This window comes from Arcticibacter sp., from assembly GCF_045629565.1.
Taxonomy (GTDB): domain Bacteria; phylum Bacteroidota; class Bacteroidia; order Sphingobacteriales; family Sphingobacteriaceae; genus Arcticibacter.
In genome coordinates, this window is record NZ_JAZQRL010000105.1 from 1 (window position 1) to 52,903 (window position 52,903).

The 52,903-nt window shown below is 44.3% G+C and carries 45 protein-coding genes, 1 tRNA gene and 1 pseudogene; 22 read left to right on the forward strand and 25 right to left on the reverse strand.

The window, feature by feature from the left end; genetic code table 11:
• Positions 1 to 319 (forward strand): annotated as a pseudogene (locus ACKI5J_RS14415) (hypothetical protein); the annotation flags it as partial.
• Between the two features lie 78 nt (positions 320 to 397).
• A complete protein-coding gene (locus ACKI5J_RS14420) occupies positions 398 to 868 on the forward strand; it encodes an ABC transporter ATPase (RefSeq protein ID WP_407430190.1) in 471 nt (156 codons plus the stop codon).
• Positions 869 to 882: 14 nt separating this feature from the next.
• On the opposite strand, the gene mtgA is transcribed toward ACKI5J_RS14420, so the two are convergent.
• The 4 genes from mtgA to rpsF form a co-directional block, all read right to left on the reverse strand.
• Positions 883 to 1,605: a monofunctional biosynthetic peptidoglycan transglycosylase gene (gene mtgA / locus ACKI5J_RS14425; protein WP_407430191.1), complete on the reverse strand. Its 723-nt coding sequence runs from the start codon at positions 1,603 to 1,605 to the stop codon at positions 883 to 885.
• Between the two features lie 61 nt (positions 1,606 to 1,666).
• Positions 1,667 to 2,110, reverse strand: coding sequence for a 50S ribosomal protein L9 (rplI, locus tag ACKI5J_RS14430; protein WP_106290313.1), 444 nt, complete (start codon positions 2,108 to 2,110; stop codon positions 1,667 to 1,669).
• A gap of 16 nt (positions 2,111 to 2,126) precedes the next feature.
• Entirely contained in the window at positions 2,127 to 2,390 is a 264-nt protein-coding gene (gene rpsR, locus ACKI5J_RS14435; protein ID WP_106290311.1) for a 30S ribosomal protein S18, read from the reverse strand.
• Positions 2,390 to 2,764 (reverse strand): 30S ribosomal protein S6, encoded by a 375-nt coding sequence (rpsF, locus tag ACKI5J_RS14440; RefSeq protein ID WP_407430192.1) that lies wholly within the window; start codon positions 2,762 to 2,764, stop codon positions 2,390 to 2,392. Before rpsF ends, rpsR begins: the two co-directional genes overlap by 1 nt.
• A gap of 136 nt (positions 2,765 to 2,900) precedes the next feature.
• Here rpsF and ACKI5J_RS14445 point away from each other — a divergent pair, with 136 nt between their 5' ends.
• On the forward strand, positions 2,901 to 4,784 hold the full coding sequence (locus ACKI5J_RS14445) for a DNA polymerase III subunit gamma/tau (protein ID WP_407430193.1): 1,884 nt from the start codon (positions 2,901 to 2,903) through the stop codon (positions 4,782 to 4,784).
• Here ACKI5J_RS14445 and ACKI5J_RS14450 read toward each other — a convergent pair.
• On the reverse strand, positions 4,781 to 5,230 hold the full coding sequence (locus ACKI5J_RS14450) for a hypothetical protein (protein WP_407430194.1): 450 nt from the start codon (positions 5,228 to 5,230) through the stop codon (positions 4,781 to 4,783). The genes ACKI5J_RS14445 and ACKI5J_RS14450 overlap by 4 nt on opposite strands.
• Before the next feature lie 152 nt (positions 5,231 to 5,382).
• Between ACKI5J_RS14450 and ACKI5J_RS14455 the strand changes: the two genes are divergently transcribed.
• Entirely contained in the window at positions 5,383 to 6,612 is a 1,230-nt protein-coding gene (locus tag ACKI5J_RS14455) for an NADP-dependent isocitrate dehydrogenase (RefSeq protein WP_407430229.1), read from the forward strand.
• Positions 6,613 to 6,685: 73 nt separating this feature from the next.
• Here the strand turns inward: ACKI5J_RS14455 and ACKI5J_RS14460 are convergent, their stop codons facing one another.
• A complete protein-coding gene (locus ACKI5J_RS14460) occupies positions 6,686 to 8,116 on the reverse strand; it encodes an ATP-binding protein (RefSeq protein ID WP_407430195.1) in 1,431 nt (476 codons plus the stop codon).
• Between the two features lie 163 nt (positions 8,117 to 8,279).
• Here ACKI5J_RS14460 and ACKI5J_RS14465 point away from each other — a divergent pair, with 163 nt between their 5' ends.
• The 3 genes from ACKI5J_RS14465 to ACKI5J_RS14475 are packed head-to-tail and all read left to right on the forward strand — an operon-like array spanning position 8,280 to position 10,249.
• Positions 8,280 to 8,696, forward strand: coding sequence for an META domain-containing protein (locus ACKI5J_RS14465; protein WP_407430196.1), 417 nt, complete (start codon positions 8,280 to 8,282; stop codon positions 8,694 to 8,696).
• Between the two features lie 42 nt (positions 8,697 to 8,738).
• Positions 8,739 to 9,314, forward strand: a complete 576-nt coding sequence (locus tag ACKI5J_RS14470) for a DUF4375 domain-containing protein (RefSeq protein ID WP_407430197.1) — start codon at positions 8,739 to 8,741, stop codon at positions 9,312 to 9,314.
• A gap of 8 nt (positions 9,315 to 9,322) precedes the next feature.
• The gene (locus ACKI5J_RS14475) at positions 9,323 to 10,249 is read left to right on the forward strand and encodes an EamA family transporter (protein ID WP_407430198.1); all 927 of its coding nucleotides are present in this window, start codon (positions 9,323 to 9,325) and stop codon (positions 10,247 to 10,249) included.
• 96 nt (positions 10,250 to 10,345) lie between these two features.
• Here ACKI5J_RS14475 and ACKI5J_RS14480 read toward each other — a convergent pair whose 3' ends face one another.
• From ACKI5J_RS14480 to ACKI5J_RS14495, 4 genes are all read right to left on the reverse strand, one after another.
• Positions 10,346 to 12,031, reverse strand: a complete 1,686-nt coding sequence (locus ACKI5J_RS14480; RefSeq protein ID WP_407430199.1) for a RagB/SusD family nutrient uptake outer membrane protein — start codon at positions 12,029 to 12,031, stop codon at positions 10,346 to 10,348.
• A 9-nt stretch (positions 12,032 to 12,040) separates the two neighbouring features.
• Positions 12,041 to 15,124 (reverse strand): SusC/RagA family TonB-linked outer membrane protein, encoded by a 3,084-nt coding sequence (locus ACKI5J_RS14485; protein WP_407430200.1) that lies wholly within the window; start codon positions 15,122 to 15,124, stop codon positions 12,041 to 12,043.
• A 248-nt stretch (positions 15,125 to 15,372) separates the two neighbouring features.
• Complete coding sequence (locus ACKI5J_RS14490; protein WP_407430201.1) at positions 15,373 to 15,669, reverse strand: hypothetical protein; 297 nt, start codon at positions 15,667 to 15,669, stop codon at positions 15,373 to 15,375.
• A gap of 80 nt (positions 15,670 to 15,749) precedes the next feature.
• Positions 15,750 to 17,528: an aminopeptidase P family protein gene (locus ACKI5J_RS14495; protein ID WP_407430202.1), complete on the reverse strand. Its 1,779-nt coding sequence runs from the start codon at positions 17,526 to 17,528 to the stop codon at positions 15,750 to 15,752.
• A gap of 141 nt (positions 17,529 to 17,669) precedes the next feature.
• On the opposite strand from ACKI5J_RS14495, the gene ACKI5J_RS14500 reads away from it, so the two are divergent.
• Positions 17,670 to 18,560, forward strand: a complete 891-nt coding sequence (locus tag ACKI5J_RS14500) for a CorA family divalent cation transporter (RefSeq protein ID WP_407430203.1) — start codon at positions 17,670 to 17,672, stop codon at positions 18,558 to 18,560.
• Positions 18,561 to 18,572: 12 nt separating this feature from the next.
• Here the strand turns inward: ACKI5J_RS14500 and ACKI5J_RS14505 are convergent, their stop codons facing one another.
• On the reverse strand, positions 18,573 to 18,800 hold the full coding sequence (locus ACKI5J_RS14505) for a hypothetical protein (RefSeq protein ID WP_407430204.1): 228 nt from the start codon (positions 18,798 to 18,800) through the stop codon (positions 18,573 to 18,575).
• A gap of 253 nt (positions 18,801 to 19,053) precedes the next feature.
• On the opposite strand from ACKI5J_RS14505, the gene ACKI5J_RS14510 reads away from it, so the two are divergent.
• Positions 19,054 to 19,197 carry a hypothetical protein gene (locus tag ACKI5J_RS14510; protein WP_407430205.1) on the forward strand — a complete coding sequence of 48 codons (144 nt, stop codon included), beginning with the start codon at positions 19,054 to 19,056 and terminating at the stop codon, positions 19,195 to 19,197.
• 83 nt (positions 19,198 to 19,280) lie between these two features.
• Here the strand turns inward: ACKI5J_RS14510 and ACKI5J_RS14515 are convergent, their stop codons facing one another.
• A complete protein-coding gene (locus tag ACKI5J_RS14515; protein ID WP_407430206.1) occupies positions 19,281 to 20,549 on the reverse strand; it encodes a DEAD/DEAH box helicase in 1,269 nt (422 codons plus the stop codon).
• Between the two features lie 244 nt (positions 20,550 to 20,793).
• Here ACKI5J_RS14515 and ACKI5J_RS14520 point away from each other — a divergent pair, with 244 nt between their 5' ends.
• The 6 genes from ACKI5J_RS14520 to ACKI5J_RS14545 all read left to right on the forward strand — a co-directional run bounded on the left by ACKI5J_RS14520 (position 20,794) and on the right by ACKI5J_RS14545 (position 31,245).
• Positions 20,794 to 21,795: a type I phosphomannose isomerase catalytic subunit gene (locus ACKI5J_RS14520; protein ID WP_407430207.1), complete on the forward strand. Its 1,002-nt coding sequence runs from the start codon at positions 20,794 to 20,796 to the stop codon at positions 21,793 to 21,795.
• Between the two features lie 302 nt (positions 21,796 to 22,097).
• Positions 22,098 to 27,155, forward strand: coding sequence for a translocation/assembly module TamB domain-containing protein (locus ACKI5J_RS14525; RefSeq protein ID WP_407430208.1), 5,058 nt, complete (start codon positions 22,098 to 22,100; stop codon positions 27,153 to 27,155).
• A complete protein-coding gene (locus ACKI5J_RS14530) occupies positions 27,148 to 29,427 on the forward strand; it encodes a BamA/TamA family outer membrane protein (RefSeq protein ID WP_407430209.1) in 2,280 nt (759 codons plus the stop codon). The genes ACKI5J_RS14525 and ACKI5J_RS14530 overlap by 8 nt, the downstream gene beginning before the upstream one ends.
• A 96-nt stretch (positions 29,428 to 29,523) precedes the next feature.
• Positions 29,524 to 30,450 (forward strand): malate dehydrogenase, encoded by a 927-nt coding sequence (gene mdh / locus ACKI5J_RS14535; protein WP_407430210.1) that lies wholly within the window; start codon positions 29,524 to 29,526, stop codon positions 30,448 to 30,450.
• A gap of 23 nt (positions 30,451 to 30,473) precedes the next feature.
• Positions 30,474 to 30,875, forward strand: coding sequence for an aspartyl protease family protein (locus tag ACKI5J_RS14540; RefSeq protein WP_407430211.1), 402 nt, complete (start codon positions 30,474 to 30,476; stop codon positions 30,873 to 30,875).
• Positions 30,868 to 31,245 (forward strand): group III truncated hemoglobin, encoded by a 378-nt coding sequence (locus ACKI5J_RS14545; RefSeq protein WP_407430212.1) that lies wholly within the window; start codon positions 30,868 to 30,870, stop codon positions 31,243 to 31,245. Before ACKI5J_RS14540 ends, ACKI5J_RS14545 begins: the two co-directional genes overlap by 8 nt.
• Before the next feature lie 147 nt (positions 31,246 to 31,392).
• Here the strand turns inward: ACKI5J_RS14545 and gyrB are convergent, their stop codons facing one another.
• The gene (gene gyrB / locus ACKI5J_RS14550; RefSeq protein ID WP_407430213.1) at positions 31,393 to 33,351 is read right to left on the reverse strand and encodes a DNA topoisomerase (ATP-hydrolyzing) subunit B; all 1,959 of its coding nucleotides are present in this window, start codon (positions 33,349 to 33,351) and stop codon (positions 31,393 to 31,395) included.
• A gap of 151 nt (positions 33,352 to 33,502) precedes the next feature.
• Between gyrB and ACKI5J_RS14555 the strand changes: the two genes are divergently transcribed.
• Together ACKI5J_RS14555 and ACKI5J_RS14560 are read left to right on the forward strand one after the other, a co-directional pair.
• Entirely contained in the window at positions 33,503 to 34,102 is a 600-nt protein-coding gene (locus tag ACKI5J_RS14555; RefSeq protein ID WP_407430214.1) for an OmpH family outer membrane protein, read from the forward strand.
• Positions 34,103 to 34,184: 82 nt separating this feature from the next.
• Complete coding sequence (locus ACKI5J_RS14560; RefSeq protein ID WP_407430215.1) at positions 34,185 to 34,661, forward strand: nucleoside deaminase; 477 nt, start codon at positions 34,185 to 34,187, stop codon at positions 34,659 to 34,661.
• A 29-nt stretch (positions 34,662 to 34,690) separates the two neighbouring features.
• Here ACKI5J_RS14560 and ACKI5J_RS14565 read toward each other — a convergent pair whose 3' ends face one another.
• The gene (locus ACKI5J_RS14565; RefSeq protein ID WP_407430216.1) at positions 34,691 to 35,095 is read right to left on the reverse strand and encodes an RNA-binding S4 domain-containing protein; all 405 of its coding nucleotides are present in this window, start codon (positions 35,093 to 35,095) and stop codon (positions 34,691 to 34,693) included.
• Positions 35,096 to 35,211: 116 nt separating this feature from the next.
• Here ACKI5J_RS14565 and ACKI5J_RS14570 point away from each other — a divergent pair, with 116 nt between their 5' ends.
• The 5 genes from ACKI5J_RS14570 to miaA all read left to right on the forward strand — a co-directional run bounded on the left by ACKI5J_RS14570 (position 35,212) and on the right by miaA (position 39,946).
• Positions 35,212 to 36,030 carry a 2,3,4,5-tetrahydropyridine-2,6-dicarboxylate N-succinyltransferase gene (locus ACKI5J_RS14570; protein ID WP_407430217.1) on the forward strand — a complete coding sequence of 273 codons (819 nt, stop codon included), beginning with the start codon at positions 35,212 to 35,214 and terminating at the stop codon, positions 36,028 to 36,030.
• Between the two features lie 160 nt (positions 36,031 to 36,190).
• Positions 36,191 to 36,754, forward strand: a complete 564-nt coding sequence (locus ACKI5J_RS14575) for an L-threonylcarbamoyladenylate synthase (protein ID WP_407430218.1) — start codon at positions 36,191 to 36,193, stop codon at positions 36,752 to 36,754.
• Positions 36,755 to 36,873: 119 nt separating this feature from the next.
• Positions 36,874 to 38,286, forward strand: a complete 1,413-nt coding sequence (locus tag ACKI5J_RS14580) for a CCA tRNA nucleotidyltransferase (RefSeq protein ID WP_407430219.1) — start codon at positions 36,874 to 36,876, stop codon at positions 38,284 to 38,286.
• Positions 38,287 to 38,363: 77 nt separating this feature from the next.
• A complete protein-coding gene (locus ACKI5J_RS14585) occupies positions 38,364 to 39,014 on the forward strand; it encodes an IS1096 element passenger TnpR family protein (RefSeq protein WP_407430220.1) in 651 nt (216 codons plus the stop codon).
• A 14-nt stretch (positions 39,015 to 39,028) separates the two neighbouring features.
• Positions 39,029 to 39,946 (forward strand): tRNA (adenosine(37)-N6)-dimethylallyltransferase MiaA, encoded by a 918-nt coding sequence (gene miaA / locus ACKI5J_RS14590; RefSeq protein WP_407430221.1) that lies wholly within the window; start codon positions 39,029 to 39,031, stop codon positions 39,944 to 39,946.
• A gap of 80 nt (positions 39,947 to 40,026) precedes the next feature.
• On the opposite strand, the gene ACKI5J_RS14595 is transcribed toward miaA, so the two are convergent.
• The 11 genes from ACKI5J_RS14595 to tuf all read right to left on the reverse strand — a co-directional run.
• Entirely contained in the window at positions 40,027 to 40,338 is a 312-nt protein-coding gene (locus tag ACKI5J_RS14595; protein ID WP_407430222.1) for a DUF3467 domain-containing protein, read from the reverse strand.
• Between the two features lie 58 nt (positions 40,339 to 40,396).
• Positions 40,397 to 44,686, reverse strand: a complete 4,290-nt coding sequence (rpoC, locus tag ACKI5J_RS14600) for a DNA-directed RNA polymerase subunit beta' (RefSeq protein WP_407430223.1) — start codon at positions 44,684 to 44,686, stop codon at positions 40,397 to 40,399.
• A 76-nt stretch (positions 44,687 to 44,762) separates the two neighbouring features.
• Positions 44,763 to 48,569, reverse strand: coding sequence for a DNA-directed RNA polymerase subunit beta (gene rpoB, locus ACKI5J_RS14605; RefSeq protein ID WP_407430224.1), 3,807 nt, complete (start codon positions 48,567 to 48,569; stop codon positions 44,763 to 44,765).
• Positions 48,570 to 48,716: 147 nt separating this feature from the next.
• Entirely contained in the window at positions 48,717 to 49,094 is a 378-nt protein-coding gene (gene rplL / locus ACKI5J_RS14610) for a 50S ribosomal protein L7/L12 (protein WP_106290247.1), read from the reverse strand.
• Between the two features lie 57 nt (positions 49,095 to 49,151).
• Positions 49,152 to 49,670, reverse strand: a complete 519-nt coding sequence (gene rplJ, locus ACKI5J_RS14615) for a 50S ribosomal protein L10 (RefSeq protein ID WP_407430225.1) — start codon at positions 49,668 to 49,670, stop codon at positions 49,152 to 49,154.
• A 2-nt stretch (positions 49,671 to 49,672) separates the two neighbouring features.
• Positions 49,673 to 50,371, reverse strand: coding sequence for a 50S ribosomal protein L1 (gene rplA, locus ACKI5J_RS14620; protein WP_407430226.1), 699 nt, complete (start codon positions 50,369 to 50,371; stop codon positions 49,673 to 49,675).
• Positions 50,372 to 50,391: 20 nt separating this feature from the next.
• Positions 50,392 to 50,835: a 50S ribosomal protein L11 gene (rplK, locus tag ACKI5J_RS14625; RefSeq protein ID WP_106290241.1), complete on the reverse strand. Its 444-nt coding sequence runs from the start codon at positions 50,833 to 50,835 to the stop codon at positions 50,392 to 50,394.
• A 73-nt stretch (positions 50,836 to 50,908) separates the two neighbouring features.
• Positions 50,909 to 51,451, reverse strand: a complete 543-nt coding sequence (gene nusG, locus ACKI5J_RS14630; protein ID WP_106291163.1) for a transcription termination/antitermination protein NusG — start codon at positions 51,449 to 51,451, stop codon at positions 50,909 to 50,911.
• A 12-nt stretch (positions 51,452 to 51,463) separates the two neighbouring features.
• Entirely contained in the window at positions 51,464 to 51,661 is a 198-nt protein-coding gene (gene secE, locus ACKI5J_RS14635; protein WP_407430227.1) for a preprotein translocase subunit SecE, read from the reverse strand.
• A 15-nt stretch (positions 51,662 to 51,676) separates the two neighbouring features.
• Positions 51,677 to 51,747 (reverse strand) — tRNA-Trp (locus ACKI5J_RS14640).
• A 105-nt stretch (positions 51,748 to 51,852) separates the two neighbouring features.
• A partial coding sequence (gene tuf / locus ACKI5J_RS14645; RefSeq protein WP_407430228.1) for an elongation factor Tu occupies positions 51,853 to 52,903 on the reverse strand: 1,051 nt, incomplete at its 5' end.

The following is a 52,903-nucleotide window of genomic DNA, read 5'->3' on the forward strand; positions in this document are numbered from 1 at the left end:
GCTGATGTATGACCAGGTAGGGCATACCGGCGAATACATCCTGCTGAACAGCAAAGGCTTCAGTCCCTGCGCCATTATCGCGGCTTATCAGTCCGCACAACCGGCTTCCATTGCGGCAGATCCTATCCGCCTCAGCATAGAAGCCTACCCGGATCGCTACATGAAGATGCAGGAAATGGGCTATGACGGTAACAGGTTGCTAAAAGAAATCCGGAAAAAATACAAACCGGACCAAAGTGCTGTCAGCCGCTCACCACAAAGACAGGAAACGGAATGTATTCTTCGAAAGAAGGTATTTTTTAATAAGGCAAAAAAATGAGACGACCACGTCCATAATCCTTCAAAACAATACATTACGCTGAGATATGGATGTATGCGGAATCCGTATATTTGCCATATGGAATTTTCTGATCAATCAAGAGTTTGGATCTATCAATCCAACAGAGCTTTCACCGCTTCTGAAGCGGCTAAAATTGAAAAAGATCTGAATGCCTTCGCGGCACAATGGGAGGCACATGGTGCCCAACTGAACGCAAAAGGCGAGCTGCGTTATAACCGCTTTGTGATCCTGATCGTGGATGAGGTGCAGGCCACGGCCTCTGGATGCTCTATAGACCGCTCTGTGGGCTTTATACGCAGCCTGGAGGAGGAATACGGCGTCAATATGTTTGATCGCTTCAACATGGCTTATAAGAAGCACAATGAGGTGTATTCGTGCAGCCGGGAGGAGTTCGAGTCACTATTGCAGGCGAACGAGATTGACAGTGATACGATTGTATTCAATAATCTGGTGCTCACCAAAGGAGAACTTGATGCTAACTGGGAGGTTCCCTTGAAGGACAGCTGGCACGCCCGGGTATTTGCCTGAGGGAAGCCCGGCACCTAATCGGGGAGCTTGATAAAGCGCATATTGCGCAGGATAAGTCCCTGTTTATAGTAGATATAGCGTGTTGGGTTTTTAGGTGTCCACTTTCTTGGGTTTGGAAACACCGCTACAAGTAATGCGGCCTGTCTTTTGCTTAAGCTTTCCGCTGTCTTGGAGTAGTAGTTCAGGCACGCCGCTTCTGCCCCATAGATACCGTCTCCCATTTCAATAACATTGAGGTACACCTCGAGGATACGTTCTTTGCCCCAGAGTATCTCAATAAGCAGGGTAAAATACGCTTCAAAGCCTTTGCGCAACCAGGAACGTCCACCCCAAAGAAAGACGTTCTTCGCGGTCTGCTGGCTGATGGTGCTCCCTCCCCGGATCGGCTGTCCGGCTTTGTTCTTAAGATAAGCCTTCTGGATCGCGTTTGCATCAAACCCCCAATGATTGAGGAAGCCGGCATCTTCGCCTGCGATCGCGGCAACTTTAAGGTTGTGCGACATCTTATCGTAATCGCGCCACTTATGGTCGATCTTCCAGGTTTTACCATCCAGCTTACGTTCCACCGCACGTTGTACCATAAGCCAGGTAATAGGCGGGTTGACGAACCGGTACAGGAGTACCCATAACACACTGATAGCAAAAAAATAAAGGATGATCTTTTTAGCCCAACGGATGAGATTGGGCAATTGGAACCGGGATGATTTACGGGGAGTACGGGATTTTTTACGCGCCATTTTTGAGTTACAAAAAAAGGCGCCCTGATATGGGGCGCCCTTTTATAGTCCTTAGTTTAACTTATTCAGCTACCACTTCGAAAGGAACCTGAACCTTAACCTCTTTGTGAAGGTTTAAGTTAGCAACATACTCGCCAACAAATTTAGGCTCAGTTTCGAAAGTGATACGACGACGGTCAACTTCAAAACCTTCTTTTTTCAATGCTTCAGCTACCTGAATAGTATTTACAGCACCGAAGATTTTTCCGCTTTCACCAGCCTTAGCGCCGATAGATAACTTAACACCTTCTAACTTAGCAGCTACAGCAAGAGCGTCATTTTTAATCTTCTCTTGTTTGAATTGCGCTTGCTTTAAATTTTCAGCCAAAACTTTCTTTGCAGAAGAAGTAGCTTGAATAGCATATCCCTTAGGTATAAGGAAATTGCGTCCGAAACCTGGCTTAACGTTTACTACATCGTCTTTCTCGCCCAGGTTCTTAATATCTTGTTTTAAAATTAATTCCATGCTGATCTACCTCCTCTTATTTTAATGAATCAGTAACATAAGGCAATATACCAATATGGCGTGCACGCTTAACTGCCTGAGCAATTTTACGCTGAAACTTCAATGATGTTCCGGTTAAACGACGTGGTAAAACTTTACCCTGATCGTTAATGAACTTCAAAAGGAAGTTTGCATCCTTATAATCAATATACTTGATACCGTTCTTTTTGAAACGGCAATATTTCTTACGTGTATCCTCTACTTTAGGGGCTGTTACGTACTGAATTGTTTCTCTTGCCATTATTTTGCAGCGTCCTCAGTTTGATTTTCAGGTTTGTTTTTCTTCAAGAATGCTCCGCTACGTTTCTTCTCGTTATACGCACGTGCATGCTTGTCAAGAGAAATCGTTAAGAAACGCATAACTCGCTCGTCACGTCTCAATTCAATCTCCAGTTTTTTAATTAAGTCACCCGGAGCCTTAAATTCAGTTAGGTGATAGTATCCTGTTGTCTTTTTTTCGATAGGATACGCAAGTTTCTTCAAACCCCAATTGTCTTCGTGGACAATCTCGGCTCCGTTATCTGAAAGAATACCGCGGAATTTGGTTAAAACCTCTTTCGCAGCTTCGTCTGATAACAACGGGGTAAGAATGATTACTGTTTCGTACTGTTGCATTTTGTAATTTAATTATCAGTTGTTTACCCTCTTAATAAGGGAGTGCAAATGTAGCAGATTCTATTGATAAAAACAAATTCCATTCTGATTCTCCGCAGCCTTGCACATCATCGGCCTTCTCCTTATCTTCGTAGCGATGGATAATTTTTTGGTATCGGCAAGAAAGTACAGACCAGCGACGTTCGAAAGCGTTGTAGGTCAGCAACATATCACCAATACGCTGAAGAACGCCATCAGAAACAATCAGCTTGCACAGGCATTTTTATTCTGCGGACCGCGTGGTGTGGGTAAAACTACCTGTGCGCGTATCCTGGCGAAGACGATCAATTGCGAAAATATTTCAGCCGATAATGAGGCTTGCGGAACCTGCGCCTCCTGTCGTGCTTTCGGCAATGGAAACTCATTCAATATCCACGAGCTGGATGCCGCTTCGAACAACTCCGTAGATGACATACGTAGTCTGACCGAGCAGGTTCGTATTCCCCCTCAGGCCGGCAAATACAAGATTTATATCATAGATGAGGTCCATATGCTTTCTCAGGCGGCCTTCAATGCATTCCTGAAAACATTAGAAGAACCTCCTTCTTACGCCATCTTCATTCTGGCAACTACTGAAAAACATAAGATTCTTCCTACAATCTTATCGAGGTGTCAGATTTTCGACTTCAACCGCATAAAGGTAGAGGACATGGCCGGTCACCTGGCTAATATAGCTAACAAGGAGAATGTGGCTTTTGATAAAGACGGCTTGCATGTCATTGCTCAAAAGGCAGACGGGGGACTGAGGGATGCTTTATCTATGTTCGACCAGATCGTCAGTTTCTCCAACCGGAACGTAACCTACAAGGCCGTTATAGAAAACCTGAACATTCTGGATTATGATTACTATTTCAAGGTAACCGATCATCTGCTGAATCAGGATATCGCTTCCACCCTGCTGGTGTTTGATGAGATCCTGACGAATGGATTCGACGGAAATAACTTCATCACCGGACTTGCTTCGCATTTCCGCAACCTGCTGGTTGGGAAAGACAGTGCCACGCTGAAACTCCTGGAAGTGAGTGATGGCATACGAACGAAGTACCTGGAGCAATCCAGGAAGGCTTCGGCTTCCTTCCTGCTCTCAGGGCTTAACATTGCCAATCAATGTGACCTGAACTACAGGAACAGTAAGAACCAAAGGCTGCAGGTAGAGATTTCGCTGATCAAGATATGCCACATTCATTCCGCTTTAAATCTCGCTGCTTCTGGTCTGACTGAAGCAGCAAAAAAAAAATCAACTAGCGGGGTAACGACGGGTCAGCCGGCTGCAAGTGCAGCAAGTACTGCTCCTTCGCATACATCTTCGGCGCCGGCACCTCCCGTTCCTTCCATTCCGGTATTGGAAAAGCCTGCTGGAATGCAGGCGCAGGCAGCTTCTGCTCCGTCAACATCGGTTAATGCGCCTTCGCCCGTTCAGTATATACCCGCACCTGAATCCGTTTCTTTACCTCCAACGTCAGCACCTGCACAACCAGCGGCAGCGGCGAAGCCGAAGATCGCTATCAGGCCCATGAAAGCCGTAGCATCCCTGATTCCTAATTTGAACGACCTGTCTGCTCCGGTAATGGAAGAGGAAGATAATGGCCCGAAATATCTGTCAGGCGATTCAAAGGAGCCATTTAATGAGGCGGAGCTGATCAGAACCTGGAATCAATATACGCAGGAGCTCTTGAAGCAGAATAAAATCAACCTGTATACCCTGATGACCAGCTATACGCCTGTATTGAAAGACAATTTCCAGGTAGAGGTAACCATTGAAAACCGCATACAGGAGGATTTGCTTACCCTTGAAAAGGTAGATCTTTTAAATGCGCTGAGAGTGCAGCTTCGCAATTACAGCATTGATCTGGTTCTTCGTCAGGCGGAGAAAAATGAGAAGAAGAGATTATATACCTCTCATGAAAAGTACCAGCACATGGCTACTAAGAACCCTGTGCTGGAAGAGTTTAGAAAAAAGTTCAATCTCGAAATCAACTAAAGAAAATTTGTGTCTTTGTCGGGTTCGTCGTTTTTCGGGTAGCCTTCTTCATCGAGATCGTCGCGCTGGTCCTCAGGAGTTTCTGCCAGCTCTTCGTCTATCTCATCAAGCTCTACGATCTTTCCGCTGTCTATATGCATACCGTATTCCGGCGTGATGGCAGGATCATCTCCGTCGTTGGTTCGGCGATATTCGTCGTTGGCGGTAAGGTTTGCTTCGTCAAAGTCTGAGTCAAAGTCGCTTCCGTTTCTACCTGTAGTATCGTACGGGTCGGGATGCTGGTAATCGGGATCTTCACTGGCTACATCGATTTCATAGCTTTCCTCTTCTTCATTATATACCAGATCTTCGCTTCCCACATTGGCGTCCAGATCATCTTTCTGGATTCTGTTCCTGTCTGTCTGATCATCATTCAGCTCAGGAAACGGTGTATTTTCGTTATTCATAGTATAAATAGGTTTTATACTGATAAAAGCAACCAAAAGGGTTAAATGTTTGTCAGAAATAGCTTTTGAACGGGCATAAACCTTTCTGTCTATTCAATTTTTATATCTTTGTGTATCTGAACAAATTACTCAAAACAAATTCAAATATGTCAGTGCAAAAAATTAAAGTAGCGAATCCGGTAGTTGAGCTGGACGGAGACGAAATGACTCGTATCATTTGGAAATTCATCAAGGATAAGCTGATCCTTCCGTACCTGGAGCTTGATATTAAGTATTATGACCTGGGTGTTGAGAAACGTGATGAGACCAATGACCAGATCACTGTGGACGCTGCTAATGCGATAAAACAATACGGTGTAGGTATCAAATGCGCTACCATCACGCCGGATGAGCAACGCGTTGAAGAATTCGGACTAAAGCAAATGTGGAAGTCTCCTAACGGGACAATCCGAAATATCCTCGATGGTACTGTATTCCGTGAGCCTATCCTGATGAATAACGTTCCACGTCTGGTTCCAAACTGGACTGCGCCTATCTGTATCGGCCGTCACGCTTTCGGTGACCAGTACCGTGCTACAGATTTTGTTACTAAAGGTAAAGGAAAGCTAACGGTAACTTTCACTCCTGAGGATGGTGGCGAAGAGCAGTCGTTCGAGGTTTACAACTTTAAGGGTGATGGTGTTGCTTTAGCCATGTACAACACTGACGAATCTATCAAAGGATTTGCACGTGCTTGTTTCAACCAGGCATTGATGAAACAATGGCCTTTATATCTTTCAACCAAGAACACTATCCTGAAAAAATACGATGGTCGTTTCAAGGATATTTTCCAGGAGATTTACGAGCAGGAATTCAAAGCTGAGTTTGACAAGACCGGCTTAATTTATGAGCACCGTTTGATCGATGATATGGTTGCTGCTGCGTTAAAATGGAACGGAAACTTTGTTTGGGCTTGTAAGAACTATGATGGTGACGTTCAGTCTGACACAGTTGCTCAGGGATTTGGTTCTCTGGGACTGATGACATCAACGTTAATCACTCCTGACGGAAAAGTAATGGAAGCAGAGGCTGCGCATGGTACGGTAACACGTCACTACCGCGAGCACCAGAAGGGTAATCCTACTTCTACCAATCCTATCGCTTCTATCTTTGCGTGGACAAGAGGGCTTGAATTCCGTGGAAAGCTTGATGGCAACCAGGAACTGATCGACTTCTGCCATACGCTAGAGAGAGTTTGTATCGAAACGGTAGAAAGTGGTAAAATGACCAAGGATTTAGCGATCACTGCTAAAGCTAAGGTAGAGCATGGTGTTGACTACCTGTACACCGAGGAGTTCCTTGATGCTATTGATGAGAACTTAAAAGCGAAACTGGCTAAATAATCCAGATTAAGCATATGAAAAAGGGGATGGTCCGGTTAACGGTCATCCCCTTTTTGTTTATCTGATTATCTGTTCAGGATATCTTAAGCGGAAGCTCGAAGATAAATTCAGAACCTTCGCCAAGCTTGCTGTTTACCCATATATTTCCATTTTGCCGTTTCAGGATCTCGCGGGTAATGTATAATCCCAGACCTAATCCGGATACCGTGCTATGCTGCGTATTATGTATACGATAAAACTTTTCAAACAGCTTCGTTTTCATTTCGTCTGAAATACCAAAGCCAAAGTCCTGAACTCCACACAATAAAACAGTTTCAGAAGGGTACGTACGGATAATTATTTCACTGGCCTTGGGGGAATATTTGATGGCGTTGGTAATCAGGTTGACCAGAACCTGACTAATTCGCTCTCTGTCGGCATGAATCCGGTCTTGTCCTTCTTTAATGGTGCGTATATGATGTGTATTTACGCCGACCTGAATCTCACTCACCACTTCGTCCAAAAGCTCATTAAAGGAGAATTCCGTATGGTTATACCGAACCTTTCCCCCTTCCATATGTGTCACGTCGAGCAGGTCGTATATAATGCCTGTCAGCTTGTTTAACTGTTTATCCATACGGTCGAACATCTGGCTGATTTTAGGATCCCCCAGTTTGCTAAGTTCTCTCTGAAGGATCTGGGTATAAGCCTTAACGGACGTGATCGGTGTTTTGAGTTCATGGCTGACGATACTGATAAATTCGTCCTTTTGCGTTTCCTGTTTTTTACGTTCTGTTACGTCTACCGTAATGCCTATTGCTTTGACCGGAATTCCGTCGTCGTTTTTGAGGATAACTCCACGCACGCCGATCCATTTCATTGTACCCTGTGCGGTAACTATTCTAACTTCTGCCTCCATTTCACCGTGCAGCAGTGCCTTCTGAAACGCTCCCCTATATATGGGCAGATCTTCTTCTGTAATGTGCCTAACGAAGTCCTCCCTCCCCCACCATGACGGCGCACCGTTTTCATAGCCGAAGATCTCATCATACCTCGCTGAACGTATAGATGTATTATTGATCAGGTCAAACTCCCAGATACCAAGCTTATTTGCTTCAATTGCCAGACCAAGACGATGCTGGCTCTCCTCAAGCCGCTTTCTGTTAACAACCTGTTCGGTGAGTTCGACGGAAATATTAACAACTCCGATTATCTCATTACGTTGATTTCTGACAGGCTCAACCAATACATCATAATACGATATTTCGGTTCTTCCATTTCTGGAAAAAGACACGGCGAGTTCTTTGTCTACGAAGGATTCTCCTGTGTCTATGACATTGCGAAAAAGGTTATAGATCTGGTCTCCTTCCAGATCGGGCAGCAGATCAAAAATATTCTCTCCTTCGATCTCGGCAACGCTCTCCTTATTGAAGACCTTGCACATGGCCTCGTTCGCAAAATAAACCACAAAATCTTTGTTCATGAAAAAGATCCCTACAGGCGCTTTCCTGTAAAGTTCATTCATGAAGGCTTTGTAGCTGTTAAACCGGTCAGCTATTGTATATTTTTGGTCTTTCTGCACTATTTCACTTATCAATGTTACATATGCCTGCTATGCGACGTACTTATACCTAACCGGTCAGTCGAAGAGTTATACTGGCTCAAATTTCGAAATAAATCTCTAATTCATGAAAATCAGCTCAGCTATTGCTACAATTATTTTAGGACTTTTCATCTTTTCTGCCTGCGCATCGAGAAAACCAGCACCAGATTCTCAGTCTCTTACTTCTCAGAAATGGACATTGCTATCTGCCGGCGACCTGGATGCCGGGTCTTCCGGTGCTTTTATGGAGCTAGACACTGCACCCGGCGAGGTACGCGGGAAAGCTGGCTGTAACGGTTTTGGCGGGAACTACACTTCTGAAGGCAACAAACTCCAATTCGGCGGCCTGATGGGAACGAAGATGGCTTGTCCGGCACTCGACGTGGAAAATGCATTCTTCCGTGCTTTGGAAGCCACTGAGCGATACGAGATAAGGAAAGACAGCCTCTTCTTATATCAGGGTGACAAACTTCTGGCGACCTTAAAGGCAACCGACAAGTAATTGACATAAAAATCGTATCTTGTCATTCCTAAGTTATTGAAAATGCAAGTACGAGCTAATCAATTCGTCTATTTTATAGCCGGTATACTGTTTTTTACTTTTGCCGGCTCTGCCTTTGCACAGAAGATGGAAGCCCAGCTTTCGTCGGAACTGATCGATTACGCAAACCGCGAGGTACAAACCTCCCTTTCGGCAAATCAGATTGACGAGGTCTCTGATGATCAGCTCCTGCAACTTGTGAAAGACAATCTCCTTTCAAAAATGAACAAAAACCTCAGTAATGAGTATGCTGTATTTAGTGCGTTTTCTTCAGGGAGACAAACGATCTATACCATCTGGCAGATAGAAGCCGAAGTTAATAACGGAGGGTTCCATCAGCTTTTTACCAGCACCGCAGGGAGATTTATAGAAAGTGCAGAGGCAGCGTTCAAGGCGATACAGGCTTCAAAGTTCGCTGAACTGGTTCGTGAGGTGAACGAAGAGCACCGCAAGGGGTCAGCGGACACAGACTGGAAAACATTTGACAATAAATTTATTTCTTTATACGATCAGGAAGATTTACAGAAACTGAAGATTGCCTATATTCGTGCCAATAAGCATGAGTTTGCTGACAATTAAATCCTCAGTTGGAAAATAAGAAACCCTCTCTTCTACTTGTTGTAATTGCCTTCGCTACCGTTTATGTAGTATGGGGCTCCACCTATTTTTTCATTCAACGGGCAGTTCATGAAATACCCCCGTTCTTAATGGGATTCATGCGCTTTGTTACCGCCGGACTGATTATGATGGGCTGGTGTGCTGCCAGGGGCGAGGAGGTCTTTAAGCGAGACTACATGGTACCTTCTGCACTGACCGGATTCCTGCTGCTTTTCATCGGAAACGGGGCTGTGATTTGGGCTGAGCAATATATACCAAGTGTTGTAGTGGCCATTATGGTGTCGTCCTCTCCGATATGGTTTGTGCTGCTCGACAAGTCGAAGTGGCACATTAACTTTAATAGTATGAGCACCATTATCGGACTGATCATCGGCTTTGGTGGTGTTATCCTGCTTTTCTGGGATCAGGTGAACGAGATTTTCGCTGTCGGAGGAGATCATAACAGGCTCCCTGCTTTGCTGTTGCTGTTATTGGCGTCAATATCCTGGTCGGCTGGCTCGCTTTATTCTAAATACAACTCCAAAGGTAATTCAGCGGCTGTGAACACCGCATGGCAAATGACTTTCGGCGGACTGGCATTTCTTCCCGGCAGTCTTATCCAGGGTGAATGGACTTCCATCGCCTGGAGTACTGTCTCTATTGAAGCATGGTCGTCGCTCGTTTACCTTATCCTGATGGGATCTATTGCGGCTTTTAGTGCTTATGTGTGGCTCCTTCAGGTGCGTACCGCAACGCAGGTAAGTACTTACGCTTATGTCAATCCTGTTATTGCTGTGCTGCTGGGCGTATTCTTTGCGAATGAACACGTTTCCTTTATTCAGGTCATTGGCCTGACCGTTATTCTTGCCAGTGTACTGCTGATCAACTTGGCCAAATACAGAAAGAGTCTGGGTTAACCGCTCCCATGTACCGGCAGCTTCAGCAGCAAAGAGGCCCATTAACTGCGTGGTCAATGAGCCTCTCATATGGATACGGATATTAAGTCATTTTAATTAATATCCTGGGTTTTGCGCTATATCCGCATTGTTCAGATCTAGTGCGGTTGTAGGTATTGGTCTGAGGATTTTAAGCTTTCCATCAGCTCCAACAAAAGGATCAATACCCTGATCGACCCAATTTGTCTTGATGTCCCTGTTCAGCCTTTTAGCCCTTTCAACCAAGGTTCCTGTACGCTTCAGGTCAAACCAGCGGTGGAATTCACCAACCAGTTCGCGAGCCCGCTCATCCAGGATGAAGTCTATGTTCACGTCCGTCGACGCGATCGTCATTTGCGCAACCCTGCCTGGTTTGGCCGCTCTTCTGCGAACCTCGTTGATCCGTTCGGCAGCCGGGCCCGTGTTACCTAATCCCAGATAAGCTTCTGCCGCAATCAGGTAGGTTTCACCAAGACGAGCCAGGAACAAATCGCGACTGCTTGATCCGTTACCAACGGAGAACTGAGATTTCGGATCATCAAATTTCTTTACCGTAGGACTGGCATTATCTGCCACCGTTCTTTGTGAAGACTCCCAGGCTAAAGAATACGGAATCACGGTGGCGTTGTTGCGATGAGCCGGATCTTCTGCTTTCCACTGTTCAGCCGTACGGGTATCCCACTTGGGCTTATAGTAGAAGCGAATATTCAAATTAGCGCGGTCGTCTTTCTTATCGTAGTAGTCGTAGTAACGGTTATAATGATAGACCATAAAGGTCGCATCAAAACGCGCGTCATTTTCCGTAAATGTATCAAACGTGTACATGGTTGGCACCAGGGCGTAGTTCCTCCATGGGTAACCCTGAACACCTCCCTGACCACCCTGATAGGGGCCGAAAAAGTTTCCTTGTCCGTTTCCGCCAGTTGTTGACGTTGGCAGAGAGGTTGGATCATACTGGATGGAGAACACTATTTCAGGATCGCGATCGTTACCCGGGTAAAACAGATCTTCGAAGGAAGTAGTCAGTTTCTGACCATTTATTGCCGCGTCTGCAAATTGGGCGGCAAGCCTGAAGTCTTCCGTTGTGCCTAAATCCGTCTCATAGGCTCTTGTCAGGTACACCTTTGCCAGGTAGTGGCGGATGGCCCGTTTGGTGACGCGGCCATATTGAGTAGAGGTTTCGGGAACAAGTTCAAGGGCAGCATTCAGCTCACTGATGATAAAAGCGTATACCTCCGGGACAGGATTTCGGTTAAATTCTGAAAGAGGAGCTGTTACACGATCTGTCACAATGGGCACGGCACCAAAAGTCTGGACCAGCAGAAAATAGTAGTACGCCCGCAGGAACTGCATTTCGCCCTTCCTCACGGGGAGGTTTACCGATTCTGCGGTGTTTGCGTTAAAATACAAAGCCGTATTGGTTACCTGAATGGACTTATACAGGTTCGTGTAGAAGCTAAGCACGTAGGGGTCGTCGGGATTCAGGTTACGGTACTCGCTCAGGCTCTTCGGCTGGTCACCGGTTCTGCCTTCGACGTACATATCGGTCCCGGCACTGAACATGTAAGCACTGCTGGTTCCGGTGTAGGCATACACGTTTCGAAGGGTAGAATAAGCGGCGTTGATGAGCTTCTCGTATCCTTCCTGGGTCCGGTAATAATCCTCAGCGATAATGTTCGACTTATTTTCTTCTTCCAGATAGTCCTTGCAACCCGCGAGGGCGACGAAGAGGAGCAATAGGGAGTATATTTTTAATGTTTTCATATCTGTTTCTTAAAATCTTAAGTTCACACCCAGCTGGTAAGTAACAGTTGATGGTGCGAGGTTATTTAATGAACCTGTAGAGTTGTTATCATTGGTACCATTCACATTCGGGTCTACCCCGTTTGCACTCTCTGGGTCGAACCCATCGAATTTAGTCCATACAAAAGGATTCAGGACATTGGCATAGATTCTCAGGCTTTTTACGTTTACCTTCTTCAGAAGATCAGAAGGAAGGGTATATCCCAGGGAAATATTCTGCACTTTGACAAAAGATACTTCTTTATAGTAACCTACTCCTGCAATACCACTCCAATACGGACCGACGTTGTTTGGCATCGGGTATGCTGTAGATGTACGGGTTGGGGTTACTAAATTCTCGGACATGTAGTAGTCATAATATACCTTCTGAGTTCCGCGGTCTGCATAGTTTCCGTACTGAGAATGAAACGGACTGAAGACCTGATGTCCTTGCCGGGCAAACAGTGACGCAGAAAAATCGAAATCTTTGAAAGTAACCTGCGTGGAGAAACCGCCTGTCCATTTTGGATCTTTCTGGCCGATGATGGCTCTGTCATTCGTGCTGCTAATCTGACCGTCATTATTGAAATCCCTGACCTTGGCTTGTCCGGGAAACTGACCGTATTTAGCTGCCTCGGTTCTTTCTGATTCCTCCCAGATGCCGTCGTATACATACGTATAGTTTACGTTAATGGGCTGCCCGATAAACCATTTATTACCTACCATATCTTCCTTACCGTTTAACAGCTCAAGAATCTCGTTCTTATTGCGGGCAAAGTTGATGGAGGTCGTCCAGTTAAAGTTCTTGGTAGATACATTGATTGTTCGCAGGGAGAACTCGATACCTTTATTGCTTACAGAGCTGACGTTATCGATAATGGACGGGAAACCGTTTTCAATGGCGATAAGCCTGTTCAGGATCAAGCCTTTTGACTCTTTATCGTACAGATCGAGACTACCGCTAACTCTTCCTCTGAAGAAGCCATAGTCGAGTCCGAAGTTATACTCCCGGGTCCTTTCCCAGGTAAGGCTGGTATTAGGCAAACGACTGGCAACATAACCGAGGGCCTGTGTACCACCGAAATCATAAAAAGACGGGCTGCTTAGTGTCGCCTGGGTTCCATATGGTTGAACACCATTGTTGTTTCCGGCCTTTCCGGCACTTACCCGAAGCTTCAGTTCGGAGATAAAATTATATTTTTTGATAAACTCCTCTTCTGCGAGCTGCCATCCTACCGCGATAGACGGGAAAGATGACCATCTGTTACCTTCAACCAGTCTGGATGAACCATCCCATCTGTTGGCCAGGATAATATGATAACGGTTCTTGAATGAATAATTCAGCCTGGCCATGTATGATATGAGCGAGAATTCGCTGTACTGGCTGCTTGAAAGCTGCCTGTTGGAAGATGACCCGAGGTTATAGTAGGAGGAATTGAAGGGGAGGTCGTTTACGCGGACGGAATCCTGTTCGAACTGATCTTTCTGCATACTCTGGAGGCCGGTGAATGTGAAACTGTGATCTTTGATATCCTTTTTCACGGTGACCATATTATCCAGGATATAAGAGAAATTCTCCTGATTTACACGCTGAGCATCGGGCAGCAAGCCATCGCCTTCGGTTGTCAGAGAACCCCAGAAGCGACCGTTGCGTACATTGGATACACTTGGCTGAAACGATGAACGAACAGTGATCCAACTTACCGGAGCAAACTGAAGAAACAAGCTACCGACTGCGAAGTTACGACGGGTGTTATTTTCTGTATTCGGAATCTCCAGCAAAGGATTAACCGTACTTGTTAAACTCGTGATGGTATTGGCATTCAGGGGTATCTGTCCTGGCCGGAAGACCAGATTGCCCTGATCGTCGTAAGGCTTGAAGATAGGCGCCATGGCGAAAGCATTCCTGATGGCAACATCACTGCCACGCTCCGTTTCAGAAAGCGAATAGTTGATACTTAACCCAGCAGACCATTTATCCGAAAGGTCAGTTTCAACACTCGACTTCAGGTTATAACGGCTGAAATCTTCCTGAAGAAAGTTACCTTTCTCCTTCTGGTAACCTGCACCCACCACATATCTGATCTTAGCATTATCACTAGTTCCGGAGATGTTGAGCGAATGGTTTGCCTGAACTCCGGTTTGAGTAACGAGGTCGATCCAATCGGTATAATCTTTTTCCGCCAGGCGGTTCAGAATGGTAGGATTGTCGAAACTACCAATGGTATTGGTATAATTTGTTCTGCCGGCAAGCAGTTCAGGGGATATATAGGTATTCTGACGGTACTCCCACCATTCGTCGCCGGTCATAAAATTGGGCATTCTGGCCAGTTCTCTGACTCCGGCATATCCGTCATAAGAGATCGTTGGTGCGCCTTTCACGGTTCCGCCGCCTTTGGTAGTAACCAATACCACACCGTTTGATCCTCTGGAGCCGTAAATTGCGGTCGAAGCGGCATCCTTCAGAATGTCCAGCTTAAAAATATCCTGAGGGTTCAGGAAGTTGATATCAGGAACGATTACGCCATCGACAACATAAAGGGGCTGTCCTCCGGCAAGTGAGTTCTGGCCGCGTATCTGGATATTGTATCCGCCGCCGGCCCTGCCTGAACCCTGTGAGATATCGACCCCGGCAACCTGGCCCTGCGCACCCTGCAGGGCACTTACTGTTCCCCGTTCAGCGATGGCCTCACCACTGACGCTGGCAACAGCTGTTGCGACCTGCGACTTGCGTTGAGTACCATATCCTACGACCACGACTTCATCCAGCGCCTGGGCATCTTCTTGTAATTTGATGTCGAACGTTTGTTGGGTGCCTACGGGTACTTCTTTGGCCTGGTAACCGGTGTAAGATACGGAGAGAACAGGATTGGACCCGGTTACGGTCAGCCTGAAGTTTCCGCTCACGTCAGTACTGGTACCTGCATTTGTACCTTTTACTCTGACGGATACACCTATCAGCGGCTCGTTGGTCTTGATGTCGGAGACTTTCCCCGAAACTTGTTTGCTTTGAGAATTTGCCTGAAAGCCTGAGAGACAGAGCACCAGGCATAAGAGCGCAAAAAATTTGGTCATAAAAATTAGGTTTAATAATACGTTAGAGATAAATGGTCAGTAAGAGCTCAAAAAGTCTTTGTCTATGTCATAGGGATTGTAGATGATAGTTAGAATGTTGGTTAGTTAAATACTTGGGATTCACTTTAGGCGTCCTGTAGCATCCTGCAATATATAGATATTTTATTTTAAATGAAACGGCGATTTTTGGACAAAAAAAAAGCTGCCTGGCTTTTTGCCAGACAGCTTTTCAAAAGGGTAGCATCGACCTAAGCCTGCGAATCGCGAATAGCCTGGTCTTCACGTAATTTATTTACGTTGTTAGAATCTCCGAAGGAATCAGTTTTACCGGCAAAATAGTCCAGTATGTCTGCTATAGTATCCATATTGTCGGCTGTACGTTGATGTACATCCGGCAAATCCTTTTCCAATTTGCGATCACCCAGCTCTATATTATCAATTTCAATCTTGGCGATCTTCTGTATAACAGCTTGCTGGCTGTTTTTGAGGTCTTCAAGCTCTCTTACTATCTTCGCCATCAAATCGAATTTTTGCAACTTATCCATAACTTTCTTTTTAAGTAGGTATTAATACCTGAGGTATTGCAATAACTCTGCCGAAAGATAGGGGCATTCTGATCGCCAGCCTATATAGCTTCGGTTTTACGTTTTAACCAGTTCAGATCTTCGCCATCCAGAAAAGGACTGAGATGGTGAAAAACCTCTGCGTGATACGCATTTAACCAGTTGATGTGTCTAGTTTCAAGAAGGGTTTTATCTAGCAGATCGGTTTCTATTACAAATTTTGTTAACGTTTCGAACGTGTAGAATTCGCCGAACTCGGTTGTTTCGTCTGGAACGGCGAGTACCAGATTCTCAATTCGAATACCGTATCTGGAAGGCCGATAGATGCCCGGCTCTACCGAAGTTACCATGCCCAGCTCAACATCCACTAATAAGTTTGATGCATTGAAGACCTGGGGCCCTTCATGAACGTTCAGAAAATAGCCGACTCCATGTCCGGTTCCATGTCCATAGTTGCGTGCATGATCCCAGAGTGGCTTGCGTGTGATAGCGTCGATCTGATACCCTTTGGTGCCCCTGGGAAAGCGTGCTGTGGAACCTTCGATCATAGCCCTGAGGACAAGCGTATAATCTGCTTTTTCTTCCTGCGTCAGGTTGCCCAACGATACCACGCGGGTAATGTCTGTTGTACCCTGAAGGTACTGGCCACCCGAATCAAGAAGAAACAACCCGTCCTGCATCAGTCGCGAATCACTTTCCACCGTTGCTTTATAATGCGGCAGTGCTCCATGCTCGGCATAACCGGCTATGGTGTCAAAGCTCTCTCCGACAAAACCTTCCTGCTCTGCCCTAAACGTATACAATTTTTCGGCAACGGAGATTTCTGTTTCCTCTTCATGCACCATGCTTTCTTCAAGCCATCTGAAGAAGCGTGTAAGTGCTACTCCATCGCGAACCATTGTCTTGCGGATATTCGCGATTTCCGTTTCGTTCTTGATTGCTTTAAAATTGGTGCTTGGATTGATATCCTGGATGATTTTAACATCCGCAGAAATCTGAAGATAAATGGCGAAGCAAGTTCTCTTGGGGTCGAGTAATATAGCCGAAGAGGATGTCAGTGCCGCTACAGCCTGGTGAACCTCCTGATAAGGCCGCACTTCGATTCCCCAGCTCTTTAGCCGCGAGCGGTCGGCAGTGCCCAGCTTAGTTATATCAATGAACAAGACCGTACTTTTAGCAGATACTAATGCAAATGCCAGCGTAACAGGATTACATTTAACGTCAGCTCCCCTGATATTGAAAACCCAAGCGATATCGTCCAGTGAAGAGATCAGGTGGTAATCGGCTCTTTTTCTTTTCAGCTCCTGTTGGATACGTTCCAGTTTTGAGGGTACGGTTTCACCAGTCAGGGCATCGTCCAGAAGAAAGGCGGGCGAAGCGGGTAAGCCGGGCCGGTCTGCCCATAAGCTGTCTAAATAGTCTTTATTTTCAGCGATTTTTATATCGGCTACGGATAGTTCTTCCTGAATGGTTTGGGCGAGCTGAACCGATATGAGGTTAGAATCAAACGCTACGGTAGCGTAGGCGTCCAGATTTTCTGCAAGCCAGCCGATGTATTCAGGACTACCTTGAGCGACCAATCTGACCAGTTCAAACCCGGTACCCTGCAGCTGTTCAGCCGCCTGTACAAAATAGCGGGCGTCGGTCCAGAGACCGGCAAAGTCCTGAGTGATAACCAATGTTCCCGCTGAACCCGTGAAACCTGAAGCGAAAAGAATACATTTATAGCGATCAGGAAGGTATTCGCTGATATGCGGATCTGCAGACGGAATAATGTATGCGTCCACTTTATCTTGGAGCATCTGGCGTCGGATTCCTGATAGTTTTTCCTGATATGTCATTTTCCTAAGAATAAGGACGCAATTTACAAAATCTGTATATCGCTTACGAAAAAGGAAGGCTGACAATTGGAGATATGACCCTATTATTGAAAACCGGAGGCAACATAGAACTATACGAACACGCGAACGTTTAACAAGATTATGATCAGACAAATTTGTAATAAGCAGGACCATGGATATGACTGGATCGACATTAATGCTCCAGATGATGGGGAGCTTCAGGATATAGCCGGATCTTACGGGCTCCATGCTGCACTGGTGCAAGATTGTTTACAGCCGGGTCATTTACCGAAGTATGAATCGCTGGAAGATTATGCATTCATCATTTTCAGAGTGCACACGGATTATGATTTGCTGGAAGCTGATACGGTACAGGAGCTCACGAACAAGGTAGCCATATTTTACTCCGCATCTTTTTTTATTACCATTCATCGATATCCGCAGCTATTTCTGGAACCTGTCATGAAAAAGGCGTTGCTATTAAAGAACACTCATCAGCTGCTGAATGCTGTTGCAAGGGCCTGCCTGACGACGTACGATGAGCCATCAAATAAGCTTGCCCAAGCTGTCGATTATTATGAAGAGCAGGTATTTTTGAGCAAGCGGAACATGCCTATTTTGAAAGGCCTATATTATCTGAGAAGGAAGATTGACCTTTTGAGGCGTATGCTCATGTTGTCACGGGACATTATTGAAAATATTGATGATCATCAGGGGAATGTAAACACGCGGGATACGCGGGACCTGTATGTGAAGCTGACCACTATCTATGATAGCTTGAACGATAACATCAACCAGCTTCTGAATACATACTTTTCGACGGCATCCCAACGAACCAACGAAACTATGCGTGTATTGACTATATTTTCGGTATTCTTCATGCCGCTTACTTTCATTGTAGGCATTTATGGGATGAATTTTAAATTTATGCCTGAACTGGAGTACCCCTGGGGTTATCCCGGGGTACTCTTGCTGATGTTGATGATTACCGTTGCCATCTATTTTTGGTTTAGAAAAAAAAGATGGCTGTAGGGCAACCCGAGGCTACGCCGAAAATCCCTTTAATTGTTCGATCATTCTGCTCTGCAGATCTTCATCGATATTTCCTGAATTGTCATTGAGCGTAAAAGAGCCCTGACCGTCATCTTTAAACGAGGCAACCAATGATTCACCACTATATACTTCGTAAAGCTTCGAATCCTTCTCTGTCTTCACCTGATAGTCGGCAAACGTGCCGTCTTTCAGCATTAACTGCATATCAAACTGTTCCATACTGTCTTTTTTGTTAGAGAACCTCTTTTTGGTGGTAATGTTTTAAGAGAAGTAAGCGGTTGTCTAATAAAGACGACACTGATCAGAAAATTAGATAATCTGTTCGCGGAGGCTCGTATGAACGAGTGTTTAAGGGAAGAGAATATTTTTTTACTCTTTAACAATGAGCATATTACAAACATTTTCATGAGATTACTGTGACTTTGGCATGTTCTTGGTATAAGGATTAACATCAAACATTAAACTTGACATCATGAAAAAGATAACAGCTACAAACAACATCGATAAGTTGACACAAGGTTTCGATATCCAGTTAATGGAAATTTTAAAGGCAGATCTCAAGAATTACAAGAATAAAGTAAATAAGCAAACACATACCATTAAGCAAGCCGCTTAATATATTCTCTATCAACTACCTACGAAAAGCAAAAAGGGAGCCCTAATGGATTCCCTTTTGTTTTATATGCACTTTTTGTCTAGCTAAGATGCTGCTTTACGGTGGAAAGACTGCGGCTTCTCCTTTGGGCGAAAGCTTTTCTTTCTTGAAGAAGACCGGAAGCTTTCTTTGCTTTTTGTCTTTTTCACTGATGAAGGCACCGCCAGCTTATTAAAATATAAAGGATAAGGATGATCTTCTACCAATGGGATCTCCTGCTGGGTGAGTTTCAGGATGTCGTTCAAAAACGGGCGCTCTTCTTCGTCACAGAATGACCATGCTGTACCACTTGCTCCTGCCCTTCCGGTACGACCTATACGGTGTACATAAGTTTCCGGGATATTTGGCAGCTCGAAGTTTATCACATTTTTCAACTCATCTACGTCAATGCCCCGGGCAGCGATATCGGTTGCAACCAAAACACGCAAATCACCTGACTTGAAGTTTGTCAATGCACGCTGACGGGCATTTTGAGATTTGTTGCCATGGATGGCTTCAGCTATGATATTTGCTTTAGCAAGAATTTTAACCAGCTTATCTGCGCCGTGCTTGGTTTTAGTAAATACAAGCACATTTTCGATGCTTTTATCTTGTAGCAAATGGATAAGCAGATTAGGCTTATTCTTCTTTTCTACTGAATAGATCGCTTGCGTGATCTTCTCTGCGGTTGAGGAAACCGGGGTAACTTCAACACGTACAGGGTTCGTTAAGATGGTGTTGGCAAGGTGAGATATTTCATCGGGCATGGTGGCCGAGAAGAACAAGGTTTGTCTCTTCACCGGGATCTTGGCGATAATCTTCTTAACGTCGTTAACGAAACCCATGTCGAGCATACGATCTGCCTCGTCGAGGACGAACAATTCGATATGCTGCAGGTTCACCAAGCGCTGGGATACCAGGTCGAGCAAGCGGCCGGGGGTAGCGATCAGCACGTCTACGCCTTTGTTCAGGTCATCTACCTGCTTACCTTGTGATACGCCTCCGAAAATAACCGTTTGCTTTATACCGGTAAATTTGCCGTATGATTCGAAGCTTTCCCTGATTTGGATAGCCAGTTCGCGGGTAGGTGTTAGAATCAGCGCCCTGATGTTGCGGCGTGTGTTTTTCTGCACTGGCTTTTCCTGTAACAGCTGCAACATAGGCAACGCGAAAGCAGCGGTTTTACCTGTACCTGTCTGGGCACAACCTAAAAGGTCTTTCTTCTGTAGTACTACTGGAATGGCTTTCTCTTGTATGGGGGTTGGATGTGTATATCCTTCGGCACTCAGAGCCTTAAGAAGCGGCTCAATGAGATTTAATTCTTTGAATAACAAATTGTTGATTTTTTATATGTCGCAAAGATACGGTATTTATTGCTAAAATAGGCAAGGTCTTGAAAATGAGTAATTTTGAATCATCGGCATTAAAAAGCATTTGTCTTTTGCATCAGGATTCTTTACAAAATTTCATGAACCGGGCGTGATGCGGAGGATTATATCTATCCTGTGTGCCGTAGCCCGCTCATGCAGAATAGTGATTTTTAAGTATACTTGTGTCACTAATCTTTTCAATACCATTATGGCAACTTTATATCCTTTCAAATTCAGGACCATATACAAAGACAAGATCTGGGGTGGCGAGAAAATTCGCGACATCCTGAAAAAAGACTTTGCTCCGCTACCAAATTGCGGTGAGACCTGGGAGATCTCCGGCGTGAAGAGTGATGTATCTGTGGTAGCAAACGGAGAACTGGCTGGCCAGTCACTTGCTGCCTTACTGGAAACACATCAGGCCGATCTGGTTGGCAAGAAGGTTTACAACCGCTTCGGAAACGAATTTCCTTTACTTGTAAAATTTATTGATGCAAATGACGATTTGTCCATTCAGGTTCACCCGAACGATACTCTGGCCAGAGAGAGACATAACTCTTTTGGAAAAACAGAGATGTGGTATATCATTCAGGCAGATCAAGGCTCGAGTCTGATAACCGGATTTAACCAACCCCTTAACGAGGAGATTTACCTGGAGAAATTGAATAGCGGAAAGCTTACGGAGATTCTGAATAAGGAAGAAGCGAAAGCAGGCGACGTCTTTTTCTTGCCTGCCGGCCGTGTGCACACTATTGGCAAGGGGCTGCTTATAGCTGAGATCCAGCAAACTTCTGATATTACGTACCGCATTTATGACTTCGATCGTGTGGATGATAAAGGAAATAAGAGAGAGCTTCACACGGAAGAGGCACTGGCGGCTATCGACTATTCGTTCCACGATGAGTATAAAACGCGTTACGAGGAAAGACAGAACGAACCGGTTCAAGTTGTGACGTGTCCTTATTTTACCACAAACATCCTCGATTACACGCAAACGGTAAGCCGTGATTATTTATTCGATTCATTTGTGATCCATGTTTGTGTCGGAGGATCGTATACACTGGAATACGGCGGGCAAAGGCTCGATGTTAAAATGGGTGACTCTGTACTCATTCCTGCCACCATACAACATGTAAAGCTTCATACCACTGAAGGGTTCCGGATATTGGAATCTTATATTGGGACTAGCGTCTTTTCTATGGAAAATTGATGCATGATCAATTTTCCATAGTTGAATACTCAAAACCGACCGGTGCGCTGATTGGCGCCCTCCGGTCTGCCGCTAAATAAACTCTTTTGAGCAGGATCGGTTGTTCGGTACCAGTTGCCCGGAATCAGTGCCGGGGAAGTTCAGAACGGAAGCGACAAGTATAAAAACCTGCTACTTGTAACACCATTCGGTCACTTCAGACCTATATAATGATCTGCAAAGTAGTCCCGTCATTAATCTTTTTAAAAAATCAAACATTTAGCAGGTTTTAAAATTATAATACTGAACTAAATTTTGAACACTTGAGAAGAATCGGTACCCTGACTTTAAAAATCTTTCTTTGGATACTTGGGATATTAATCTTTCTGATCTTACTGTTGTTTGTACTCATCAGGGTACCTGCAGTTCAGAACTTTGCTAAAAACAAGGCGGTCAGTTACCTCGAAGGCAAGATCGGAACAAAGGTTGAAATCAATAAAATAAGTCTTAATTTACCCAAGCTTATTGTTCTGGAAGATATCTATTTTGAAGACCAGAAGAAGGACACCCTGCTGGCTGGAGATACGTTAAAGGTAGACATCAGCCTGCTTAAACTATTGGACAATAAACTGGAGATCAATGAAATTGATCTTCGGGGCATCACTGCTAACATCCAGCGTGGCCCGGATAGCCTTTTTAACTTTGACTATATCATTAAGGCTTTCGTCAGCGAGCAGAAAAAAGAGCCTGAACCCGTCGATACGACCTCAACCATGAAGTTCTCGCTGGACAAAATCAACCTGGACAGGATCAATATTAGTTATCAGGATGCTCCGTCTGCGAACGACATCCGCTTTTCCATTGGCCACTTTGATACACGAGTCAAGGAATTTGACCTGGATAAAATGAAGTTCAGCATTCCAAAGATCAAGCTTTCATCGGTAAATGCCCGGATGGTACAAAGCAAGCCCGCAGTGGAAAGCAAGCCTGGGGCTGTACATGAAGCCGAAGCCGCTGAGCCGATGAATCTGGACCTGGAGCTTGGGACACTCGACCTTTCACAAATTAAGGTCTATTATCAGAATGATATTTCGGCTATGAAGGCTGACGTTAACCTGGGTGCGCTGGAAGTTGAATCAGACAAGATTGACCTCAGGAACCAAAGCATCATATTGGATAAGATTGACCTGAGTAACTCAAATATCCTCTTCCAGCTTGGGAAAAGCAAGGAAGCTAAGGTTGTGGCGGAAGAAACAGAGAAAGCAGCTGAAGCAACGGCTAACAACTGGAGGTTCAGTGCAGGAGACCTGGTTCTGGCAAATAATAATATCCGCTTTGACAACTTCAACATGCCGGTGCAAAGACGGGGTATGGACTTTGCTCATCTCGACATCAAGGACCTGAACCTGAACGTAGCTGATCTGGCTTATTCCATAGATACGATCTCAGGCAGAGTAAACTCTGGTTCATTTAGCGACAAAAGCGGGTTTAATCTGCGAAAGTTCGAGACGGAGTTCTTCTATGGCAGCAAGGAGGCGTATCTGAAGGATCTGATGGTTCAGACTCCGTCGACTACCATCAGCAATAATATACGTGTTACTTATCCCTCTATCGCTAGCATTTCTACCAATCTGGGCGAGTTAGGTATCGACGCTAACCTGGAAAAAACACGTATCGGATTTAAAGACATTCTTCTTCTCGCTCCTGACCTCGCCAACACGGTACCTCTCAAGGGTTATCAAAATGCGGTATTGAATATCAATGGAAAGGTGAAAGGTAAGGTCAAGAACCTGGAGATCCAGAATCTGGAGATCTCGGGGCTGGGGGGCACAAATATTAAAGCTTCAGCCAAAACAAGAGGTCTGCCAAATATGGATAAAGCCTGGCTGGATATCGATATTGACAACTTCACTACCCGGCGGGCGGACATTCTTGCGCTTGTTCCCCGGGGCACCATCCCGGCTAACATCAGAATACCGGAAAACATTAAGCTTACAGGAAAATTCAAAGGGGGAATCAGCAATTTTAGCACGGATCTTGACTTAGCCTCCAGTTTCGGCAGTGCCAAGGCCATTGCGACGTATAACGCCGCAGTTAAGGGCAATGAGTCTTACAAGGCCAATGTCCGCATCTTCAATTTTGATGTTGGACGCATGATCAGCAACGACAGCCTGGGCCGCATCACCCTTGCAGCAAATGTGGTGGGTAATGGTATTGACCCCAAAACGATGCGTGCAAAGGCAGTTGCCAAGCTGATCAAGGCGGAGTTTAATGGGTATACCTACCGTAACCTGGATATAAACGGAAGTGCGAGTCGTGGTAACATCCAGGCTAAGGCAGGTATGGACGACCCGAATCTTCGGTTCAATCTATCTGCAGCCGCAAATATGTCTAAGACATATCCGGCCTTAAAGCTGGAACTTGATCTGGATAGCGCCAACCTGCAAAGGCTTGGCCTGATGAAAGACGATATGCGCTTCCATGGTAAACTTGCAGCAGATCTTCCGACTGCAGATCCAGACTATCTTAATGGAAGCATCCTTTTGACTGAAGCGTTGCTTGCCCGTAGCGGTGAGCGTATCCAAATGGACACGCTGAGCATTGTCTCTACTGCCAGTGCAGACAGCAACTCTTTGCGTCTTCGATCTGAGATCATGTCCGCAGATATCCGAGGCAAGTATAAGCTCACTCAGCTGGGGACGGCTTTACAAGACCTCATTAGCAGATACTACGCTACAGAACCAGCAGCAAAGCCGGCAAAGTATGACCCCCAGCGCCTGACATTTAACGCAAAAATCTCCAATGGCCCCCTTATTCAGCAGTTTGCTCCAGATCTAAGGGAACTGGCTACTGTTGTATTGCAAGGTAATTTTGATAGCGAAGCACGGGAACTGAATGTTAATGGATCTATCCCGCGTATACTGTATGGAACCAATGATTTGAATAATTTCCAGATGAAGGTGAATACAGCAGATACCGCTATTAATTATCTGGTTACCATGGATAAAATTAATACCGGATCATTCCAACTGTTGAACGCAAGCGTAGGTGGTGATGTGAGTAATAACATTATAACTACAGAAATCAAAACGGAGGATCAGAAGGGAGATACTGACTACCGGATAGCCGGTGCGCTGGAAGCTTTGCAGGACGCATTTCAGTTCAGCTTAAATCCTGACGGCTTGGTCCTTAACAAGAGACCCTGGTCGGTTAGTGATGATAATAATATACAGTTTGGAGGCAAAGGAATACAGGCAACAAACTTTGTTTTATCCAATAACAATCAACAGCTGAGTATCAATACCAGTCCTTCGGGTTTAAATAACCCTCTTTTGGTGGATTTTAAGAACTTTCAGATTGAAACCCTTACCAATATTGCGAAACAGGATTCACTGCTAGCAGGTGGTACAATAAATGGAAATGCTACTGTACGAAATTTTGATACCAGTCCGGTCTTCACCTCTGATATCAATATCAGTGATTTCAGCTTCCGGGGAGACACAGTAGGTAATATTGCATTGAAGGTAAATAATGAGCAGGCCAATTCTTTCGCGGCAAACGTAGCCATTACAGGCAAAGGCAATCAGGTGGATCTGAATGGCTATTATTATACCAACAATAGCAGCTTTGACCTGGACCTCGACATCGCTAATCTCAATATGAAGAGCATTGAGGGATTTACGATGGGAAGTGTGAAAGAAGCGCGGGGTTTCCTGAAAGGAAAGCTTGATATTACGGGAACTACTTCCGCTCCTGCGATAAGGGGGGACATCAACTTCAACGATGTTGGCTTTAACGTAGCCATGCTTAATTCAGATTTCCGGATTGAAGACGATGCGAAGATCGAATTTAATTCTGCAGGCATCAGCTTCAAAAACTTCGCACTGATTGATTCGGCCAACAATAAGATGGAGCTGGCAGGAGCGATTAAAACTACCACCTATACCGACTTTGGCTTTGACCTCCGACTGAATGCCGACAACTTCAAGGTGATTAACTCCACGGCTTTGGATAATGATTTGTTCTATGGGAAGCTGTTCATAGATTCAAGATTGGGTATTAAGGGGACGATGAACGCACCGGCGGTGGATGGCTCACTGAAGATAAATCCAGAAACGGATTTCACCTTGGTTCTGCCGGCAACTGATCCTGGAATTGAGGATCGGGAAGGTATTGTAGAGTTCGTGGATAAAGACAATCCTGAGTTGGCAAAGGTATTTAAGGATCCTGCTGATACGCTCAACACCTCTGCCATTACCGGTATGGATGTTTCGATCAATATTGAACTAGATAAAGAGGCTCAACTGAATGTCCTTGTAGATCCGGCTAATGGTGATATGCTGAGAATGAAGGGAGCCGCACAACTGAACGGTGGCATTGATCCTAGTGGTAAGGTGAATCTGACTGGTAACTTAACCGTTGAGGAGGGATCTTATGATTTGAGTCTAAGCTTCCTGAAAAGACGGTTTGAGATTAAAAAAGGAAGTACGCTTACCTGGAATGGTGAGCCTTTAATGGCAGATGCTGATGTTACAGCGGTATACGTTGCGGAGACTGCCCCTATAGATCTTATTGAGCAACAATTGGGAGGAGAGCCTCAGACAGTGCTCAATATGTATAAGCAAAAGCTTCCTTTCAATGTCAACTTAATGTTGAAGGGTGAATTAATGAAGCCACTAATATCTTTCGACATTATTTTGCCCGAAGAGAACTACAATGTTTCATCAGATGTGATTGATCAGGTAAATGCACGGCTGACTCAACTTCGAAATGAACCATCGGAATTAAACAAGCAGGTTTTCGCTGTATTGTTGCTGAACAGGTTTGTTTCTGAGAATCCGTTTGCAAGTAGTGCCGGCGGTGGTGGTATCGAATCTGCCGCGCGCCAGAGTGTAAGCCGTATGCTATCAGACCAGCTGAATAACCTGGCAGGTGATATGATAGCGGGGGTTGAACTTGAATTTGATCTTCAATCCAGTGAGGACTACACAACCGGACAAATGGCTAACCGAACTGATCTTAACGTTGGCTTGTCTAAACGTTTGCTAAACGACAGGCTGAAGGTGACTGTAGGTAGTAACTTCGAGCTCGAAGGTCCACGCCAACAAAACCGGAAAACTAGCAACATAGCCGGCGACATCCAGGCGGAATATCAACTGAGCAAGAACGGGCGGTACCTGCTTCGGGCATATCAGAAAAACCAATATCAAGTTGCACTCCAGGGTCAGGTGATTGAAACCGGAGTTGGTTTTGTAATCACGATGGATTACAACAAGTTCAAACAGATTTTTGGCGCCAAGACCAGAGAAGAGAAAAGAGAAGAGCGCAGGCGTAAGCGCGCTCAGAAATCCGCTAAAGAAACAACTAAAGAGAATGACTAAACAGCATATATACTATTTTCTGATAAGTTGTGTGGCACTTGCCGCATGTAATGTTACAAAGCATGTTCCGGAAGGCGACTACCTGTATACAGGGGGGAAGGTCAAGATCAAGGATGACGACATCAAGAAGAAAGAAAAGAAGGTACTTGAGCCTGACCTTACCAGTCTGTTACGTCCAAAGCCAAACTCTTCTATTCTAGGTTTAAGACCCAAATTATGGATTTACAACATATCCAAGAATGCAAAAGGGGGACCTCTTAAGTGGATTAAGAAATGGGGAGAACCGCCCGTACTGTTCAGCAGCGTCAAGGTGGACTACAACCGGGATCTCGTATCGAACAGGTTACAGAACAAAGGGTTCTTCCTGGCTACAGCAACGTCTGACACGACTATACGTCGCAAAAAGGCGTCGCTGACCTATAATGCGGTTGCTGGCCCCCGGTACCTGATCAGAAGTGTCAACTTTACAACCGACAGTTCTATCCTGGGAAAGGCTGTAAACGCGACTGCAGATAACAGTTTCCTGAAAGTAGGCGATAACTATGACCTGGATGTTATTAAGGCTGAACGTGAACGGATTGACGGACGCCTTAAGGAAGAAGGCTTTTATTACTTTAGTCCGGAAAACCTGATAGTTGAGGTGGACAGTACATCCGAGCGCCACAAGGTGGATCTCTATATGAATGTAAAGGACAAAACGTCGGATAAGGCCCGGGATGCATACACGATAAACAACATTTACATCTATCCGAACTTCAAGTTAAGAGACACCATGAGGGGCCGTACTCCTGAAGCTGTACTGTACAACGATTTTTATGTTATCGACCGTACAAAAATGTTCAAGCCTCAGGTGTTTGAGCGCACGATGTTCTTCAACAAAGGTGATATTTACAATCGTACGGACCACAACCTGTCTCTGAGCAGGCTAACCAGTCTGGGGACTTTCAAGTTCGTTAAGAACCAGTTTCAGGACTCAGATACTGCGGATGCAGCATTAGATGCTTATTACTATCTGACGCCTATGCCTAAGAAGTCTATACGGGCAGAAATAACAGGGAGAACCAACTCGGCAAACTTCACAGGCTCTGAATTTACTTTGAGCTGGAGGAACAGAAATGCATTCCGCGGTGCGGAACTCCTCACCGTTTCGGCGTACATTGGAACAGACGTTCAGTATTCGGGCAACAACAGCGGTGGTAATATCTTCCGGTACGGAGCTGAAGCTAATTTGAGTATTCCACGTTTTATAACGCCTTTCAAACTCAACACGTCCAGTGCCTTTATTCCGCGGACAAGAATTACTCTGGGTTTTGACCGGCTGGAGCGCCAGAACAACTATAAACTAAACTCTTTCCGCACGTCATTTGGCTATACCTGGAAGGAAAGTATTGAGAAAGAGCATCAGCTGAATATTTTTGGTTTGACTTATGTGCATGCTTCCAATGTCTCCGCCGAGTATGATTCGCTCGCCCAAACCAACTCCACCTATAGAAATGCAATAGCCGACCAGTTCATCATCGGCCCTAACTATAACTTCAACTTCACGAACACACATCGTCAGAACCAAAAGAACACCTTTTACTTCAACGGAAATCTGGATATGTCTGCCAATATACTCGGGTTGATCCAGGGGGCAAAGGAGCCTGAGGAGAAGAAGATATTTGACACGCCTTATTCACAGTATATCAAAGGGGAAGTAGATTTCAGGCATTACTATAAGATTGGGTTAAATTCTCAATGGGCTAGCCGACTGATTCTTGGTTATGGGCACGCTTATGGGAACTCCAGAGCACTGCCTTTCATTAAACAGTTCTTCATTGGAGGCGCTAATAGCCTAAGAGCATTCAGGGCACGCTCCCTGGGCCCGGGAACATATCTTGACCCAACCCTCGAATCAGATGATCTGCTTTCAGCTGATCAATCTGGAGACATCAAGTTTGAGTTCAACACGGAGTTCAGACCGAAGCTCTTCAGCATTGTCAGAGGCGCACTGTTCCTTGATGCGGGTAATGTATGGCTACTCAACAATGACCCTCAACGTCCGGGAGCTAAGTTCTCCAAAGATTTCATGAAAGAGCTGGCTGTGGGTACCGGTGCAGGTGTGCGTATTGATGCTTCGATTCTCGTTCTTCGTCTGGATTTAGCCTTCCCTCTACGCAAACCTTGGTTGCCAGAGGGTGAGCGCTGGGTGTTCGATAGCATTGACTTCGGTAATAAGGCATGGAGAAAAGACAATCTGGTATTTAACCTTGCAATCGGATACCCTTTCTAGTCGTATAAAACGCAGTTTGGCAAGATTTGTGAGCGATAGCTTACTGGATTTACTTAAATTGCCAAACTTTTGTAGAACACTTAAAAACCGCAAAGCATGAAAGTTACAGTAGTTGGAGCAGGTGCCGTTGGAGCAACCTGTACTGATAATATTGCCAGAAAAGAGTTAGCCGAGGAGCTTATTCTGCTGGATATCAAAGAAGGATTTGCAGAAGGCAAGTCAATTGATATGATGCAAACCTCAGCCCTCCTGGGTTTTGATACCAAAATCAAGGGTTGCACGAACGACTATGCAAGTACTGCTGACTCCAATGTGGTGGTTATCACTTCCGGCTTGCCTCGTAAGCCAGGGATGACCCGTGAGGAACTTATCGGAACCAACGCTGACATCGTGAAAGGCGTTACAGAAAATATCCTTCAATACTCTCCTGATGCGGTAATAATCGTGGTATCAAATCCAATGGATACGATGACATATCTAACGCTGAAGACTTCCGGCTTATCTAAAAACCGTATCATAGGAATGGGAGGAGCACTGGATTCGGCACGTTTTAAGTACTACCTTAGCCAGGAACTTGGCTGCTCTCCTGCTGATTTGAATGCGATGGTTATCGGTGGACATGGCGACACTACCATGATTCCTCTGATCAAGCATGCCACATGGAACAGCATTCCTGTGACCCAATTCTTAAGCCAGGAGCAACAGGATAAGGTGGTGTCTTCAACAATGGTTGGTGGAGCCACTCTGACGAAGCTTATTGGTACTTCCGCCTGGTATGCTCCAGGTGCGGGAACCGCTGCGATAGTGGAAAGTATATTGAGAGACGAAAAGAAACTACTTCCTTGCAGCGTATCTCTGGAAGGTGAATACGGACAGTCTGATATTGCTATCGGTGTGCCTGTAGTCATTGGAAAGAATGGCTGGGAAAAGATCATAGAACTAAATCTTAGTGAGGATGAGAAGACTGCATTTGCAAAGAGCGCGGAGGCAGTAAGAAACATGAACGATGTTTTGAGTTTTTAATGATAAACGTAAATATTGAAATTTTGAATTTAAATGACGACGGCTTTCACCCTCTGGTGGAAGTCGTTTTGTTTAATCAGACCTTTAAAGCTGTGATCGATACAGGCGCGTCCAGGACCGTGTTGGATAAGACAACTATTGAGACGCATGTTGACGAAACTACGCTTTTAATAAGCGACAAGCTGTCTACCGGTTTGGGAACCAACTCTATGGAAAGCTACACGTTGCCACTGGATCAGATCCGGATCGGGGAGCTTCTTATCAACGACATAGAGGTAGCGGTTCTTGACCTCTCCACTATCAATACAGCATATGAAACGTTGTCTGTCACTCCGGTTATCGGAGTCATTGGTGGAGATATTCTAGTTAGGTATAATGCCATTATCAATTATCCATTGAAGAAGATATCGTTTAGCTATGAATAAGGATCTCAGAACCAGAGAGGATATTGAACTACTTGTGAATTCTTTCTACAAAAAAGTTCAGGAGGATGAACTTATCGGCTATATTTTTACCGATGTTGCTCAGGTCAACTGGGACCATCACTTGCCGAAGATGTATGATTTCTGGGAAACGATCCTTTTCGGAAGGAAAGGTTTCAAGGGAAATCCAATGGAAGTTCATTTTAAGTTAAATAAAGTGCATGCCCTCGAACAAAAGCACTTCGACAGGTGGAAAGGTATCTTTTTCGAAGTTGTAGACGAGCATTTCATTGGTGAAATGGCCCTGCTCGCGAAACAGAAAGCATCCTCGATAGCCGACCTGATGCTTTTGAAGATCACCAGACCGTTTTGAGGGATTCTGTGATTCAAAGACCTGTAGACTTCTCTGATAAATTGCTTGTCGAAGAAACAAGATGTGGGAACTATTCGTATCGATATAAAAATTAAAGGCTGAACCGCGATTTGCGATTCAGCCTTTAATTTATTTCCGCTCTAAGATTTAGACATCAATCTTAGCGTACCTTGCATTCTTTTCAATAAATTCCCGTCGGGGAGCTACTTCATCGCCCATTAACATGGAAAAAATATGATCACATTCTGCAGCGTTCTCAATTGTTGCGCGTCTTAACGTACGGGTTTCAGGATTCATTGTAGTATCCCATAACTGCTCCGCGTTCATCTCTCCAAGACCTTTGTATCTCTGAACATGAACGTTCTCTTCTTTTCCTGCTCCTTTCAAACGCTGGATTGCAGCATCCCGTTCGACGTCATCCCAAGCATAAGCCTGCTCTTTACCTTTTTTCACCAGGTATAAAGGAGGCGATGCGACATAAACATATCCAAACTCAATCAACTCCTTCATATAGCGGAAGAAGAAAGTCAAGATTAAGGTTGTGATGTGCGATCCATCTACGTCTGCATCCGTCATGATGACCACCTTATGGTACCTTAATTTCTCCATATTGAGCGCTTTGGCATCATCTGCAGTTCCGATACTTACACCCAGAGCAGTAAAGATATTTTTTATCTCCTCGTTTTCATATATCTTATGCTCCATGGCTTTTTCCACGTTGAGAATTTTACCTCTCAAAGGCAGAATAGCCTGATAATGTCTGTTTCGTCCTTGTTTTGCAGTACCGCCTGCGGAATCTCCCTCTACCAGATATAGCTCACATTTCTCAGGGTCTTTGTCTGAACAGTCAGCCAACTTTCCGGGAAGTCCGGACCCACCCATAACAGTTTTACGCTGCACCATCTCTCGCGCTTTGCGGGCCGCGGCACGAGCAGTCGCAGCTAGGATGACTTTGCCAACAATCAGTTTAGCTTCTTTAGGATTCTCTTCCAGATAATTGCCGAGAATTTCTCCTACAGCAATATCCACGGCTCCCATTACATCGTTATTTCCAAGCTTAGTCTTTGTCTGACCCTCGAACTGTGGTTCCTGAACCTTAACAGAGATCACCGCAGTGAGTCCCTCACGGAAGTCATCCCCATTGATATCTACTTTTACGTTCTTCAGTAAACCAGATCTCTCTGCATAAGACTTCAAAGTACGGGTCAATCCTCTTCTAAAGCCCGCCACGTGCGTTCCACCCTCAATAGTGTTGATATTATTCACGTAAGAATGGACATTCTCTGAATACGTTTCATTGTATTGAAGTGCAAGTTCTACCGGAATGCCTTGTTTAATTCCTTCGACATAAATAGGCTCAGGAATTATAGGGGTACGTGTTCCGTCAAGGTACTTGACGAACTCTCTCAAGCCACCTTCAGAATGATAATCTTCCCTAATGAACGTTCCGTCATCGTTCTTTTCGCGCTCATCTGTCAATGATAGACGAATGCCTTTGTTCAGGTAGGCTAATTCTCTAAGACGTGCCGCTAAAGTTTCAAACTTATACTCGGTCGTCATTGTGAATATAGTGTTATCCGGACTGAAAGTTATGGTCGTTCCGGTTGTCTCTGACTCACCTACCACTTTTACGTCGTATAGTGGTTTTCCACAGCTATATTCCTGTTTGAATATTTTTCCGTCGCGGCGGATAGTAGCAACAAGTAAAGTAGATAGCGCATTCACGCATGACACCCCCACTCCGTGCAAACCACCGGAAACCTTGTATGTATCCTTATCGAACTTACCTCCCGCGTGGAGAACTGTCATTACAACTTCTAAAGCCGACTTCTTTTCTTTGGCCATCATTCCAGTTGGAATACCTCGGCCGTTGTCTTCTACAGAAATGGAATTATCAGCGTGAATCGTCACCATGATATCTGTACAATACCCCGCCAGAGCTTCATCGATAGAGTTATCAACAACTTCATACACAAGGTGATGCAATCCCTTTATACCAACATCGCCAATATACATCGCGGGGCGTTTACGTACTGCCTCCAGGCCTTCTAAAACCTGAATATTATCCGCTGAATAATTAGTTTTGTCTTCCTTTTCTTCGCTCATATTTTATCTTAAAACAATAGACCAAATTTAGCCATTTTAGGCGGAACTACAGCATTTTCAGGCAATAAAGCGCCGAAGGTGAACCGAATTCTGATTACAGGATTGTTTACATCATCCGAAAGATTATATTTGCGTGAAATTAAACTTAAAAATGACAATATCATTCGGAACATTCTCTAAACTAACAGCGGGATTAATGATTGCTGCAGCAGTTGCTTCATGTGGCAATAAGGAGCAAGTGAAGACAAGTGCGCCGGCTACGACGGCCTCTGCGGCCAAAGCTACAGAACCGATAGTGTTTGTTAACTCTGATTCACTGGTTAACAATTATAACTATTTCAAAGATATCAAAACGAGACTTGAGGCTAAATCTAAGAAGGCTCAACAGGATTTAAGTTCTAAAGGAACAGCCTTCCAACGTGAGGTAGCAGACTATCAGCAAAAGGCTCAGGGCATGAGTGCTGATGAAAGAGCCTCAACTGAACAACGTCTTGCCCGGAAACAACAAGAGCTTGAAGCATTTAACCAGAACGCGAGTTCAGCCCTGGCTAACGAATCAGCAGGTGAGAATGAAAAACTGTACGATAAGGTAGCCGAGTATTTAAAGGCTTATGCTAAGGAAAAAGGGTACAAAATGGTACTTACTTACTCTAAGAGCAACCCATCTTTGCTATTTGCGGATGAAAGCCTCGATGTTACGACCGAAGTAGTAAAGGGTCTTAACGACAAATACGCCAAGGATAAGAAGTAGTCGTTTCAAACTGCTTAAAGCAAAAAAGGCTGCAAATTTAACTTGCAGCCTTTTTTGCTTTAAGCTATAACCTGTATATGATATGGAAGAGCAGCATTTAAAATTTATGGAACACGCCATCTCGCTGGCGGAGAGGAATATACATGAATGCCTGGGGGGACCCTTTGGTGCTGTAATTGTTAAAGACAACGTAATTATAGCTGAAAGCCAAAACCTTGTAACATCGTCAAACGATCCCACCGCACATGCCGAAGTTTCTGCGATTCGCAAAGCATGCGAAAAGCTGCAAACGTTTGATCTTTCGGGCTGCGTCTTATACACAAGCTGCGAGCCGTGTCCGATGTGCTTGGGTGCTGTTTATTGGTCGAGAATTTCCGAACTCTTCTATGCCGGTACCAGAACTCATGCAGCAGCGGCAGGATTTGATGATGAGTTCATCTACAATGAACTTGGTTTACCTGTCGCTCAGCGACAGCTGCCAACTCATCAAATATTAGCAGAAGAAGCCAACATGCTGTTTAAAGCGTGGAAAGATTCCGAAAACAAGACTTTATACTAGTCGTTTTCGATACCTTTCTATCGTTATTATTAACCTTGCTTAGCGTCTTCCTCGTCGTTAAGCAGATCGTCAATCTCACGCCTGTCTTTTTTTGTAGGTCTGCCTGTACCCCTGTCTCTTTTAAGTGCAGGTGCATGAAACATCGATTTGAAACCGTAGGTTTCTTGTTCAGGAGTAATATCGTCGTAGAATCTAACGACCGTTTTAGCATCTGCCCGATTGTAAAGGAGACCGGTTACCTTAATTTGCTTGCGTTCAATTCCTTTTGAGACGTGATAAACTTCACCCACTTTCACCTCATAAGAGGGTTTTACGTTCTGCCCGTTCAACTTTACCCGGCCAGCCTTGCAAGCATCTGTTGCCAGCGTCCGCGTTTTGAATATCCGTATTGCCCAAAGGTATTTATCTATCCGAAGTCTCTCTTTTTCAACCATGCCTACTCTTAAATCTACTATTTCCTATTCGGGCAGCCTAGGCGAAGAGCCTATTAATGACACCGCATCTAACAAAAGTCCTTAAAAAAGCTTTATTTTGCTAAAAATATATTGAAATGATTGCTAAACTACAAAAACACGTCGAAGACGCCTGGGAAGATAGAACGCTGCTTACATTCAGTGAATACGCAACATCCATTGAGCGGGTTGTAGACATGCTGGATAAAGGAGAGCTCAGAGTAGCGGAACCCATTGCTGGAGTATGGCATGTTAATGAATGGATCAAAAAAGCGGTGATCTTATATTTCCCTATCCGCCAAATGGAGGAAATTGAAGTAGGACCCTTTGTTTTCCATGATAAGATGAAGCTAAAAACCAATTTCAAGGATTTGGGTGTTCGCGTTGTACCTCATGGAATTGCACGTTATGGTGCATACCTGGCTAAGGGGGTTATCATGATGCCTTCTTATGTCAACATTGGTGCATTCGTAGATGAAGGCACGATGGTAGATACATGGGCAACCGTAGGCTCTTGCGCACAGATAGGCAAAAACGTTCACCTGAGTGGCGGCGTGGGCATCGGCGGCGTACTCGAACCAGTACAGGCTGCCCCTGTAATCATTGAAGACAATTGTTTCATAGGCTCGCGCGCTATCGTTGTTGAAGGAGTTCGGGTAGGCAAAGAGGCTGTGCTGGGAGCTAATGTGGTACTTACTGCATCGACCAAAATCATCGATGTAAGCGGTCCTGAACCAGTTGAACACAAAATGGTAGTGCCTGAGCGCTCTGTTGTTATTCCCGGATCTTATACGAAAAAGTTCCCTGCAGGAGAGTTCCAGGTACCGTGTGCCCTTATAATCGGCAAGCGTAAAGAATCGACTGACAAAAAGACGTCTCTTAATGATGCTCTTCGCGAACATAGCGTGGCTATCTAGCGAATAGCAGATACTGCATAATCCACCACATGAAAAGAGGCGCCGGATTATGCAGTTTTCCATTTCAACAACCTTCTTTGATCTAAAAAGCTTCGATCCATATAGCTGTAAGGGCGTCTCCGGATGAAGCTGCATCAAACTCAAAAATCATCACAACAGCATGCAGGCAGAAATAAAAAAAGCACTGGAAGTACTCCAATCGGGAGGCATTATCCTCTACCCTACTGATACCATATGGGGCATAGGTTGCGATGCAACAAATCCAGAAGCTGTTGACCGCATATACGCGCTAAAAGGACGGGATGCCGGTAAGAGCCTCATCGTCCTTCTAGACAGTGACAATAAGTTACAATCCTATGTGAATGATGTTCCCGAAATCGCATACACTTTAATTGAATATGCTGAAAATCCCCTTACCATCATCTACTCAAACGCGAAGAATCTTGCTAAAAATGTCATTCACGAAGACGGCAGTATCGGAATAAGAGTACCAAACCACGCCTTTTGCCAACAGCTTATTCAACGATTTCGTAAACCCATCGTTTCTACATCCGCCAACATTAGTGGCGAACCCTCTCCTCAGAACTTTTCGCAGATATCAGATGCGATTATCAGTGGTGTCGACTATGTAGTCAACCTAGAACAAACTGATTTAACCGTTAAAAAGTCATCGACCATCATGAAGCTCGATCCAGACGGGCACTTTTCCTTCATCAGGCGATAATATTTGTCAGTTCAGAAGGCTAAATTTAAATTAGACAATCTTAAATAATCAAATTAAACTATTTTTGCAATCCTTGTAAGTGCTCCTTTTCACAGAAGAGGTTAAGGCTAACTTGTTTTATGAAACAACACCTGAACAATCCTTTATTTAACAAACTCAGTAGGCTTGCCGACGAATGTGGAGTGGATACTTACGTAATAGGTGGATTCGTACGCGATATCTTTTTAAAACGTGCGTCCAAAGACATAGACATACTTGTTGTTGGAAACGGAGTCGAATTTGCAGAGAGAGCTGCTGCCGAACTCAGAACAAATGTTTCGGTCTTTAAGAGCTTCGGAACTGCGATGCTGCGATATAAAGACCTCGAAGTTGAATTCGTAGGCGCACGTAAAGAGTCTTACCGGTCAGATTCAAGAAAACCCATTGTAGAAGACGGCACGCTCCAAGATGACCAGCAGCGCAGAGATTTCACCATTAATGCAATGGCTATCTCTCTGAATACAGCAACTTACGGAAAGCTCGTAGATCCGTTCAACGGCATCACAGATCTCAACGACAGAATAATCCGCACTCCGCTGGATCCGATGGAGACATTTTCGGATGACCCGCTCCGAATGATGCGAGCCGTGCGTTTCGCTTCTCAACTTGGATTCACCATTGAAGAAAGAGCCGTCGAGGCTATCAAAAGATCTAAAGACAGAATCACTATTGTTTCGAAGGAGCGTATTACCGACGAGCTAAATAAAATAATTCTGTCACCCAAGCCATCCATAGGCTTCAACTATCTATTCGATACCGGATTACTCCACATCATCTTTCCACAGATGGCTGAGCTCTTTGGAGTCGAATATATCAACGGGAAAGGTCATAAAGACAATTTCTATCACACACTTGAAGTCCTGGACAATATCTGCGAAACCAGCGATGACCTTTGGCTGCGCTGGGCTGCAATTCTTCATGATATTGCCAAGCCAGCGACAAAACGCTTCGACCCAAGCCATGGATGGACGTTTCATGGTCACGAAGATCGCGGTGCGAGAATGGTGCCAAAAATTTTTGCACAGCTGAAGCTTCCTCTCAATGAAAAAATGAAATTTGTACAAAAGCTCGTACAACTTCACCTGAGGCCCATAGTCATAGCTCAGGATATAGTAACCGACTCCGCTGTCAGACGCCTGTTATTCGACGCCGGAGAAGATATTGAGGCGCTTATGTTGCTTTGCCATGCCGACGTCACAACAAAAAACGAATATAAGAAAAAGAAGTACCGGAATAATTTTGAGCTTGTTAAACAGAAACTCAAAGATGTCGAAGAACGCGATCAGATCAGGAACTGGCAGCCCCCCGTCACGGGCCTCGACATTATGGAAACCTTTGGTATAAAAGCAGGTCGTGAAGTAGGTATAATAAAGAATCAGATACGAGAAGCAATTCTCGAAGGGGAGATAAAGAATTCCCGTGAAGACGGCCTTGCTTATATGGTTGCAAGAGGGAAAGAGCTGGGGCTACAGCCCATACAAAATAGTAATTAAAATATTTTGAAACATATTAAGGAAGGCGGCGTTAATGTTACGCCAATTTCTAGTACGCATATAACACAAAACTTGTCATGGCTATTTACAGATTCAAGGTAACTTTTGAAGATTACGATGATGTTGTCCGGGAAATTGACATCAAATCCACTCAAACATTTGAGGACTTACATCTGGCTATCCACAGAAGTACCGGTTACAAACCAGATATGTCATCATCCTTTTTTGTCTGCAACGACTACTGGATTAAAAGCGATGAGATAGCATACCTACCGAGCCAGAGGAAGATAGAAAGAGGCGTTGCCCTAATGGGAAACACGAAGCTAAGTCGCTTCATTGATGATCCACATCAAAAATTTTATTACACCTATAATTTTGAGCGGCCTTATGATTTCCATGTTGAGTTAGTCAAGATTCTGGATGAAGATGCAGGAAAACAGTATCCCTATCTGTCGCGCAGCGTTGGCGAAGCCCCCAAGATGCCTGGATCCATCCCCGTTCCACCGGTAGATGCCGAAGACGACGAAGAATACGACTTCCTGAACGAGACCGAATATGGCATCAACGAAGAAGAAACCGAAGACATGGACACCGTGGATTCTGTTGACGAATTAAATGGAACGTCTGGACAAGGAGAAGAGGAGAAAGATGAGTTCATGGACGAATTTTCAGATAGCGACAACTTCGAAGCAGACGATTTTGAATCGAATGGTAAGGATGATTACTAGTCGCCTTTAATAATATGAATTCTAACTCGCTGATCGTCGTTACCGGCCCTACAGCTATAGGAAAAACTGACCTAGCCATAAAGATTGCCTTGAACTACGGAACTGAAATAGTATCCGCTGATTCGAGGCAGTTTTATAAAGAAATGAGCATTGGTACTGCAAAGCCCACCGAAAATGAGACTGCGATGGTGAGGCATCACTTCGTCGACTCCATCTCTATTCAGGAGTCTTATTCAGCCGGGAAATTCGAAGCAGAGGCACTAACCACACTCGACAAGATTTTCGAACATCAACCTATTGCGGTAATGGTAGGGGGCTCAGGCCTCTTTGTTAAAGCCGTTACGGATGGTTTTGATGTATTTCCGGAGGTAGATCCGGCAGTCCGTGAAAATCTCAACCAGACTTACGCTAAAGAAGGAATCGCATTCCTGCAGTCAGAGCTGCGAACGCTGGATCCAACCTATGCGATGGAAGTCGACCTGGATAATCCTCAGCGTATCATCAGAGCCCTGGAGGTCTCTCTAAGCACCGGAAGGCCTTACTCCTCCTTCAGAGCCACAAACACTAAAAACAGCAGGCCTTTTCAATCTATAAAAATAGGACTGGATATGGAGCGTGCCCAGCTGTATAACCGAATCAACAAGCGTGTAGATATGATGATTGAACAAGGGCTGTTCAAGGAGGTCGAACGCCTTCTCCCTTTCAGACACCTAAACGCCTTGAATACCGTAGGATATTCAGAAATATTTGATCATCTCGACGGAAAAATAAGCCTGGATGAAGCAGTCGAACGTATTAAACAAAATACACGAAGATTTGCCAAACGCCAACTCACCTGGTTTCGTAAAGACCCGGATATCATCTGGTTTCACCCTGAAGACTATCCATCCATCCTTAACTTTATCAACAGCAGGCTGAACAATACAAAGTAAACCAGGTCTTCGCCGGGAAGCGCGTTATCTTCAATAAATCGGGCATTTACCACCAATGCCCCTTAAGAGCTTTTTATGCACTAAGCCTGTGCTGCAGGTCCTCCAAAAGTTAAGGGTAATGCCACCTCTTCCTGAATCTTAATTCTTCCGTTCTGCTCTTCGAATTTCTCAACATTATCCGCAAGGGCTCCTAACAGACGTTTTGCATGCTCCGGAGTGAGAATAATCCTTGACTTCACTCTGGCCTTTGGTACGCCTGGCATCACTCGGATAAAATCAATCACAAATTCAGAACTTGAGTGAGTAATGATAGCCAGATTAGAGTATATACCTTCAGCGATCTCCTCAGAAAGCTCTATGTTCAGCTCGTTATTTCTATTCTGTTCTTCCATTGTGTAAAAATAAAAAAGTCCCCCTAAAATAGGGGGACTTGCAGATATTATTTAATTGCTATTCAGCTTCTGTTTCTTCAAGCTTCGATGCCATAAGCTTATCGTATTCTTCCTGAGAACCAACGATAATACGCTCGTAGCTACGTAAGCCGGTACCAGACGGAATCAAGTGACCGACAATTACATTTTCCTTCAGACCCAACAGGTTATCACGTTTACCGCTGATAGCTGCTTCGTTAAGAACCTTCGTTGTTTCCTGGAAGGAAGCGGCGGAAATGAACGACTTAGTACCTAATGATGCACGGGTAATACCCTGAAGAACCGGGCTGGAAGTTGCCGCGATAGCATCACGAGCCTCAACCAACTTCAGATCCTTACGTTTCAAGACAGAGTTCTCATCTCTTAGTTTACGCACAGATATTATCTGTCCGGCCTTTAGATTAGATGAATCTCCCGGGTCTGTAACAACCTTTTTGTCATAGATATCGTCATTCTCCAACATGAAGTCCCAACGGTCAACGGCATCCTTCTCCAGGAAACGCGTATCACCCGGATCCTCGATCTGAACCTTCTGCATCATCTGGTGAACGATCACCTCAAAATGCTTATCATTGATCTTCACACCCTGCAGACGATAAACTTCCTGAATACCATTTACAAGATATTCCTGAACCGCAGCCGGACCTTTGATAGACAGAATATCAGCAGGAGAAATTGAACCGTCAGAAAGTGGCATACCAGCTTTCACAAAGTCATTATCCTGTACAAGGATGTGCTTAGACAACGGAACAAGGTATTTTTTAAGCTGTCCGTCTTTAGATTCGATCGAGATCTCTCTATTACCACGCTTAACGCCACCTAAAGTTACCACACCGTCGATTTCCGTTACTACTGCCGGGTTAGAAGGATTACGTGCTTCGAAAAGCTCCGTTACACGTGGAAGACCACCCGTAATATCCCTTGTTTTTCCCGTTGAACGAGGAATCTTAGCGATGACCTCACCCATTTTAATCTTAGCACCTTCATCGACCGCAATGTGAGCACCCACAGGAATATTGTATCCCTTTACGATCTGTCCCTGACCATCAGCAATCTGAATAACCGGGTTCTTTGTCTTATCACGGGTATCGATAATTACTTTCTCTCTGTGACCTGTCTGCTCGTCAGACTCCTCACGGAACGTAACGCCTTCAATAACCGCTTCGAAAGTAATCCGACCAGTGTATTCCGAAATGATCACCGCATTATATGGATCCCAGCTACAAATTCTGTCGCCTTTAACCAGTTTCTGTCCTTCTTTCACGTACAAGTAAGCACCGTAAGGAATATTACTTGACATGATCATCCGGCCAGTTCCCGGCTCAATAATACGGAACTCACCAGAACGGCCAAGAACTACTTCAACAGGTCCTTCTTCAGTTTCGTATGGTACAGTTCTAATGTTCTCAAATTCAATTACACCTTCAAACTTAGCCACAATCTGAGATTCAGCAGCGATGTTCGATGCAGTACCCCCAACGTGGAATGTACGAAGTGTTAACTGTGTTCCTGGCTCACCGATGGACTGCGCAGCAATTACGCCGACAGCTTCACCAGCCTGCACACGCTTACCGGATGCGAGGTTACGACCATAGCAAAGGCCGCAAACTCCTCTTTTGCTTTCGCAGGTAAGCACAGAACGTATTTCAATACCTTCTAGTGGAGAGGCTTCGATTGTCTCTGCAACTTCTTCAGTAATGTCCTGATTGGCAGCAACAAGAAGTTCACCACTTATTGGGTCATACACATCATGCAATGATGTTCTGCCCAGGATTCTGTCGTATAACGGCTCAACAATATCCTCGTTATCTTTCAGAGCAGTGGTATAAATACCTCTTAATGTACCACAGTCAGTTTCACCAACGATCATATCCTGTGCAACATCATGTAGACGACGAGTCAGGTAACCAGCATCCGCTGTCTTAAGTGCCGTATCCGCAAGACCTTTACGAGCACCGTGAGTAGAGATAAAGTATTCGAGAACCGACAGACCTTCCTTAAAGTTAGAAAGAATCGGGTTTTCGATAATCTCACCACCTGAACCAGATTTCTGAGGTTTCGCCATCAGACCACGCATTCCGGCAAGCTGACGAATCTGCTCCTTCGAACCACGGGCTCCTGAATCAAGCATCATATATACCGAATTGAATCCCTGATTATCGTTGGATAAAATATCCATTACATTCGATGTTAACCGATTGTTGATACGGGTCCAGATATCGATGATCTGATTGTAGCGCTCGTTGTTGGTAATGAAACCCATGTTATAGTTATTCATTACTTCATCAACTTCCTTAGTCGCCTGCTCGATCAATGTAACCTTAGAATCAGGAATATTGATATCCAGAAGGTTGAAAGATAGTCCGCCATGGAACGCCATCTGGAATCCTAGCTCCTTAATATCATCAAGGAACTGCGCAGCGCGGGCCATACCCGTTACCTTCACAACTTCACCAATAATATCACGAAGAGACTTCTTAGTCAAAAGCTGATTGATAAATCCTACTTCTTCAGGAACCATCTGATTAAACAGAACACGTCCTACAGTAGTATCTATGATTTTGCTAACGATAGTTCCATCTTTCTCTTTCGTCTTTGCCTTTATCTTGATAAATGCGTGAAGATCAATTTTCCGCTCATTATAAGCAATAATAACCTCTTCAGCCGAATAGAAAGTTTGTCCTTGCCCCTTAACAACTCTTCCCTCATCAGTCTTACGGCCTTTAGTAATATAATAAAGACCCAAAACCATATCCTGAGAAGGAACCGTAATAGGAGTTCCGTTCGCCGGGTTCAGAATATTGTGGGATGCAAGCATCAAAATCTGCGCCTCAAGGATCGCAGCGTGGCCAAGCGGTAAGTGAACAGCCATCTGGTCACCGTCAAAATCCGCGTTGAACGCTGTACACACAAGAGGGTGAAGCTGGATAGCCTTACCTTCAATCAGCTTAGGCTGGAAAGACTGGATACCCAATCTGTGTAGCGTAGGAGCACGGTTAAGCAACACAGGGTGTCCCTTTAACACATTCTCCAGGATATCCCAAACAATAGGATCCTTACGATCTACGATCTTTTTAGCAGACTTCACTGTCTTAACAACACCTCTTTCGATCATCTTACGGATGATGAATGGTTTGAAAAGCTCAGCAGCCATATCCTTTGGTAAACCACATTCATGCAACTTCAGGCTAGGGCCTACAACAATTACAGAACGGGCAGAGTAATCCACACGTTTACCTAATAAGTTCTGACGGAAACGACCTTGTTTACCTTTCAGGATATCCGAAAGAGATTTCAAAGCACGGTTACCTTCCGTTTTCACCGCGTTAACCTTACGTGAATTATCAAAAAGAGAGTCAACAGCTTCCTGTAACATACGTTTTTCGTTACGTAAAATTACTTCAGGAGCTTTGATCTCAATCAGTCTCTTCAAACGGTTGTTACGAATAATTACACGACGGTACAGATCATTTAAATCTGAAGTCGCAAAACGTCCACCTTCAAGAGGCACCAATGGGCGCAACTCAGGAGGTATAACCGGAACAATCTTCACGATCATCCACTCCGGACGATTTTCAATATTCTTACGTGCACCACGGAAAGACTCCACAACATGAAGACGTTTCAACGCCTCATTCTTACGTTGCTGAGAAGTCTCGTTTGCCGCCTGGTGACGAAGATCATAAGACTGCTGATCAAGATCCAAACGTTTCAGAAGCTCTTCAAGAGCCTCAGCACCCATCTTAGCGACAAATTTCTGAGGATCCTTATCATCCAGATATTGGTTTTCCTTAGGAAGCGTATCCAGGATATCCAGGTATTCTTCTTCAGTCAGGAAATCCATTTTGTTGATACCATCAGCCTCTTTAACACCCGGCTGAATAACAACATAACGTTCGTAATAAATGATCAGATCCAGTTTCTTGGTAGGAAGACCTAACAGGTAACCAATCTTATTGGGTAAAGAACGGAAGTACCAGATATGCGCAACAGGCACAACCAGGTTGATATGGCCCATACGCTCACGACGTACCTTCTTCTCTGTTACTTCAACACCGCAACGGTCGCAAACAATACCTTTATAACGAATACGCTTGTATTTACCGCAATGACATTCATAATCCTTTACAGGACCGAATATACGCTCACAAAATAAACCGTCACGCTCCGGTTTGTAGGTACGATAGTTAATCGTCTCAGGCTTTAAAACTTCACCGCTTGAACGCTCCAGAATAGATTCCGGAGAAGCCAGGCTAATCGTAATCGAGGTGAAATTGCTTTTTATTTTATTATCCTTTTTATAAGACATAGCTTTTATTAAAGTTAAAAGTGTAAAGTATAAAGCTGAAAGCCGGATGAACCCGCTTCCAGCTTTAAACTTTTAACTAATCTAACGTGATATCTAAACCTAAACCTCTTAACTCGTGAACCAATACGTTGAATGATTCAGGAACTGAAGGAGTTGGAAGGGTTTCGCCCTTAACAATCGCTTCATAAGTTTTAGCGCGGCCTACCACATCATCCGATTTAACGGTTAGTATCTCTTGCAGAATGTTCGCTGCACCAAATGCCTCCAGTGCCCAAACCTCCATCTCACCGAAACGCTGACCACCAAATTGAGCTTTACCACCCAAAGGTTGCTGAGTAATTAATGAGTATGGTCCGATTGAACGTGCGTGCATCTTGTCGTCAACCATGTGTCCAAGTTTCAGCATGTAGATAATACCTACTGTCGTTGGCTGATCGAAACGATCACCTGTTAATCCGTTGTATAAGTATGTACGACCAGAAGCCGGAAGTTTAGCCTTAGAAATCCACTCCTCAACCTCGTGATGGCTCGCACCATCAAAAATTGGAGTCGCAAATTTAATTCCAAGTTCCTTACCTGCCCATCCGAGAACAGTCTCGTAGATCTGCCCAAGGTTCATACGTGAAGGTACCCCTAACGGGTTAAGAACGATGTCAACCGGCGTACCGTCTTCAAGGAAAGGCATATCTTCGTCGCGAACGATTCTCGCAACGATACCCTTATTTCCGTGACGACCCGCCATCTTATCTCCAACCTTCAGCTTACGCTTCTTGGCGATATAAACTTTAGCCATCTGGACAATTCCTGAAGGAAGCTCATCCCCTACACTAATAGCAAACTTATCTCTCTTGTAAGCACCAAGCTCTTCGTTAAGTTTGATATTATAGTTGTGCAGTAATGCCTTGATCAACTCATTTTTGTCCTCATCAGTTGTCCACTTAGTTGGATTGATGTTCGCGTACTCCAGTTCAGTCAGCATTTTCTGCGTGAACTTAGCTCCCTTAGGTACAAGAAGCTCCTTGTATACGTTGAAAACTCCCTGAGAAGTCTTACCATTCACAATAGTAAACAACTTGTCAATAAGGCTTTCCTTCAGACTTTTAACAGCCCTGTTATGAGAATTATCTAATTTCTCAAGCTGAGCTTTCTCTTCTGCCTTCGATGTTTTCTTAGCACGAGAGAAAAGCTTAGTATCGATAACCACACCTTTGATAGAAGGCGGAGTTTTCAATGAAGCATCCTTCACGTCTCCTGCTTTATCGCCGAAGATCGCACGAAGAAGCTTTTCTTCCGGTGAAGGATCAGACTCACCCTTAGGTGTAATCTTACCGATCAGGATATCACCTTCCTTAACTTCAGCACCGACGCGAATGATACCATTCTCGTCAAGGTCCTTAGTCGCTTCTTCCGAAACGTTAGGAATATCCGGAGTAAGTTCTTCCTCTCCACGCTTAGTATCACGAACTTCCAGTTCGAACTCCTCTATATGAAGTGAAGTAAATATATCCTGAGAAACAACACGCTCGGAAATAACGATCGCATCCTCAAAGTTGAAACCCTGCCAAGGCATGAAAGCCACTTTCAGGTTTCTACCCAATGCCAATTCGCCATCCTGAGTCGCATAGCCCTCACAAAGCACCTGCCCTTTTTCAACACGCTGGCCCTTCTTCACGATAGGCTTCAAGTTGATACAGGTACTTTGATTGGTTTTCTTAAATTTAATTAAGCTGTATGATTTAGATTCTCCATCAAATGAAACCAATCTATCATCATCATTACGATCATAGATAATACGGATCTCATTCGCGTCTACGTATTCCACGACACCAGGACCTTCCGCATTGATAAGCGTACGGGAGTCACGCGCAACTCTTCCCTCAAGACCTGTACCAACTACAGGAGCTTCCGGACGAAGTAACGGTACTGCCTGACGCTGCATGTTCGAACCCATCAGGGCACGGTTGGCATCATCATGCTCAAGGAACGGAATCAAAGAAGCCGCTATTGACGTAATCTGGTTAGGAGCAACGTCGATCAGATCGAGTCTTTCCGGCTCAATTACCGGGAAGTCACCTTCAAAACGAGCTTTAACCTTTGGAGTTTCGAAGATACCCTCTCCATTATAGTGAGCATTAGCCTGAGCGATGGTTTTACCATCCTCATCTTCTGCAGACAAATAGATAACAGGCTCTTCAACTACAACCCGGCCATTGTCAACCTTACGATAAGGCGTCTCAATAAATCCTAAGTTGTTGATCTTCGCATGTACACAAAGAGACGAGATCAATCCGATGTTCGGACCTTCCGGTGTTTCAATAGTACACAGACGACCATAGTGCGTATAGTGAACGTCACGAACCTCGAAACCAGCACGCTCTCTGGAAAGACCACCGGGGCCCAAAGCCGACAAACGGCGTTTGTGCGTAATCTCAGCAAGAGGATTGGTTTGATCCATGAACTGAGATAACTGGTTGGTACCAAAGAAAGAGTTGATAACCGATGACAGCGTACGGGCGTTAATCAGATCGGTAGGCGTGAACACTTCGTTATCACGAATATTCATACGCTCACGGATCGTTCTGGCCATACGTGCCAGACCAACACCAAACTGGGCATACAATTGCTCACCTACCGTACGTACACGACGATTTGATAAGTGGTCAATATCATCCACCTCAGCCTTCGAGTTGATCAGTTTGATCAGGTATTTAACGATAGCAATGATATCATCTTTTGTAAGCACCTTAGTCTCTTCAGAAGTGCTAAGTTTAAGCTTACGGTTGATGCGGTAACGACCTACATCACCCAGATCATATCTTTTATCTGAGAAGAAAAGGCGGTCAATAATACCACGGGCAGTTTCTTCATCAGGTGGTTCTGCGTTACGGAGCTGACGATAGATATGCTCCACCGCTTCCTTCTCCGAGTTAGACGTATCCTTCTGCAGAGTATTGTAAATAATCGAATAATCCGCGTTGTTAGAAGCATCCTCCTTTGTCAGGATCACACTCTTAACTCCCGCATCAATGATCATATCGATATGGTTTTCATCAAGAACAGTCTCGCGCTCAAGGATGATCTCATTACGGTCGATAGAAACAACCTCACCAGTATCCTCATCCACAAAGTCTTCTACCCACTTCTTAAGAACCCTTGCTGCAAGTCTGCGGCCAATAAATTTCTTTAAGCCTGATTTACTAACCTTAACCTCATCAGCAAGTTCAAATAGCTCAAGAATATCTTTATCCGAGTCATAACCAATCGCACGAAGCAGAGTGGTTACAGGGAACTTTTTCTTACGGTCGATGTAAGCATACATGACGTTGTTCACGTCGGTCGCAAACTCGATCCAGGAACCTTTAAAAGGTATTACACGGGCGGAGTATAGCTTACTACCATTCGTGTGACGGCTCTGGCCGAAAAACACACCCGGGGATCTGTGGAGCTGAGATACAATAACGCGCTCTGCACCATTGATAACAAAGGTACCTTTAGGAGTCATATAAGGGATAGTACCCAGATAAACATCCTGTACAATTGTCTCAAAATCCTCATGCTCTTCATCGTTACATGATAAGCGCAATTTGGCTTTTAAAGGAACGCTATAAGTTAAACCACGCTCAATACATTCCTGTATGTCATAACGGGGCGGATCTATGAAATAATCAAGAAACTCCAAAACGAAGATGTTTCTTGAGTCAGAGATCGGAAAGTTCTCAGCAAAAACCTTAAACAATCCTTCCTGGTGACGGTTGTCAGAAGTAGTTTCGAGCTGAAAAAACTCCCTGAAAGATTGCAGTTGAACATCCAGGAAATCGGGATAATCGATTACGTGTCTGCTGGTTGCAAAGTTTATTCTTTCGCTTTGATTTTTGGTTGCCAATGGATTACGATTTTAGTTTATCAAAACTGTGACTTCTTTAGGCATCTATGACCCTGTTGCAAGTCGGACAACTTGGGTATAATACAAACAACAATAGACCCCGGCGAAAAACCGGAGTCTAAAGTAAAAAATTATTGAGTTGAGAAATTACTTAACCTCAACTACAGCTCCTGCTTCTTCTAATTGTTTCTTAAGAGCTTCAGCTTCGTCTTTAGTAACACCAGTTTTCAATTCTTTTGGTGCACCGTCAACTAAGTCTTTAGCTTCTTTCAGACCAAGACCAGTAAGATCTTTTACTAATTTAACAACAGCTAATTTCTGACCACCAGCTTCTTTAAGGATCACGTCGAACGCTGTTTTTTCTTCAGCAGCAGCAGGTCCATCACCAGCAGCAGGAGCAGCAACTGCTACTGCAGCAGCAGCAGGCTCTATACCATATTCATCTTTTAGGATCTGAGCTAATTCGTTAACTTCTTTTACAGTTAAGTTTACTAATTGTTCAGCAAACGCTTTTAAATCTGCCATTGTATTTAAATTTTAATATAATACTTTTTTATGTGTAAGAACTTACAGGTGTCCTACTTAACCTCTTTCTTGTAATGTTTTAACTAATCCAGCGATCTTAGCACCACCAGACTTAAGTCCGGAGATAACATTCTTCGCAGGAGACTGTAGTAATCCGATAATCTCACCAACAAGCTCTTCTTTCGATTTAAGCGTTGCAAGTGCGTCTAACTGATTGTCGCCGATAAAGACGGCACTGTCAATGTAAGCACCCTTGATAAGCGGTTTCTCACCAGTTCTTCTCAATTCCTTAATCAATTTCGCAGGCGCATTTGCTACGCTTGTGAAGATGATGGTAGAAGAACCTTTCAACACATCGATAAATTCAGCAGAATCTAAACCTGCACCTTCCATCGCTTTGCGGATCAATGTGTTCTTGGCAACCTGAATCGAAATTCCGTTGTCAAAAAACTTACGACGGATCGCATTTACTTTAGCTACTGAAAGATTTGAAGTATCGGTGATGTAAAAATTACCGTATTCTTTAATCTGTTCGGTAAGGGACTGAACAATTTCTTGTTTCTCTTCTTTTCTCATGATTAGATTCCCCCTACTGATTTAGTTTCAACCTGGATTCCAGGAGACATAGTCGAAGAGATATGAATACTCTTGAAATATGTTCCTTTCGCTGCTGACGGTTTTAATCTTGACAATGTCTGAATTACTTCCAAAGCATTATCGTAGATCTTATCAGCGCTGAATGATGCCTTTCCAATTGACGTATGGATGATACCTGTTTTGTCAACCTTGAAATCGATCTTACCAGCCTTTACATCTGTTACCGCTTTACCAATCTCGGTAGTTACAGTACCAGACTTAGGGTTCGGCATCAGGTTACGCGGACCTAAAATACGTCCAAGTCTACCTACTTTTGCCATAACACTAGGCATGGTGATGATGATATCCACGTCGGTCCATCCACCCTCTATTTTAGAAATATACTCGTCCAGACCCACAAAGTCTGCTCCTGCTGCTTTAGCTTCTTCTTCCTTATCAGGAGTTACTAAAGCCAAAACACGAACAGTCTTACCTGTACCATGAGGAAGGGTTGCGATACCACGAACCATCTGATTTGCTTTACGAGGATCTACGCCCAAACGAACGTCGATATCTACTGAAGCATCAAATTTGGTTGTAGTGATTTCTTTAACAAGAGCCGAAGCATCTTGTAAAGAATACGCCTTTCCAACCTCAATTTTGGAGAGTGCCTTCTTTTGATTTTTTGATAATCTAGCCACTTCTTAACTGATTTAATTAATTAACTGTTCCAGGGTGCATTACCAGAAACGGTAATTCCCATACTACGTGCTGTACCGGCCACCATTCTCATAGCAGACTCTACAGTGAAGGCGTTTAAGTCAGGCATTTTATCATTAGCAATAGTCGCTACCTGTTCCCAGGTTACAGAAGCAACCTTTTTACGGTTTGATTCTGCTGAACCACTCTTCAAACCTGTAGCTTCCATTAACTGGATTGCCACTGGCGGTGTTTTAATGATAAAATCAAATGACTTATCAGCATAGACTGTAATTACAACCGGTAATACTTTACCTGGCTTATCTTGGGTACGAGCATTGAACTGCTTGCAAAACTCCATGATGTTCACACCCTTCGCACCCAATGCAGGTCCTACTGGAGGTGATGGATTTGCGGCGCCACCTTTGATCTGTAATTTTACTAACGCACTGACCTCTTTTGCCATTTTTGTTTATTTATTTATTACTCAATGTTAGTAAGTTGGAAGCTGTAACATTTAAGCTCTTATAGAATTATTATTATTCTTTCTCTACCTGCATGTAGTTAAGTTCGAGAGGAGTACGGCGTCCAAAGATCTTAACCATGACCTTAAGCTTCTTCTTCTCTTCATTAACCTCTTCAATAACACCTGTAAAACCGTTGAACGGACCATCCATTACCTTAACGTTCTCGCCAACGTAATAAGGAACATTCATTGTTTCACTCTGCTGGGTCATTTCGTCTACCTTACCCAGTATACGGTTCACCTCTGCAGGGCGCATCGGAACAGCATTACCACCTTTGTCTCCAAGGAAACCGATAACACTATTTATATTCTTGATAATATGCTCCAATTCACCGTCCAACACGGCTTCAATCAAAACATATCCAGGGTAATAATTACGTTCTTTAGCTATTTTCTTTCCATCCCTCATTTGGTAGTACTTCTCCATAGGGATCAATACCTGAGGTAATAAATGAGAAATACCAAGACGGTTAATCTCGGCTTCAAGATATTGCTTTACCTTTTTTTCTTTGCCACTAACTGCACGTACAACATACCACTTCAGCTGATCACTCATAATAGCACTCATTTAGTTAGCAACTGATCTATAAAATAACTTCAATAAGTTACCTACCGATTCATCCATCGCCAAAACTAAAAGGGCGATAATAACTGAGGCAATCAGGACGATCACTGCAGAATTCTGCAATTCAGCCCAGGTTGGCCATGACACCCTTTGGGTCATTTCCTCATATGAATCTTTAAGAAACTCAACTACGTTAGCCATATTTGCAAACTTTAGCACGGGCACAAGGATTCGAACCCTGATCAAAGGTTTTGGAGACCTCTATTCTACCATTGAACTATGCCCGTATAACAACTGATTAAGCAGTTGAAGACTTTTTAGAACAAAATACTCAGGAAATCCTGAGTATTTTGCCATTTATTGTTCTGAATAAGCCCTAAAGCTCGTTCTGTTTATTTTAAGATTTCAGTTACCTGACCAGCACCTACTGTTCTACCACCTTCACGGATAGCGAAACGAAGTCCTTTTTCCATTGCGATAGCGTTGATCAACTGTACAGTGATAGTAACGTTATCACCAGGCATAACCATTTCAACACCTTCTCCTAGTGAAATCTCACCAGTTACGTCTGTTGTACGGAAGTAGAACTGAGGACGGTATTTGTTGAAGAAAGGAGTGTGACGTCCACCTTCAGCCTTTGATAATACGTAAACCTCAGCTTTGAAATCTGTGTGAGGAGTTACTGAACCTGGTTTACAGATAACCATACCACGACGGATATCAGTTTTCTCAATACCACGTAACAATAAACCTACGTTGTCTCCAGCTTCACCTCTGTCTAGGATTTTACGGAACATCTCAACACCTGTTACAGTTGATTTAAGATTTTCAGCACCCATACCTAAGATTTCAACTGGCTCACCAGAGTTGATTACACCACGCTCGATACGACCAGTTGCTACAGTACCACGACCAGTGATCGAGAATACGTCCTCAACAGGCATCAGGAATGGAAGCTCAGTCAAACGTGGAGGGATTGGAATGTAGTTATCTACAGCATCCATTAATTCCATGATTTTACCAACCCATTTCTCATCTCCGTTCAATCCACCTAAAGCAGATCCTTGGATAACTGGAATATCATCACCAGGGAAATCGTAGAAAGATAATAGTTCACGGATCTCCATTTCAACTAGCTCTAACAACTCAGGATCGTCTACCATGTCCACTTTGTTCATGAAAACAACAAGAGCTGGTACACCTACCTGGCGAGCCAATAGGATGTGCTCACGAGTTTGTGGCATAGGACCATCAGTAGAAGCAACCACAAGGATTGCACCGTCCATCTGAGCAGCACCAGTAACCATGTTCTTCACGTAATCCGCGTGACCTGGACAGTCAACGTGTGCGTAGTGACGGTTTGCTGTTGAATACTCAACGTGTGATGTATTGATAGTGATACCTCTCTCTTTCTCTTCAGGAGCAGAGTCAATTGAATCAAAT

What these genes read in the sequence shown, in the direction of transcription:
- ACKI5J_RS14420 (WP_407430190.1), top strand. Translation starts at nt 398, where the DNA reads ATGGAATTTTCTGATCAATCAAGAGTTTGGATCTATCAATCCAACAGA.
- mtgA (WP_407430191.1), bottom strand. Translation starts at nt 1,605, where the DNA reads ATGGCGCGTAAAAAATCCCGTACTCCCCGTAAATCATCCCGGTTCCAA.
- rplI (WP_106290313.1), bottom strand. Translation starts at nt 2,110, where the DNA reads ATGGAATTAATTTTAAAACAAGATATTAAGAACCTGGGCGAGAAAGAC.
- rpsR (WP_106290311.1), bottom strand. Translation starts at nt 2,390, where the DNA reads ATGGCAAGAGAAACAATTCAGTACGTAACAGCCCCTAAAGTAGAGGAT.
- rpsF (WP_407430192.1), bottom strand. Translation starts at nt 2,764, where the DNA reads ATGCAACAGTACGAAACAGTAATCATTCTTACCCCGTTGTTATCAGAC.
- ACKI5J_RS14445 (WP_407430193.1), top strand. Translation starts at nt 2,901, where the DNA reads ATGGATAATTTTTTGGTATCGGCAAGAAAGTACAGACCAGCGACGTTC.
- ACKI5J_RS14450 (WP_407430194.1), bottom strand. Translation starts at nt 5,230, where the DNA reads ATGAATAACGAAAATACACCGTTTCCTGAGCTGAATGATGATCAGACA.
- ACKI5J_RS14460 (WP_407430195.1), bottom strand. Translation starts at nt 8,116, where the DNA reads ATGAATGAACTTTACAGGAAAGCGCCTGTAGGGATCTTTTTCATGAAC.
- ACKI5J_RS14465 (WP_407430196.1), top strand. Translation starts at nt 8,280, where the DNA reads ATGAAAATCAGCTCAGCTATTGCTACAATTATTTTAGGACTTTTCATC.
- ACKI5J_RS14470 (WP_407430197.1), top strand. Translation starts at nt 8,739, where the DNA reads ATGCAAGTACGAGCTAATCAATTCGTCTATTTTATAGCCGGTATACTG.
- ACKI5J_RS14480 (WP_407430199.1), bottom strand. Translation starts at nt 12,031, where the DNA reads ATGAAAACATTAAAAATATACTCCCTATTGCTCCTCTTCGTCGCCCTC.
- ACKI5J_RS14485 (WP_407430200.1), bottom strand. Translation starts at nt 15,124, where the DNA reads ATGACCAAATTTTTTGCGCTCTTATGCCTGGTGCTCTGTCTCTCAGGC.
- ACKI5J_RS14490 (WP_407430201.1), bottom strand. Translation starts at nt 15,669, where the DNA reads ATGGATAAGTTGCAAAAATTCGATTTGATGGCGAAGATAGTAAGAGAG.
- ACKI5J_RS14495 (WP_407430202.1), bottom strand. Translation starts at nt 17,528, where the DNA reads ATGACATATCAGGAAAAACTATCAGGAATCCGACGCCAGATGCTCCAA.
- ACKI5J_RS14500 (WP_407430203.1), top strand. Translation starts at nt 17,670, where the DNA reads ATGATCAGACAAATTTGTAATAAGCAGGACCATGGATATGACTGGATC.
- ACKI5J_RS14505 (WP_407430204.1), bottom strand. Translation starts at nt 18,800, where the DNA reads ATGGAACAGTTTGATATGCAGTTAATGCTGAAAGACGGCACGTTTGCC.
- ACKI5J_RS14510 (WP_407430205.1), top strand. Translation starts at nt 19,054, where the DNA reads ATGAAAAAGATAACAGCTACAAACAACATCGATAAGTTGACACAAGGT.
- ACKI5J_RS14520 (WP_407430207.1), top strand. Translation starts at nt 20,794, where the DNA reads ATGGCAACTTTATATCCTTTCAAATTCAGGACCATATACAAAGACAAG.
- ACKI5J_RS14530 (WP_407430209.1), top strand. Translation starts at nt 27,148, where the DNA reads ATGACTAAACAGCATATATACTATTTTCTGATAAGTTGTGTGGCACTT.
- mdh (WP_407430210.1), top strand. Translation starts at nt 29,524, where the DNA reads ATGAAAGTTACAGTAGTTGGAGCAGGTGCCGTTGGAGCAACCTGTACT.
- ACKI5J_RS14545 (WP_407430212.1), top strand. Translation starts at nt 30,868, where the DNA reads ATGAATAAGGATCTCAGAACCAGAGAGGATATTGAACTACTTGTGAAT.
- gyrB (WP_407430213.1), bottom strand. Translation starts at nt 33,351, where the DNA reads ATGAGCGAAGAAAAGGAAGACAAAACTAATTATTCAGCGGATAATATT.
- ACKI5J_RS14555 (WP_407430214.1), top strand. Translation starts at nt 33,503, where the DNA reads ATGACAATATCATTCGGAACATTCTCTAAACTAACAGCGGGATTAATG.
- ACKI5J_RS14560 (WP_407430215.1), top strand. Translation starts at nt 34,185, where the DNA reads ATGGAAGAGCAGCATTTAAAATTTATGGAACACGCCATCTCGCTGGCG.
- ACKI5J_RS14565 (WP_407430216.1), bottom strand. Translation starts at nt 35,095, where the DNA reads ATGGTTGAAAAAGAGAGACTTCGGATAGATAAATACCTTTGGGCAATA.
- ACKI5J_RS14570 (WP_407430217.1), top strand. Translation starts at nt 35,212, where the DNA reads ATGATTGCTAAACTACAAAAACACGTCGAAGACGCCTGGGAAGATAGA.
- ACKI5J_RS14575 (WP_407430218.1), top strand. Translation starts at nt 36,191, where the DNA reads ATGCAGGCAGAAATAAAAAAAGCACTGGAAGTACTCCAATCGGGAGGC.
- ACKI5J_RS14580 (WP_407430219.1), top strand. Translation starts at nt 36,874, where the DNA reads ATGAAACAACACCTGAACAATCCTTTATTTAACAAACTCAGTAGGCTT.
- ACKI5J_RS14585 (WP_407430220.1), top strand. Translation starts at nt 38,364, where the DNA reads ATGGCTATTTACAGATTCAAGGTAACTTTTGAAGATTACGATGATGTT.
- miaA (WP_407430221.1), top strand. Translation starts at nt 39,029, where the DNA reads ATGAATTCTAACTCGCTGATCGTCGTTACCGGCCCTACAGCTATAGGA.
- ACKI5J_RS14595 (WP_407430222.1), bottom strand. Translation starts at nt 40,338, where the DNA reads ATGGAAGAACAGAATAGAAATAACGAGCTGAACATAGAGCTTTCTGAG.
- rpoC (WP_407430223.1), bottom strand. Translation starts at nt 44,686, where the DNA reads ATGTCTTATAAAAAGGATAATAAAATAAAAAGCAATTTCACCTCGATT.
- rplL (WP_106290247.1), bottom strand. Translation starts at nt 49,094, where the DNA reads ATGGCAGATTTAAAAGCGTTTGCTGAACAATTAGTAAACTTAACTGTA.
- rplJ (WP_407430225.1), bottom strand. Translation starts at nt 49,670, where the DNA reads ATGAGAAAAGAAGAGAAACAAGAAATTGTTCAGTCCCTTACCGAACAG.
- rplK (WP_106290241.1), bottom strand. Translation starts at nt 50,835, where the DNA reads ATGGCAAAAGAGGTCAGTGCGTTAGTAAAATTACAGATCAAAGGTGGC.
- nusG (WP_106291163.1), bottom strand. Translation starts at nt 51,451, where the DNA reads ATGAGTGATCAGCTGAAGTGGTATGTTGTACGTGCAGTTAGTGGCAAA.
- secE (WP_407430227.1), bottom strand. Translation starts at nt 51,661, where the DNA reads ATGGCTAACGTAGTTGAGTTTCTTAAAGATTCATATGAGGAAATGACC.